Annotated in this window: 47 protein-coding genes and 1 riboswitch (2 of these 48 cut by a window edge); of the genes, 21 read left to right on the top strand and 26 right to left on the bottom strand. The window is 41.8% G+C overall.

Annotated features, from left to right (window positions below; translation table 11 throughout):
• From BM043_RS09935 to BM043_RS09975, 9 genes are all read left to right on the top strand, one after another.
• Nucleotides 1-3,230, top strand: the 3' portion of a protein-coding gene (locus BM043_RS09935; protein WP_092791217.1) for a PAS domain S-box protein. The gene continues 1,057 nt to the left of window position 1, outside the view; 3,230 of the gene's 4,287 nt are visible here — the last part of the coding sequence; the start codon falls outside the window, past its left edge; the stop codon is at nucleotides 3,228-3,230.
• A gap of 76 nt (nucleotides 3,231-3,306) precedes the next feature.
• Nucleotides 3,307-4,626 carry a hypothetical protein gene (locus tag BM043_RS09940; protein ID WP_177188457.1) on the top strand — a complete coding sequence of 440 codons (1,320 nt, stop codon included), beginning with the start codon at nucleotides 3,307-3,309 and terminating at the stop codon, nucleotides 4,624-4,626.
• A 115-nt stretch (nucleotides 4,627-4,741) separates the two neighbouring features.
• A riboswitch (SAM riboswitch) is annotated at nucleotides 4,742-4,841 on the top strand.
• Between the two features lie 70 nt (nucleotides 4,842-4,911).
• Nucleotides 4,912-5,967, top strand: coding sequence for a homocysteine S-methyltransferase family protein (locus BM043_RS09945; protein ID WP_092791220.1), 1,056 nt, complete (start codon nucleotides 4,912-4,914; stop codon nucleotides 5,965-5,967).
• A gap of 10 nt (nucleotides 5,968-5,977) precedes the next feature.
• Nucleotides 5,978-8,662, top strand: coding sequence for a methionine synthase (gene metH, locus BM043_RS09950; protein WP_245753013.1), 2,685 nt, complete (start codon nucleotides 5,978-5,980; stop codon nucleotides 8,660-8,662).
• The gene (gene metF, locus BM043_RS09955) at nucleotides 8,659-9,612 is read left to right on the top strand and encodes a methylenetetrahydrofolate reductase [NAD(P)H] (RefSeq protein ID WP_092791224.1); all 954 of its coding nucleotides are present in this window, start codon (nucleotides 8,659-8,661) and stop codon (nucleotides 9,610-9,612) included. Before metH ends, metF begins: the two co-directional genes overlap by 4 nt.
• 126 nt (nucleotides 9,613-9,738) lie before the next feature.
• Entirely contained in the window at nucleotides 9,739-10,161 is a 423-nt protein-coding gene (locus tag BM043_RS09960; protein WP_143189507.1) for a toxin-antitoxin system YwqK family antitoxin, read from the top strand.
• A gap of 12 nt (nucleotides 10,162-10,173) precedes the next feature.
• Nucleotides 10,174-10,488, top strand: a complete 315-nt coding sequence (locus BM043_RS09965; RefSeq protein WP_092791228.1) for an energy transducer TonB — start codon at nucleotides 10,174-10,176, stop codon at nucleotides 10,486-10,488.
• 73 nt (nucleotides 10,489-10,561) lie between these two features.
• The gene (locus BM043_RS09970; RefSeq protein WP_092791230.1) at nucleotides 10,562-11,410 is read left to right on the top strand and encodes a hydroxymethylglutaryl-CoA lyase; all 849 of its coding nucleotides are present in this window, start codon (nucleotides 10,562-10,564) and stop codon (nucleotides 11,408-11,410) included.
• A 7-nt stretch (nucleotides 11,411-11,417) separates the two neighbouring features.
• A complete protein-coding gene (locus tag BM043_RS09975) occupies nucleotides 11,418-11,969 on the top strand; it encodes a PepSY-associated TM helix domain-containing protein (protein WP_092791232.1) in 552 nt (183 codons plus the stop codon).
• Between the two features lie 15 nt (nucleotides 11,970-11,984).
• Here the strand turns inward: BM043_RS09975 and dprA are convergent, their stop codons facing one another.
• From dprA to BM043_RS10040, 13 genes are all read right to left on the bottom strand, one after another.
• Nucleotides 11,985-13,103 carry a DNA-processing protein DprA gene (gene dprA, locus BM043_RS09980; protein WP_092791234.1) on the bottom strand — a complete coding sequence of 373 codons (1,119 nt, stop codon included), beginning with the start codon at nucleotides 13,101-13,103 and terminating at the stop codon, nucleotides 11,985-11,987.
• On the bottom strand, nucleotides 13,090-13,437 hold the full coding sequence (locus BM043_RS09985) for a MerR family transcriptional regulator (RefSeq protein ID WP_092791236.1): 348 nt from the start codon (nucleotides 13,435-13,437) through the stop codon (nucleotides 13,090-13,092). Before BM043_RS09985 ends, dprA begins: the two co-directional genes overlap by 14 nt.
• Nucleotides 13,438-13,562: 125 nt before the next feature.
• Entirely contained in the window at nucleotides 13,563-14,267 is a 705-nt protein-coding gene (locus BM043_RS09990) for a 16S rRNA (uracil(1498)-N(3))-methyltransferase (RefSeq protein WP_092791237.1), read from the bottom strand.
• 83 nt (nucleotides 14,268-14,350) lie between these two features.
• On the bottom strand, nucleotides 14,351-16,144 hold the full coding sequence (locus BM043_RS09995; RefSeq protein WP_092791239.1) for a DEAD/DEAH box helicase: 1,794 nt from the start codon (nucleotides 16,142-16,144) through the stop codon (nucleotides 14,351-14,353).
• 253 nt (nucleotides 16,145-16,397) lie between these two features.
• Nucleotides 16,398-17,189 (bottom strand): queuosine precursor transporter, encoded by a 792-nt coding sequence (locus tag BM043_RS10000; protein WP_092791240.1) that lies wholly within the window; start codon nucleotides 17,187-17,189, stop codon nucleotides 16,398-16,400.
• Nucleotides 17,186-18,103: a ribonuclease Z gene (locus BM043_RS10005; protein WP_092791241.1), complete on the bottom strand. Its 918-nt coding sequence runs from the start codon at nucleotides 18,101-18,103 to the stop codon at nucleotides 17,186-17,188. Before BM043_RS10005 ends, BM043_RS10000 begins: the two co-directional genes overlap by 4 nt.
• Complete coding sequence (locus BM043_RS10010; RefSeq protein ID WP_092791242.1) at nucleotides 18,100-18,477, bottom strand: STAS domain-containing protein; 378 nt, start codon at nucleotides 18,475-18,477, stop codon at nucleotides 18,100-18,102. Before BM043_RS10010 ends, BM043_RS10005 begins: the two co-directional genes overlap by 4 nt.
• A 4-nt stretch (nucleotides 18,478-18,481) precedes the next feature.
• A complete protein-coding gene (locus BM043_RS10015; RefSeq protein WP_092791243.1) occupies nucleotides 18,482-19,420 on the bottom strand; it encodes a phosphoribosylaminoimidazolesuccinocarboxamide synthase in 939 nt (312 codons plus the stop codon).
• A 59-nt stretch (nucleotides 19,421-19,479) separates the two neighbouring features.
• Nucleotides 19,480-20,568 carry a toxin-antitoxin system YwqK family antitoxin gene (locus BM043_RS10020; RefSeq protein ID WP_092791244.1) on the bottom strand — a complete coding sequence of 363 codons (1,089 nt, stop codon included), beginning with the start codon at nucleotides 20,566-20,568 and terminating at the stop codon, nucleotides 19,480-19,482.
• Between the two features lie 43 nt (nucleotides 20,569-20,611).
• Nucleotides 20,612-21,790: an acetyl-CoA C-acyltransferase gene (locus tag BM043_RS10025; RefSeq protein WP_092791415.1), complete on the bottom strand. Its 1,179-nt coding sequence runs from the start codon at nucleotides 21,788-21,790 to the stop codon at nucleotides 20,612-20,614.
• Between the two features lie 50 nt (nucleotides 21,791-21,840).
• Nucleotides 21,841-22,452 (bottom strand): hypothetical protein, encoded by a 612-nt coding sequence (locus tag BM043_RS19495; RefSeq protein WP_092791245.1) that lies wholly within the window; start codon nucleotides 22,450-22,452, stop codon nucleotides 21,841-21,843.
• The gene (locus BM043_RS10035; protein WP_092791246.1) at nucleotides 22,442-23,086 is read right to left on the bottom strand and encodes a hypothetical protein; all 645 of its coding nucleotides are present in this window, start codon (nucleotides 23,084-23,086) and stop codon (nucleotides 22,442-22,444) included. Before BM043_RS10035 ends, BM043_RS19495 begins: the two co-directional genes overlap by 11 nt.
• A gap of 1 nt (nucleotide 23,087) precedes the next feature.
• A complete protein-coding gene (locus tag BM043_RS10040; protein ID WP_092791247.1) occupies nucleotides 23,088-24,053 on the bottom strand; it encodes a vWA domain-containing protein in 966 nt (321 codons plus the stop codon).
• Nucleotides 24,054-24,200: 147 nt separating this feature from the next.
• On the opposite strand from BM043_RS10040, the gene BM043_RS10045 reads away from it, so the two are divergent.
• The 6 genes from BM043_RS10045 (at nucleotide 24,201) to BM043_RS10075 (ending at nucleotide 31,587) form a co-directional block, all read left to right on the top strand.
• Complete coding sequence (locus BM043_RS10045; protein ID WP_092791248.1) at nucleotides 24,201-26,588, top strand: TonB-dependent receptor; 2,388 nt, start codon at nucleotides 24,201-24,203, stop codon at nucleotides 26,586-26,588.
• Nucleotides 26,588-27,430, top strand: a complete 843-nt coding sequence (locus tag BM043_RS10050) for a DUF4249 family protein (RefSeq protein WP_092791249.1) — start codon at nucleotides 26,588-26,590, stop codon at nucleotides 27,428-27,430. Before BM043_RS10045 ends, BM043_RS10050 begins: the two co-directional genes overlap by 1 nt.
• 275 nt (nucleotides 27,431-27,705) lie before the next feature.
• Nucleotides 27,706-28,080 (top strand): BlaI/MecI/CopY family transcriptional regulator, encoded by a 375-nt coding sequence (locus BM043_RS10055; RefSeq protein WP_092791250.1) that lies wholly within the window; start codon nucleotides 27,706-27,708, stop codon nucleotides 28,078-28,080.
• Nucleotides 28,077-29,354, top strand: coding sequence for a M56 family metallopeptidase (locus tag BM043_RS10060; protein WP_092791251.1), 1,278 nt, complete (start codon nucleotides 28,077-28,079; stop codon nucleotides 29,352-29,354). The genes BM043_RS10055 and BM043_RS10060 overlap by 4 nt, the downstream gene beginning before the upstream one ends.
• A 354-nt stretch (nucleotides 29,355-29,708) precedes the next feature.
• Nucleotides 29,709-30,266 carry an RNA polymerase sigma factor gene (locus tag BM043_RS10070; RefSeq protein ID WP_218144144.1) on the top strand — a complete coding sequence of 186 codons (558 nt, stop codon included), beginning with the start codon at nucleotides 29,709-29,711 and terminating at the stop codon, nucleotides 30,264-30,266.
• Nucleotides 30,253-31,587 carry a hypothetical protein gene (locus BM043_RS10075; RefSeq protein ID WP_092791253.1) on the top strand — a complete coding sequence of 445 codons (1,335 nt, stop codon included), beginning with the start codon at nucleotides 30,253-30,255 and terminating at the stop codon, nucleotides 31,585-31,587. The genes BM043_RS10070 and BM043_RS10075 overlap by 14 nt, the downstream gene beginning before the upstream one ends.
• Nucleotides 31,588-31,653: 66 nt before the next feature.
• On the opposite strand, the gene cas6 is transcribed toward BM043_RS10075, so the two are convergent.
• The 5 genes from cas6 to BM043_RS10100 form a co-directional block, all read right to left on the bottom strand.
• Nucleotides 31,654-32,553 carry a CRISPR-associated endoribonuclease Cas6 gene (gene cas6, locus BM043_RS10080; protein WP_092791254.1) on the bottom strand — a complete coding sequence of 300 codons (900 nt, stop codon included), beginning with the start codon at nucleotides 32,551-32,553 and terminating at the stop codon, nucleotides 31,654-31,656.
• 101 nt (nucleotides 32,554-32,654) lie between these two features.
• A complete protein-coding gene (ychF, locus tag BM043_RS10085) occupies nucleotides 32,655-33,752 on the bottom strand; it encodes a redox-regulated ATPase YchF (RefSeq protein WP_092791255.1) in 1,098 nt (365 codons plus the stop codon).
• Nucleotides 33,753-34,847, bottom strand: coding sequence for an AI-2E family transporter (locus BM043_RS10090; protein ID WP_092791256.1), 1,095 nt, complete (start codon nucleotides 34,845-34,847; stop codon nucleotides 33,753-33,755).
• 80 nt (nucleotides 34,848-34,927) lie between these two features.
• Nucleotides 34,928-35,257 (bottom strand): DUF3276 family protein, encoded by a 330-nt coding sequence (locus BM043_RS10095; protein ID WP_092791257.1) that lies wholly within the window; start codon nucleotides 35,255-35,257, stop codon nucleotides 34,928-34,930.
• A gap of 172 nt (nucleotides 35,258-35,429) precedes the next feature.
• A complete protein-coding gene (locus BM043_RS10100) occupies nucleotides 35,430-35,777 on the bottom strand; it encodes a 4Fe-4S binding protein (protein ID WP_092791258.1) in 348 nt (115 codons plus the stop codon).
• Between the two features lie 127 nt (nucleotides 35,778-35,904).
• Between BM043_RS10100 and BM043_RS10105 the strand changes: the two genes are divergently transcribed.
• The gene (locus tag BM043_RS10105; RefSeq protein ID WP_092791259.1) at nucleotides 35,905-36,921 is read left to right on the top strand and encodes an acyl-CoA reductase; all 1,017 of its coding nucleotides are present in this window, start codon (nucleotides 35,905-35,907) and stop codon (nucleotides 36,919-36,921) included.
• A gap of 4 nt (nucleotides 36,922-36,925) precedes the next feature.
• On the opposite strand, the gene BM043_RS10110 is transcribed toward BM043_RS10105, so the two are convergent.
• The gene (locus tag BM043_RS10110; protein WP_092791261.1) at nucleotides 36,926-38,683 is read right to left on the bottom strand and encodes a sensor histidine kinase; all 1,758 of its coding nucleotides are present in this window, start codon (nucleotides 38,681-38,683) and stop codon (nucleotides 36,926-36,928) included.
• Between the two features lie 105 nt (nucleotides 38,684-38,788).
• On the opposite strand from BM043_RS10110, the gene BM043_RS10115 reads away from it, so the two are divergent.
• The 5 genes from BM043_RS10115 (at nucleotide 38,789) to BM043_RS10135 (ending at nucleotide 47,016) form a co-directional block, all read left to right on the top strand.
• Nucleotides 38,789-40,096 carry a TIGR00366 family protein gene (locus tag BM043_RS10115; RefSeq protein ID WP_143189509.1) on the top strand — a complete coding sequence of 436 codons (1,308 nt, stop codon included), beginning with the start codon at nucleotides 38,789-38,791 and terminating at the stop codon, nucleotides 40,094-40,096.
• A 140-nt stretch (nucleotides 40,097-40,236) separates the two neighbouring features.
• Complete coding sequence (locus BM043_RS10120) at nucleotides 40,237-42,498, top strand: aconitate hydratase (RefSeq protein ID WP_092791265.1); 2,262 nt, start codon at nucleotides 40,237-40,239, stop codon at nucleotides 42,496-42,498.
• Nucleotides 42,499-42,584: 86 nt separating this feature from the next.
• Entirely contained in the window at nucleotides 42,585-43,178 is a 594-nt protein-coding gene (locus BM043_RS10125; RefSeq protein WP_143189510.1) for a hypothetical protein, read from the top strand.
• Nucleotide 43,179: 1 nt separating this feature from the next.
• Nucleotides 43,180-43,860, top strand: a complete 681-nt coding sequence (locus BM043_RS10130) for a DUF2490 domain-containing protein (protein ID WP_092791269.1) — start codon at nucleotides 43,180-43,182, stop codon at nucleotides 43,858-43,860.
• 246 nt (nucleotides 43,861-44,106) lie between these two features.
• The gene (locus tag BM043_RS10135) at nucleotides 44,107-47,016 is read left to right on the top strand and encodes an ATP-binding protein (protein ID WP_092791271.1); all 2,910 of its coding nucleotides are present in this window, start codon (nucleotides 44,107-44,109) and stop codon (nucleotides 47,014-47,016) included.
• Here BM043_RS10135 and BM043_RS10140 read toward each other — a convergent pair.
• The 7 genes from BM043_RS10140 to BM043_RS10170 form a co-directional block, all read right to left on the bottom strand.
• Nucleotides 47,004-47,948 (bottom strand): tetratricopeptide repeat protein, encoded by a 945-nt coding sequence (locus BM043_RS10140; RefSeq protein WP_245753014.1) that lies wholly within the window; start codon nucleotides 47,946-47,948, stop codon nucleotides 47,004-47,006. The genes BM043_RS10135 and BM043_RS10140 overlap by 13 nt on opposite strands.
• A complete protein-coding gene (locus BM043_RS10145; RefSeq protein ID WP_092791275.1) occupies nucleotides 47,920-49,026 on the bottom strand; it encodes an AI-2E family transporter in 1,107 nt (368 codons plus the stop codon). The genes BM043_RS10140 and BM043_RS10145 overlap by 29 nt, the downstream gene beginning before the upstream one ends.
• A gap of 41 nt (nucleotides 49,027-49,067) precedes the next feature.
• On the bottom strand, nucleotides 49,068-51,104 hold the full coding sequence (locus BM043_RS10150; protein ID WP_092791277.1) for a M3 family metallopeptidase: 2,037 nt from the start codon (nucleotides 51,102-51,104) through the stop codon (nucleotides 49,068-49,070).
• Nucleotides 51,105-51,276: 172 nt separating this feature from the next.
• Nucleotides 51,277-53,697, bottom strand: a complete 2,421-nt coding sequence (locus BM043_RS10155; protein ID WP_092791420.1) for a zinc-dependent metalloprotease — start codon at nucleotides 53,695-53,697, stop codon at nucleotides 51,277-51,279.
• A gap of 63 nt (nucleotides 53,698-53,760) precedes the next feature.
• Nucleotides 53,761-55,860, bottom strand: coding sequence for a helix-hairpin-helix domain-containing protein (locus BM043_RS10160; RefSeq protein ID WP_092791279.1), 2,100 nt, complete (start codon nucleotides 55,858-55,860; stop codon nucleotides 53,761-53,763).
• On the bottom strand, nucleotides 55,857-56,672 hold the full coding sequence (locus BM043_RS10165; RefSeq protein ID WP_092791281.1) for a PorV/PorQ family protein: 816 nt from the start codon (nucleotides 56,670-56,672) through the stop codon (nucleotides 55,857-55,859). Before BM043_RS10165 ends, BM043_RS10160 begins: the two co-directional genes overlap by 4 nt.
• 83 nt (nucleotides 56,673-56,755) lie before the next feature.
• A protein-coding gene (locus tag BM043_RS10170) for a BamA/TamA family outer membrane protein (protein ID WP_245753015.1) crosses the window boundary here: on the bottom strand, nucleotides 56,756-57,671 show its 3' portion. It continues 497 nt past the right edge of the window; the window shows 916 of its 1,413 coding nt (coding positions 498-1,413); the start codon falls outside the window, past its right edge; the stop codon is at nucleotides 56,756-56,758.

Below are 57,671 nucleotides of genomic sequence, written 5' to 3' on the forward strand. Positions count from 1 at the left end.
CTGAAACCGATCGGGATAAGTTCTATCATCTTTTCATCCCGATGAACTCCGCCTCAAGAATGCACGGGGTGATCTATTTTGAAATTGAAACTTCCAATTTACAATTTGCAGAAAAGGAACTACAGATCTTCAGACAGCTGGGGGATATCTTAGCAGGGGCGTATTTAGGTAGATTGATGACCAGAAGACTGGAGCGGAACGAAAATCTACTGACTACTACCGAAAGGCTTTCCAAATCCGGTTCTTGGAGGTTTAATACCAGCAAAAATCTTTTTTATGTTTCTGGAGGATTGGCTAGACTTTTCGAACTGGGAGATCGACCGCTTACGGCAGAGTATTCTTCCTTGATTTATAAAATTGAAAAACCCGACCGGGCTCGCTTTGTCAAGCATCTGAAACAGGTGATCAAAACCAAAGGACAGGTTTCGGGAGAGTTTATGATCCGGACTGCAGATCAAAAAATCAAATTTCTGAGTTATGAAATCGAAGTGAAGGAGGATTTCTTTAGATCCGGTTTGGAGGTTAATGGATTCTGCACGGATATTTCGCACAAGCGGGCGGCAGATGAGCATTTGCGCTTGCAGTCACAGATTTTGGCCCAGGTGGATGACCCGATTATGGTTACGGATTTAAACCTGAAGGTGATTTATTTAAATGAAGCAGCGTCACAGTTTTTTAAGACCAAATCTTCTAACCCCATCAATAAATCGATTGATGATATTTTGAACATTCAATGGGGAAAAACCTCCTCATTGTCGGTTATTGCCGAGCGGCTTGAAGTTGGCGATTCCTGGAGGGAAGAAGTGGTTTTAACTACAGATCGGGTGGATGGACTTCCTTATGAATTATCCATTCAGGGGATTCATGCCGAGGCAAAAGAAAAAATCGGATATTCCTTTTTGTTTAGGAGTTTGGTAGAGCGATACCAAAGCCAAGAAATAGCGATGAGAGCCAGAAAAATCGTCGAGAATAGTCCTGCGATACTTTTTAGAGTGGACCCTAATGACGAATACCGAATTCATTATATCTCAGAAAATATCAACCGGTTTGGGTATAGCTCCAAGGAGCTGATGGACCAAGGAATACAGTTTATGGAGCTGGTTCACCCCGAAGATGTGATTAAAATAAATGCACAAAAAGAAAAATTGAGAGGCCAGTCAGGAGTTCCCTCGTTTTCAGGTCAATATCGGATCAAACATAAGGCAGGGCATTTTGTCTGGGTCGAGGACAAAACCACAGATGTACGAAACAAAAGTGGGGAGATCATCATGCACGAGGGGCTCTTTCAGGATATTTCGGAGCGAAAAAGCTTTGAAGTATTCAAAGCCGAAAAAGAAAAACAATACCGGGTTTTGGCTTCCAATATTCCCGGAACAAACATTTTTTTACTGGATGCCAATCGACGATATATTTTAGCCGAGGGGACCAATTTTGACTACTGGGAGTTAAAGCCGGAAGACTTTGAGGGAAGGCATCTTTCTGAAATTGTCTTGACGGATCCAAAGCAGATCGAAGAATTATTGGACCGGGTGTATTTTGACCAAGAAATCGTCGAATCCGAATTCAAGCTTAAAGACCGATGGTACTATCGGTTGATGAGGCCTATTATGGAGGATGGAAAAGTAGCCTATGCATTGACCATTATTCGGGATATCACCTCCGAATATGAGGCAAAGGCCAACCTTAAACGATCGGAGGAAAAATACCGCACCTTGGTAGAGGAATCCACTGAGATTATTTTCTCCTTATCGGAAACCTTTATTTTGGATTATGTTTCGCCTAATGTGAGCCAATTTTTGGGCTATGAGACTGCAGAGGTGTTGGGAAAAAGCATCTTTGAGTATTTGAATCCTGAAGATTTGGATTTGTTTCAATCCATGCTGAGTGAATCCCGGGATTTTTTGGCAGAAAATCAATTTTTGGAATTTAGACTGCGCCACAAAGACGGGACTTATCGCATCTTTAATTCAAACGGTAAGATGATCTTGGACAAAAGCTCTGATACCCGATACTATACCGGGATTGCCCGGGATATTTCAAAACTGAAGGAAGCTCAGCGCGAACTACTTTTGGCAAAGGAAATGGCAGAAATGGCTTCTCAGGCAAAATCTCAGTTCCTATCCATCATGAGTCACGAAATCCGAACTCCAATGAATGCAGTAATCGGTTTAGCCCATTTTTTAATGGAAGAAGATCCCCGACCTGATCAACTCGAAAACTTAAAAACACTTCAGTTTTCTGCAGAGAATCTCATGGCTTTGATTAATGATATTTTGGATTTTAACAAAATCGAATCCGGAAAAGTGGAACTCGAATCCATTCCCTTTGATTTGAAAAATCTGATCCAGCGCATCATTCATTCCCACAGTTTTCAGGCACATGAAAAACCCATAGAAATCCTCACCGAGTTTGACGAAGCCATTCCTGAACTAGTCATCGGCGACTCCATCCGAATCGGCCAAGTGGTAAATAATCTCGTTTCAAATGCAATAAAATTTACAGAGCGAGGTCAGGTAAAAGTTTGTCTTAAAGTTGCAAATAAAGAATCGGAAAAAATAAGAATCCTGTTTCGATTTGAAGACACGGGCATAGGAATACCGGAAGATAAGGTCGGCGGAATATTCGAAGCGTTTACACAGGCAAGCTCCTCCACGACGCGAAAATTTGGGGGTACAGGACTTGGTTTGGCGATCGTCAAGCGGCTGATCAATTTACATGGAGGGGAAATTGATTATCAATCAAATCCTCAGGGAGGAAGTATCTTTGAGTTTGAGATCGAATTCAGTTTTCCGAATGAGACGATAAAAAGGACTGCGCAAGAAAAGGAATCTCTGCCCAAATCACTTCAGCAAGCCTCTATTTTGGTGGCTGAGGACAATACAGTCAATCAGATTTTAATTCGGAAATTCCTTAAAAAATGGAATGCCGGCAATTTGGTTTTTGCTGCGGATGGTCAAGAAGCGATGGAAATGTTTGAAAAAGGTGATTTTGACTTGATTTTAGTCGATCTCCAAATGCCTATCATGGATGGATTTACGGCAGCTAGAAAAATGCGAAATCACGCTGATCCTAAGAAGTCAAGACTTCCTATTTTGGCTTTGACGGCGAGTTCATTTCATGAGGTAAAGGATGCCTTAGAGGAAATCGGGTTTGACGATTACATTCCCAAGCCTTTTTCTCCAGAAGTCCTTTATGAAAAATTGATTAAGCATCTTCGGTCCAAAAATTGACCGGATTTGGGTTTTAGCATTAATTTTGCCTAATCGGTAACTCAATCATCTCAAATGCAAAACCCACCTAAAGCAAATGTCTATTTTTTGTAGAATTAGCCTACTGTTTCTTTTTTTGGGGTTTTTCTACCCTAATGCTCAAGCTCAACGACTGCTGGACAAGCGCTCGAGTTTTTATTCCACAGTAGGAATCAGTGGAGCAAAGCTCAATCAATTTGACAATATGCTGGCAGATCGAGGATTGTCAGGATTGCGACAGCGCTACCGCACGATTGGGTTAGGTTATCAAACACGGATCAATGATTTCGTTTTGGGAATGGAACTGTTTCAAAACCGAAGTGCCCAGAGTAGATTGGACGATTATCGGATTGGATACCGGACTTCACGTGCAGTTGTAAATATTGGATACTCCTTTACCGAGGAGGGCAAGTTTCAGCTTATCCATTACATGTCTATGGGGTTGGGTTTTTTGAATTTTCAGATGTTACCTGATGATCGTCCCTCAAACCTAGATGATTTTTTGGCAGATCCTGCTGATGGATTTATTCTTCGAAAAATGGATATCCATAAAGGGACCAAGAATTTTGGTGGATTTTTAACCGAAATCGGGTTTCAGCTAAGCTATGATTTTAACCTTTTGGGTAGAAAAGAAGCACTTTTTGTATTGGCCAAAATGGGTTATTCCTTTAGCCCTTTTGAGGGCAAGTGGGAAATGAATGACATGTCTTTTGACAATACTCAGGCTGGAGCATTTTTCCGGGTTGGGGCAGGGGTGACGCTGCCGGACAGGAATTTTTTCTACAAAGACGCATCGGTGACCTTTCAGCTTTTGTCAGGAATTCATTTTACAAAGGCTGATGGTTTTAATGAGCAGCTCGTTCGGGCTGGATATGAACCTTTAGAAGGACGACCTTCCAATTTGGGTTTAAGAATGCTGGTCGAAAACGGTGGTTTTTTGTACGGATCGGATGTGTTTAACCTTTCCAGTAGCGGGACTGCCAATGAGCAGCGGGAGCATTCCTTGAATAGCCTGAGAGTCTATGCTTTGGCCGGACATAAAGTCATCCAGTTTAGGAATTTCAGTATTGCTGGTTTGGCTGGATTAGGTTTTGGAAACCTCCGATACAGCCTCCTTCAAAAAGATAAGCCTGATTTTCCGGAGCTATTTGAAAAGCGGAAGTTTGACGGGTACTTACGAAACTCGGGTTTGATGGCAAAACCTGAATTGATGGTCGAATACGGAATGCCAGTGACCAAACGGAAACTTTTTGATTTGGTATTTTCAGCTTCTTTCGGTTATGAGCTTGCCCTCGCCAATTACCGGTTGGGAGAATTTGACATGGCCAACTACATGAGTGCCCCTTATCTGATGTTTGGGATTGGTGTCCGACCTTGATGATTTGGAGCCAAATTAATTTTTCCCCTAGAATTTCATAAAAATTTTCACCCAAACTATTCAAAAATCTAATAAACCCACTGTTTTATTGACCGATAGCTATTACCTTTGCTAAAGCTTATCGAGAAAGACCGAGGGAAGGGCCCTATGACGTCTTAGCAACCTGAATCCAAGGTGCTAACTCCCATTCTGGAAATGCCGGAAAAAGATGAGCGGAAAAAGAATACATTAGTACTTTTCTCCGTGTTTTGCTCGATAAGCTTTTTAATAGAAAATAGAACGCAGATGCAAAACCAAACGAATATTCTTCTCAAGGCGCTACAAAAAAAAATACTGATTTTGGACGGTGCCATGGGAACCATGATTCAGCGATATACTCTGACGGAAGATGATTTCCGAACTCCTGAGCTGAAAAATCACCCCAAATCACTCAAAGGAAATAATGATTTATTGTCGCTCAGCCGGCCAGAAATCATTAAAGCCATCCATGCCGAGTACCTCGAGGCTGGAGCTGATATCATTGAGACCAATACCTTTTCAGGGACTTCAATCGCGCAGGCAGATTATGAACTCTCTCACTTGGCCTATCAGATCAATTTTCAATCAGCAAAAATCGCCCGAGAGGTTGCTGATGAATTTACTGCCAAAGACCCTTCGAAGCCCCGTTTTGTGGCAGGAGCAATGGGCCCCACCAACCGTACAGCTTCTATCTCACCGGATGTAAATGATCCGGGTTATCGTGCTGTGAATTTCGATCAGTTGGCAGAAGCCTACTCCGAGCAAGTTCGCGGTTTACTCGACGGAGGAGTGGATATTTTATTGGTAGAGACGATTTTCGATACACTCAATGCCAAGGCGGCATTGTATGCAATTCAAGACGTTTTTGAAGAACGCAATATTCCTTTGGATCCAAAAGATGGGGGAATTTCAATCATGATTTCCGGTACGATTACGGATGCTTCAGGACGGACACTATCTGGTCAGACTACTGAAGCCTTTTTGATTTCTGTATCACATGTCCCTTTGCTTTCAGTAGGTTTAAACTGTGCCTTGGGAGCTAAGGAATTGCGGCCTTATCTGAAAGTTTTAGCGCAAAACGCACCATTTTACGTTTCTGCCTATCCCAATGCAGGATTGCCCAATGAGTTTGGGGCTTATGATCAGGGAGCAAATGAAATGGCCGATCAAGTACGCGATTTTTTGAAAGAAGGGATGTTGAATATTTTGGGAGGCTGCTGCGGAACCACCCCCGATCATATTCGAGCCATGGCAAAACTTGCGGCTGAATTTCAACCTAGAAAAATTGAAGAAGAACTGGAAGAGGAGGGAGCTGATGTCTAAATCAACGTATATGAAATTATCGGGTTTGGAGCCGTTGATTTTCAGCCCGAATATCAATTTTGTCAATATCGGTGAGCGAACTAATATCACGGGTTCGAAGAAATTTGCCCGATTGATCCTGAATGGCCAATACGATGAGGCCTTGGAAGTGGCATTGGATCAGGTGAGGGGAGGAGCGCAGATTTTAGACGTCTGTATGGACGAAGGTATGCTTGACGGAGAAGCGGCCATGGTTAAATTTTTGAATCTGATCGCCTCCGAACCGGAAATCAGTCGGATTCCAATCATGATTGACAGCTCCAAATGGAGTATCATTTTGGCGGGCCTGAAGTGTGTACAGGGGAAGGGAATTGTCAATTCGATTTCGCTAAAAAATGGGGAAGAAGAGTTTATCCAGCAAGCCAAGACCATCAAGAAATTTGGTGCGGCTGTGGTCATCATGGCTTTTGATGAAGATGGACAAGCCGATACCTATGAGCGAAGAATCGAGATCTGTGAGCGGAGCTATCGAATCTTGGTGGATCAGGTGAAATTTAATCCTCAGGATATCATTTTTGACCCAAATATTTTCCCCGTGGCTACAGGAATGGATGAGCATAAAAAAAATGCGCTTGATTTTTTCTTGGCCACCAAATGGATCAAAGAAAACTTACCCGGCGCCAAAGTCAGCGGGGGAGTGAGTAATGTGTCTTTTTCATTTCGGGGGAATAACCCGGTGAGAGAAGCGATGCATGCAGCTTTTCTTTATCATGCGATTCATCATGGGATGGATATGGGTATCGTCAACCCGACTATGCTGGAGGTGTATGATGACATCCCAAAAGATCTTTTGGAGCGTGTGGAAGATGTGCTTTTTGACCGGAGGGAAGATGCTACTGAGCGATTGTTGGACTTTGCGGAAACGGTGAAAGCAGCCGACAAAAAAGAAGTCGTCAATGAGGCTTGGAGATCCGATCCGGTGTCAAAGCGGATTGAACATGCACTGGTTAAAGGAATTCTGGATTTTATCATTGAGGATATCGAGGAGGCAAGGCTGCAACTGAAGGAACCGCTGAAAGTCATCGAGGGACCGCTTATGGATGGGATGAATGTGGTGGGTGATCTTTTTGGAGAAGGAAAAATGTTTCTTCCCCAAGTGGTCAAGTCTGCCCGGGTGATGAAAAAAGCAGTAGCCTATTTGGAGCCCTTTATGCCTTTGCCGGAAGAGGGTCAAGAAGCCTCTTCTTTGAAAAAAATTCTACTCGCTACCGTAAAAGGTGACGTTCACGACATTGGGAAAAATATAGTCGGGGTAGTTTTGGCTTGTAATAGTTATCAGATCATTGATCTCGGTGTGATGGTCGATGCGCAGAAAATCATCGATGAAGCTATTAAGAATAAGGTAGATATCATCGGATTGAGTGGTTTGATTACTCCTTCGCTGGACGAGATGGTTACGGTCGCTTCAGAAATGGAGCGTCAGGGATTGAAGATCCCGCTTTTGATCGGCGGGGCGACTACTTCTCGCATTCACACTGCAGTGAAAATCGATCCGGTTTATTCCGGAACAGTCATTCATGTGACTGACGCCAGTAAATCTGTCCCTATCGCAGGGGAATCGATCTCCGAGGAAACCAAGGATGCATATCATCTGAAAATAAAGGAAACCTATCAGCAGCTTAGAGTAGAGCACGAGGCAAAGCAGGCAGTTAAACAATTGGTGAGCTATGAAGAAGCTAAATCCAATCCTGTAGAAATCGACTGGACAAATTATCAGCCGGTAAAGCCGAATGCGTTAGGGAAAACTATTTTGAATGATTTGGATCTTTCGGTCTTGAGAAACTACATCGACTGGACCCCATTTTTCAGTACCTGGATGCTGAGTGGTCGATATCCCAAAATTCTCGAGGATCCAATCGTAGGAAATGAAGCTAAAAAGCTATTTGCTGATGCTCAAGCTATGCTGGATCAGATCATTTCTGAAAAATGGCTGACAGCCAAAGCGGTATTTTCTTTATTTCCGGTTAACCGAAGGGAAGACGATGCGTTAGTCTTTGAGCCAAACGCAGCGAATGTTAGTTTGGGTCAATTTCACTTTTTGCGACAGCAGGGAAAAAAAGGCAGGGGAGTTCCCAATCGATCCTTGGCCGATTATCTCCATCCCGACAAAACTGACTTTATGGGTTGCTTTGCCGTGACAGCAGGGCTTGGAATGGAGTCAAAACTTGCCGAATTCCAGTCTGCCGGGGATGATTACAATGATATTTTATTCAAGGCTTTGGCGGATCGGCTTGCCGAGGCCGCTGCCGAATATGTCCATGAATTAGTCAGAAAAGAATATTGGGGATATGCCAAGGAAGAAAGCTTGGATAACGATTCACTAATTCGCGAAAGTTACCTGGGAATTCGCCCAGCTCCTGGCTATCCGGCCTGTCCCGAGCATTCTGAAAAAGAAACGATTGCTAGGATTTTGGATCTAGAAAAATCCATTGGAATTACCTTGACTGAGAGTTTTGCGATGTATCCAACGAGTTCTGTATCGGGCTTTTATTTTGGTCATCCAGAGTCCAAATACTTTGGATTGGGTAAAATCGCCCAAGATCAAGTTGCAAGTTATGCTGATCGCAAGGGAATTTCACTAGAGCAAGCCGAGCGTTTATTATCACCCAATTTGGCCTATACGCCATCCACTTTACTTGTGAATCAAGTTTTATGAAAATAACTGAACATCTGAAAAACGCGAAAAAGACTGTTTTTTCGTTTGAAATCCTGCCTCCGCTTAAAGGACAGAGTTTGAATGAGCTTTTGGAAGGGATTGCCCCTTTGATGGAATTCAATCCTCCATTTGTCGATGTAACGTATCATCGGGAGGAATTTATTTACAAAAAACATCCCAATGGATTGCTGGAAAAAGTAAGCACTAAAAAGCGCCCGGGAACGGTTGGTATTTGCGCGGCGATTATGAATCGCTTTCATGTGGATGCAGTGCCGCATTTGCTTTGTGGAGGCTTCACCAAAGAGGAGACTGAAAATGCATTGATCGATCTGAATTTTATTGGTGTGGAAAATGTCTTGGCTTTGCGTGGGGATGCTCCAAAAACTGAAGGTAGGTTTGAACCCGAAAAGGACGGTCATCATTTTGCCAGTGAATTGGTAGAGCAGATTATTCGTATGAATAATGGAAAATACCTTCATGAGGAGACGGAAACGAGTTTTCATACTAATTTTTGTGTAGGCGTGGCGGGCTATCCGGAAAAACATTTTGAAGCACCTTCTCTTAAGTTTGACCTGAAATACCTGAAAGATAAAATTGACAAGGGAGCAGAATATATCGTAACTCAGATGTTTTTTGACAATCAAAAATTCTTTGAATTTGAGCGAAAAGTGCGTGAGGCGGGAATTGAAGTGCCTATTATCCCAGGCTTAAAACCCATCACCACGTTGGGACAAATCACGATGCTCCCACGAACGTTCTTCCTGGATTTGCCGGATGCTCTGACTGATGAACTCGTGAAGTGTAAAACCAATGCTGAAGTGAAAGAAGTTGGGATCGCATGGGCCATAGCGCAAAGTAAGGAGTTGGTTGCCGCAGGAGTACCAAGTCTGCATTTTTATACGATGAGCAAGGCGGATGCAACGTATAAGATTGCCAAGGAGGTGTTTTAGTTTAACTGGATATAGCTAGTGACCCGATGGGGTTTGATTTTCGGAATTCGGTTAAAAATTGAGAACTTTAAGTATGAAATCTTGCTCGTTTCCGATCATTTTACTTCTTTAGTGAAAAAATATCTTATGCGTAAATTCACCTTTTTTCTCTGCTTCATTTTTCAATCATTCTTCGTTTTTGGACAGTCCTTGACGTTTTTTGATTCGTACTTATTGCCGATTTCAGATACCAGTAAAGTAGACCCAAGTTACCTTCGGATTGAATTCATCGAGAATGGGGTGTTTCACGATCAGCTTTATACCCTCGATTCGGTAAAAGTCAGTCATTTGATTGCCTTATTGGATGAAAATAATGCTAAAAAAAGTCAACAGTTGACTTACTATTATCCTGATGGTGAGGTTTCGTCCAAGACCAAAATGGACTTTGAACAGGATATAAAAGTAGAAATGCACTACTATCCAAACGGTAAATTAAAACATAGTGCGACTTTTAATTCAGGAAAGTTAGAGGCAGAAAAGTACTTTTCGCAGAATGGAGAAGAAATCTAAAAACCTGAAATAGTGGAGGCATCTCCAAAAAAAGGCAGAGCAGATTGGGATAATTATTTAATGAGAACCCTTCAGTATCCTGCAGAGGCCAGAAGACTGAAGGAAACCGGGACCGTTCTACTAAAGGTAAAGTTAGATAAAACAGGAATAATCCAACAAATTTCGGTTTTGAATCCCGAACAAATTCATCATTCTTTAGCCAAAGAAGCGATTCGAGTGACTAAGGAATATCCTAATCGTTGGAATCCCCAAACAGAAAATGGTCAGCCTGTACCTTCTGAAGTCAGACTTCCTTTTCGATTTTTATTAGAGACTAATGTTCGTTAAACAAATCCTTGTCATAAAATAACCGCACATCCTAAAAAAAGTAGATTCTTGTCTTTTCTGAGTAATTTCGGGCATGATTCAGTTGATCGAATGTCCACGGGATGCGATGCAAGGGCTTCCCGAATTTATTGATACTGCTATCAAAGCAGCGTACATCAATCAGCTTATAGAAGTAGGGTTTCACACCATTGATTTTGGCAGCTTTGTCAGTCCTAAAGCCATTCCGCAAATGCGGGATACCGCTGAGGTGCTGGAAATGCTGGATTTGCATAAAGCTAAATCTAAACTGTTAGCTATTGTAGCGAATGTGCGGGGAGCAGAGGATGCTTTGCGATTTGAGGAGATTGATTATCTGGGGTTTCCGCTTTCGGTTTCGGAGACGTTTCAGCAGCGTAATACAAATGCCAGCATTGCGCAGGCTTTGGAGACCGTAGAAACCATCCAAAACCTCTGTCAAACCAAGGGAAAGGAGCAAGTTGTTTATTTGAGTATGGGCTTTGGAAACCCTTACGGAGATCCTTTTTCTCCGGATTTGGTGGCGGAATTTGTCCAGAAGTTGGATGAGCTGGAAGTCAAAACCATTTCTCTCAGCGATACGATAGGAGTGGCTACTCCTGAGTTGATTACTGAGATATTTCAGGTTCAGATCACTTCTTTTCCTCATATCACTTTTGGTGCACATTTACACAGCCGAGTAGAAGATATCAATGAGAAAGTGCTAGCAGGCTTAAAGGGAGGCTGTAGACGCTTTGACGGAGCACTCAAAGGTTTTGGGGGATGCCCTATGGCAAAGGACGAACTGATCGGAAATATGGCTACCGAAGTGATGATTGAAACCTTTAAAGAGGAAGGCTATTCCTTAGATTTAAATCAAATGGAATTGGAAGAAGCGATCAAGCTTTCCAACTCGATTTTTTTATAAGCTGAATATGAGCACTCCAAAAATTCAAAATAAAGTTAAGGCGATTCGATGGTACCGCAACCTTCACAGGTGGTTGGGTATTCCATTGATTATTTTCTTTTTCCTGATTGGCATCACATCTATTTTGTTGGCTTGGAAAAAAAAGGTGGAATTACTGCCTCCAACGCTCCAAACCGAAGTTGTCGATGGTACTTGGATTTTGCCTTCGGAAATGGTAAAAATCGGGGAGCAAGAAATGCAAAAGTTGGGATTGGACCCAAGCGTGGATCGCTTGGATGTAAGGCCGGACAAAGGAGTGGTTAAAATCAAATTTAAAAGTCATTTTACCGAGGTACAGTTGGATGGATTCTCCGGAAAAGTGCTTTCGGTGGAAACGAGGCATTCGGATTGGATCGAAAAGGTACACGACGGTAGTATTCTGGATTTTTATACCACAGGGAACGAGGGTGCAAAGTTGACCTATTCGACCTTGACTGCACTAGGACTCATATTTATGAGTTTCAGTGGATATTATCTTTGGTATTACCCCAAACTTATCCGGAAGCTCAAGACGAAGTAGCGTCTTTTCTTTTGGCTAAACCAATAATTTAAACTTTTTCCCCGGAAGTGATTTGACAATCCCTTCAAATTCCAAAGACAATAATTTGGATGACAACAGTCCCAAAGGAATGTCTGTTGCATAGGAAATTTGATCGATTTCTGACTCTCCATTTTCTTGTAACAGTGTCAAAATAGCTTTTTCACCCGCCTCCCTATCACTAAGGTCCAGTTTGGGCTTTTGGGTTTCCTCTTCTCCAGGTTTACTCCAGAATAAGGCTTCAGCGATATCATTGGGGCCGGTGTAGATCGATGCTTTCATTTTTTTAATTAAGTGATTGCACCCTTCTGAAAAAGTCGACTGGAGATTCCCCGGCACCGCAAAGACATCTTTGTCATAGCTGAATGCAATTTCGGCTGTAATCAATGCGCCACCTTTTGCGGCAGCTTCCACCACAATCAAGGCGTCCGAAAGTCCGGCAATGATCCGATTTCTGGCGGGGAAATTCCCAGGCATCATCTTAGTTCCAGGGGCATATTCACTGAGGATAGCGCCTGTTTCTTGGAGTTGTTCGGCGGTTTTGCGATGCACTGCCGGATAAATCTGATCTATCGGAGATCCCATCACGGCGATAGTAGGTAGACCTGCATGAAGTGCCGCTCGATGAGCCTCGATATCAATACCGTACGCCAAACCTGAAATGATCGCGGGCTGATAGATTGCTAAGTCTTCCACAATTTTTTTAGTGGCAGTTTTGCCGTAGGAAGTGGCACTCCGAGTCCCTACAATGCCGACGGTTCTGTCAAAAATGAGATTGGATTTCCCCTTATAAAAAAGCAAAACTGGATGGTCTTCCTGGGTTTTGAGACGCTGAGGAAAGTGTGGATGGGAGGAATTTAAAATCTGAAAATTCTTTTTCTCAGCTTGATCGATGAGATCGTCTGCTTTTTTGAGAAGTTCGTCTGCAGATTTTCTGATTTCCAAAAGCTTCGAACCTACTTTTGGGATTTTTGCTGCTTTGGCTTTTGGGATTTCAAAAAATGCTTTTGGCGATCCTGCATAGGCTACAATGGCTTTGAAAACTCCCGGGCCTACTTTGGGGGCTAAACTTAAGGCGAGGTGATAGCGAATATGTTCATGATTAGGATTTGCCATTGATTTCGTCCCGGATATTGATTAAAAAATCCTTGATTTCCTGCAATTTTTGAACGGCTTGAACTTTGTCAAAGCCTTTATCTTTCCCTTGGGAAATGACCTCTCTGGCCCCGTCTAGCGTATAGCCTTTCTCCTTGACCAGGTGATAGATATATCGAATCTTCTGAATATCGTCTTTGGTATAACGTCGGTTCCCTTTTTTGTCTTTTTTGGGCCGGATGATTTCAAATTCGCCTTCCCAGTAACGAATCAGTGATGGAGCTACTTTGAACTGCTGAGCAACTTCCCCAATAGAGTAATATTTTTTTTCAATCTCTCGTTCTTTGTACGGCACAGCAAAATAGATTTAATGAATAAAAATTCTTAACAGCAGAATTGAAGCCAATAATTACCCTAAAATAGGAAATTACCTTTTTACTTCAATCAAGTGGAAAAGGGATTTGGCTGAATTATCCTATTTTATCGATTTAATACCTGAAGCATCTGAACAGCTGCCAAACCTGCAGTTTCGGTGCGGAGTCGATTTTTACCCAATGAAATGGGAGCAAATCCTGCTGCAATCGCAGCCTGAATTTCTTCAGGTGAAAAATCCCCTTCCGGGCCGATCAGTATCAGGTAATTCTGATTGGGCTGAGCAAGGCCTAAAAGGTGATTTTGGTGATTTTCATCTACGTAAGCGATGAATTTTTGAAATTTATCAAAATCAGATGAACCGATGAGTTTGTCAAATGTCCAGTCGCTTTCTATTTCAGGTTTGTGAAATTGCAGACTTTGTTTGCAGGCAGCAATGATTTTTTTTTCCAATCGGTCGGTCTTCAAAAAACTTCTTTCTGAGTTTTCACTCTTGATCAGATAAATTTTATCAAATCCGATTTCAGTGATTTTTTCCACCATCCATTCCATTCGGTCGGGACTTTTGGTGGGGGCGATAGCCAAATGGATTTGATAGGGATTTTTTGGAACAGTCTCTTCCTTTTTTACCTGTAATCTGGCCTGTTTTGGGTCGGCCTGATCAATGACGCAAAAAAAGAGTTTTCCCAATCCATCGGTCACGCGCACTTCATCGCCTACGTTTTTGCGCAGCACTCGTACCAGGTGCTTGGATTCTTCCGGATTGAGTGTGATTATCGGTGGGGTACAGTTTTCCTGAAAAAAAAGCGGCATTTCGGTTTGATCTTTCTACAATACAAAAAAAGCACAATTCACGGAGGAATTGTGCTTTTAATCAAATTAACCTTAACCTATAATCAACCTTTTGAAATTTCCATGTTGACGGTTTTTCCTTTGATCGTGTTGTGCTTCATGGTGCGGATTACGTGATCTGCATCTTTCTGAGGCACGTCGACGAAGGAGAAATTGTCATAAATATCGATTCCACCGATGCTTCTACCTGGGATTCCTGCCTCACCGGCGATGGCTCCCACGATATCATTTGGACGGATTCTGTCTTTTTTACCTAAATTGAGGAATAAACGGGCCATGTCAGCTTCGCGAACACGCTCTGGTCTTCTAGCACCTCTGTCACCTCTATCTCCTCTATCTTTTCCTGAATCAGCAGTTCGCTCACGTCTTCCTTCGCTTCGGCCTTCACCTCTTCCAAATCGATCGCTACCGCCTCTTTCAGATCTGCTTCCTCCTCTCTCGAATCGACCACCGCGCTCTCTACCTCCGTCACGACCACCTTCTCTTCTTCGATCTTGGAAACTTGGTAGACCAAAGTCCTGATCCCGCATTTCTTTTACGGCATCTCCCATGTTTATCTTTAGGAGTCCAAGGGCAATCTGCTCGATTGTAAGCCCCTCTGTCAGCATCTGTCCAATTGTCTCTTCGAAAATCTGATTGTCCTCTTCTTGGCCCAATTGACGATATACGTCTTTTACTAATTGTGCCTTTTTGAGATCAAGTAGTTCAGAAACTGAAGGAGGATCCATTTTATTGATCGTGGCTTTGGTAAATCTTTCCAAATCCTTGATTTTAAACCCGTCTCTTCTTCCAGTTACGAAGTTGATGGCAGTTCCTGATTTTCCAGCTCTACCGGTTCGACCGATTCGGTGCACATAGTATTCTTCGTCCAATGGTAGGTCAAAGTTGAATACGGCTTCTACATTATCAACATCGATTCCCCGTGCAGCGACGTCAGTGGCGACCAATACGGTGCAGATTCCTTTTCGGAACTTGCCCATCACTTTGTCACGCTGTGCCTGAGAAAGGTCACCGTGAAGTGCTTCGGCTAAAATTCCTCGAGAACCTAAGTTTTCGGTTACTTCATCAGTCATTCTCTTGGTGTTACAGAAAACTACAGACAGAGCGTAATTATTTACAGTCATCAAGCGCGCCATCAGCTCCATTTTGAGCGAAGGCTTCACCTCATAATAAACTTGGTCGATTCGCTCGACAGTCAGTTCATTTTTGGCTACTTTGATGATGTGAGGATCTTTTTGGTATTTTCTGGTCAAATCCAGAATTGGCTTAGCCATAGTAGCCGAGAAGAAGACGGTTTGTCGTTCCTCAGGCATTTCCTGAAGGATGGCTTCGATATCATCTCTGAAGCCCATGTCCAGCATTTCATCCGCTTCATCCAAGACGATGATTCCAGCATCTTCAAGCTTTAGTGTACCGCGATTGATATGATCCTGAACACGTCCAGGAGTGCCTACTACTATCTGTACGCCTTTTTTCAGGATACGAATCTGCTTGTCGATAGATTCGCCTCCGTAGATGGCAACAGAATTGATTTTTCGGTAAAATTTAGAAAGCTTGTGAAATTCACCTTCTACCTGAACCGCAAGCTCGCGGGTAGGGCATAGAATGATAGCTTGTGGCTTGTTGAAATCCGGATCAACTAATTGAATGATCGGAATGGCAAAAGCTGCTGTTTTTCCAGTACCGGTTTGAGCCTGTCCGATGACATCTCTACCCTCTAGTACGAAAGGAATTGCTTCTGATTGAATGGGGGAAGGCTGAGTATAACCCATCTCTTCCACTGCCTGTAAGATTTCGTTTGAAATCCCCAGGTCTGAGAATTTTGTGTTTGTATCCATGATGTTTCCTTACTTTTCTTGCCATGTACTCCTTTGCAATATCCCACGACAAGCGACAGTAAGGATTTCACGGCTCAGAAAAATGTTCTATGTCTTATTGACGGTGCAAAAGTAAAAGTAAATATTTTGTAATCCTAATGATGGCTGAATGTTTTTGAAATATTCTTGATAAATAATCGAATTTCAGCAAAATATATTTGGTGAAATCTGATCCCTTTTCTCTAGAATTGACTGATCAAGCGGTACTTTGAGTTTAAATAAAGGAACGATCTGACGTGGCTTCTGCCATCATTTCCTCTGCTAGATCTTTGCCTAGATATCGATCGATGAGTCCATGTCCCACATAAAGTAGGGGAGTTAGAATGATCGCCACAGTGAATTTATAGATGTAATTGATGATTCCTACTGCGAGAATCTGCTCAATACTCCAGTTGCCAAAAATGTAAAATGCAATTCCTAATACCACAAAGGAGTCAATAAACTGGGAAACTAAAGTCGATCCAGTCGCCCTGAGCCAAATCATCTTGGGACCTGTCACCGATCTCAATCGATGAAATACAAAAACATCGATTAATTGGCCCAATAGAAAGGCAGTCAATGAGCCGATGATGATTCCTAGCCCCTGTCTGAAAATAGTATTGAAAGCATAGCTGATATTAAATGGCGTGTCTCCGGGACCAGCAGCATTGACATCCAGCCAAAAATCGGCGGGGGTAAGTAAGGTAACCAAACTGATGACCAAAAAAGAATAAGCGATTAATCCGGCTGTGAGAAAACTGATTTGACGAACTCCCTTTTTACCAAAATATTCATTAATAATATCCGTGGTAATGAATACAACCGGCCAAATAACCGCTCCAGCGGTCAAATTGAAATCTAAGACATAATCGTCAAAGAAAACCCAGTTTACCGGCTCAAAGCCCAATGATTTTTCTGCGGAAAAAATTTTAACTCCGATGATTTCGGCTAGAATAGCATTGGTTAAAAAAATCCCTCCCAAAACCATAAATAAATTAGTTTTCCGGGTTTGCTTGATGGTGCTCATAGGGGATAGGTTTTTCCTTCTTCAGACAACATTGAGTTTTCGAAAACTGTTTTGGCTTCGGCCAAGAGACCATCCAATACCGTATAACGCGACGAAAAATGGCCTAATAGCAGATTTTTCACTTTTGAGAGTTTAGCTATTTCGGCTGCTTCCATTGCTGTGGAGTGGAAGGTGGTTTTTGCTCGCTCCAAGTTGTCCTGCATGAAGGTAGATTCATGATAAAGCAGGTCAACATTTTGAATATATTCTGTGATATCCGGGTTGAAAATCGTGTCCGAGCAATAGGCGTAGGAACGTTCGGCTTCTTTAGGATGACAATATTCCCGAACGGGATAAAATGATCCATCTGTCCCGATGTAATCCATTCCTTTTCTTAGAGTTTTGATGGCTTCTAAGGGAAGTTTTTCTTTAAGTAGTTTCTCTTTTATCAGATTTCTCAATAATGGTTTTTCCCGAAATAGAAATCCTGTCGTAGGTATGCGATGGATCAAAGGGAAAGTATAAACCTTCAGATTTGGCAGATCTGCGATTAAGTTAAAGCCCTGGTCATTGGTCTCCACAAAATGTAATCGATAGGACAGCCGATTATTACTCCATTTAAAATGAGTGGTGATGATGTCGTCAAGACCTCTGGGACCATATAAAAAAATGGGACTGCTTCGCTTGGCTAATCCATAGCTGGATAGCAGGCCAATCAGTCCCAAATAATGATCTCCATGAAGATGAGAGATGAAAATGTGGTCGATTTTGGAGGTTTTGACGTGGTACTTTCTCAACTGCAACTGCGTGCCTTCACCGCAATCAATCAAAAACAGTGATTGACCATGTCGGAGCACCTGCGCAGTATGATTTCTTCCGTGTACCGGAATAGAGGAGGTGTTTCCCAGTATGGTTACCTCAAAATCCCTTTTCAATCTTCTCCCTCTTCTTCTCCGTTTTCGATTTCGTGAATAAAGATAGCTTCTCCAGCTTCTTCCAGATTATTGACTAGATTCAGTTTTTTGTCCAGCATCGAAATCTTCAATAGCTTCATGACATGGTCCTGAATTCCAGAAATTAGGAATATTCCGCCGTTTTTGCCAAACTCCCGGTCTCCGACCAAGAGGGCACTCAATCCAGATGAATCCACGTATTTAACCTGACTCATATCCAATACTAAATTGGAATAGCCTTCTGCATGAACGGTCAATAGTTCCGATTTTAACGCCGGAGCTAAAATAGAGTCTAATTTCTCCTCCATGGGAGTGAAAACAACGTATTGTTCTTTTTTATCTATACTGTATTTCATAGTCTTATGATAGATGTGATAGAATGGAATTTTCTATCCTTTTTTCGATTTGTTCGGTGGTAGCTTTGTGAAATTTCTCTCCGGTGATTTTTTCGAAGAGTTCAATATAACGATCCGAAATGCTTTCTACAATTTCGTCGGTCATTTCTGGAATTTCTTGTCCTTCTTTACCCTGAAAACCATTTGAAATCAACCATTGCCGTACAAATTCCTTGGAAAGTTGTTTTTGCGGCATTTCGTTTTTTTGGTTTTCCTCATAGCCATCGGCATAGAAATACCGGGAGGAATCAGGAGTGTGGATCTCATCAATGAGGTAGATTTCTTTCCCAAATTTTCCGAATTCATATTTGGTATCCACTAGGATTAGTCCCATTTCAGCGGCCATTTGCTGGCCCCGCTCAAAAAGAGCCCGAGTGTACCGCTCTAGGATTGAATAATCCTCTGAACTGACAATTCCCTGAGCAAGAATTTGTTCTTTGGAAATATCTTCGTCGTGACCTTCGGAGGCTTTGGTGGTAGGAGTAATGATGGGATTGGGAAAGCGGTCGTTTTCGATCATGCCTTCTGGCATCGTGACGCCACAAATCAGTCTCTTGCCCGCTTTGTATTCTCGTGCTGCATGACCGGAAAGGTAGCCCCGAATGACCATTTCTACTTTGAAAGGCTCACATCGCTTTCCTATGGTGACATTTGGGTCTGGGACCGCCGTCACCCAGTTGGGCACGATATCCGAGGTGGCTTTTAAAAATTTGGCTGCAATTTGGTTGAGCACCTGACCTTTGAAGGGGATCGCTCGGGGCAAAACCACGTCAAAGGCAGAAATCCGATCGGAAGCCACCACAACCAATTCTTTTTCGAAGATGTAAACATCCCTCACTTTTCCCTTGTAAAAGCCTACCTGGCCGGGGAAATTAAAATAGGTTTCTTTGATGGCTTGACTCATTTGCTGTGATTTTTGGCAAAAATAGGAAAAGCTTTGCCTTAATGCTTTTGGGGAGTGGATTATTTGTCAATTTTCTTACCCTTCTCGTATACTTCCTCTCGGGTCAGTTGTCCCTCTTCATCAAAAAACTGCCGGAATCCATCGAGGCGGCCATTTTTGTAATTTCGAATCTCCTGGAGCACCCCGTCTTCCCGGTACATTTTTACTTCACCCTCCAAAAAACCCTCCGTATAGGTCAGAATTTGATATATTTGGCCATTGGGATAGTAATAAGATTCTTTGCTGACTATATCTGAGCCTTCAATAAACTCTCGTTTTAGGGAGATATTTCCATTGGGATGATTGACGGTAAGTGCACTTTGTGGGATTCCTTTTTTGTAGGAAATCGTGGATCTCAGGCTGCCGTCTTCAAAATATTCTATAATATCTCCGTCAGCTTCTCCTTTTTTGTAGGTTCCCACACGGGCTTTCTCTTGATTGGGATGAAAGGCCTCGTATGTTCCATCCAGTTCTCCATTTGAATAATGGATAGATGATTTCAATTCTCCATTGGGGAAATACTGAAGTTCCTGTCCATCCAAAAGTCCCTTTTTATAATTTGCTGACAAAAGCTTTTGACCGCTTTCATCAAAAGTCTCCAAAAGGCCATCAAATTCTCCTTCTCGAAAGGTCACCTTTCGGCTGAGTTGGCCATTTTCATGAAAAGATTCGCTCAGTCCATCTGGCCGGTCATCATTGAAAAATGTCTGATCTTTTACTTCTCCATTGGGATGGTAGGTGGTGACTTTTCCTTGGATTTGATTGTCGATAAAATTGAGCTCTTGCTGGACCTGTCCACCCGGATAAAAACTCCTGCTGACTCCATTTCGCTGATTTTCCAGAAATGGTACCGTTCGGATAGTATCTCCGGTAGCTGGATCCAAATCGATAAATAGCCCATGTCGCTGATCATTTTTGAGCTGGCCTATTTGCACGAGTTGACCATCTTCACTGAAGCGTTTGACTTCACCTTCGGCCTTCCCGTTGATTCGAATATAAATTTCTTTGAGTAGCTCTCGCTCTTCGTCATAATAGGTCCGAATAGTATCTTGGGCCGCGAGCGGTAGGCTGAAAAGCAAAGCGAGAATGCAGATACTAAACTTTTTCATAAAAGAAATCCGCGACAAGAAAATGCCGCGGATAATTTTGATTTTATAATTTTTCGATGACTATGGCAGAAGCTCCGCCGCCGCCGTTACAGATTCCAGCAACTCCTATTTTCCCAGATTGCTGATGCAAGACTGAATTGAGCGTGGTAATGATACGCGCACCGGATGCTCCCAGTGGATGGCCCAAGGAAACTGCTCCGCCGTAAATATTGAGTTTGGCAGGATCTAAATTCAGTTCTTTCTGGTTGGCAAGTGCTACAGCCGCAAAAGCCTCGTTGATTTCATAAAAATCAACATCTTCGGCTGTCAACCCCGCATGTTTGATGGCTTTTGGGATGGCCAGAGCTGGAGCGGTTGTAAACCAAAGTGGATCTTTTGCTGCGTCTGCAAAACCTCTGATTTTTGCCAAGGGCTTCAATCCCAACTCTTCGGCTTTTTCTTTGCTGACCAAAACCAAAGCAGAGGCTCCATCATTCATCGTAGAGGCATTAGCTGCTGTGACGGTTCCGTCTTTTTCAAATACCGGTCTAAGCGACGGGATTTTATCAAACATGACGTTTTTATATTCCTCATCTTCATCGATGATCATGGTTTCCCCTTTTCGGCCTTTCAATTCTACAGGAATCACCTCGTCTTTAAAATTGCCTTTGGCCCAAGCATCCGCTGACCGCTGATAGGATTGGATAGCATAATTATCCTGCTCTTCTCTGCTGATATTCATCTCCCGAGCGGTATTATCGGCACAGTTGCCCATGGGGAATTTATTGTAAACTTCGAAAAGGCCATCTTTGACCAATCCATCTACCATTTCTGCATTGCCATATTTATAACCAAATCGGGCTTTGGGCACATAAAATGGTACATTGGACATACTTTCCATTCCCCCAGCTACCACGACATCATTGATGCCAAGCATGATAGATTGGGCTCCAAACATGACTGCTTTCATCCCAGAGGCGCAGACTTTATTTACTGTAGTACAGGGTACCTCATATCCGATTCCTGCACCAATCGAAGCCTGTCTTGCAGGTGCTTGGCCCAAGTTTGCGGAAATTACATTTCCCATAAAAACTTCTTGAACTTGGTCGGTTTTTACACCGGATTTTTCTAATGCGCCTTTAATGGCTATACTGCCGAGCTCCACGGCGGTCAATCCGGAGAGTTTTCCTCCGAAGCTTCCCAAAGGTGTGCGTACAGCTGATACGATATATACTTCTTTGATCATGTTTATTTGGGTTTAATCTGATTTTTAAAATTTGCTATCGCTAAAAATCACCAATCCGGACGACCGGTTTTGGGTCTTTGGGTTGGTCTTTTTCTGTTTTGCTGAATATACCGGAGTTCGGCTGCATTCATACTTTCCAAGATTTGAGCAGCTTGCTCAGGAGTGAGATTCATGGCTTTCAGTTTCTCTTTAAACTCTTCCATGGCATTTTGTCGATCGGCCAGATTGGCGTCCATTTGATCATTGGCATTTTCACTGGCGGGATCCTGACTTTGATCTTGTGGATCTCCTGATTCTGATTCTTTGGCTTTGTCTTCGTCAGTTTTTTCGCCTTGGTCTTGAGATTCTTGCTGCTCACCTTCTTCACCTTGGCTTTGTTGATTTTGTTGCTGCTCCTGCTCTTGGTTTTCTTGGTTCTGCTGCTCCTGATTTTGGTTCTCTTCTTCCTGTTTTTCTTGCTCCAGTTTTTCTTTTAGCGCTTGAAGTTTGGAGTCATTGGGAAATTTGCTTAGACCAGAATTCACTGATTTCAATGCATTTTCCCGATCAGTTTTGACATAAGACCGTGCAGCCTGATTGAAGAATTCACCGGCAGTTTGTGCTTGAATACTTGATGCAAACAAAAAGAAAAATAGGAGTAAGAATATATTATTTTTCATCGATTTCGACTATTTCTTGTAGACTGGTGATAAATTCATTGTAAGCAGCGACCGTTTCGTCTTGCTGCATAGCTTCGGTCATTACTTGTAACGCATCTTTGAAGCGAAATTGTTCAACTAAGCGATCAGCCTCTGCTTTTTTGCGTTTGGCAAAATCCGAAGGATCGGGCTTATTTTCGTCCTCATTTTTGCGCTCCTCATCCCGTTCCATCCATCTGGCTAATAGCTCGTAATTATGGCGCGCTTCCTCATTGAGCGGATCTTGGATCAAGGCTGTTTTAAATTTACTCAGTGCCGTCTCATATTCTTCTTTATTTCCTAAAATCACTCCTCCTTGATTGAAGGCAAAGGAGGACAGGATTTTATCGCTGCTTGTGGATGCTTTGTCAAAAAATGCCGCGGCTTCCTCATCCTGCTCCGCATAATGGTAACTCAGTCCGATATTATAATCCAAAGCTGCTGACTGAATCTGAAATTGCTCCTGAATGGCCAAATGGTCTTTAATAGACTGTTCATATTCACCATTTGCATAACTTTCAGCAGCTGTATCGATCGCAGCATTAAGTCGCGAGTCCCGGGTCCAAGAGGAGGGGATCAGGAGAAAAAGACTGAGAATGATTTTGCTCCAGCTCATATTACAATTTGATGGTTTTGATCGGTAAAACCATGTCCAGTAAAGATAAAACGAGTCCGGCTAAAAGGAAATAGAAGTATTTGTTGGAAGATGTCTCGATAACCCTCGATCCGACTACTCCTCCTTCAAGACGCTCCAGTGAAGCGGTGAGGTTGCCAAGCTCCTGGACTTCGTCCGAAATCTCAAAATATTGTCCTTCGGTTTGTGCGGCTATTTGCTGCAATGAGGTGCGATCCAACTTGGAAATGGCTGGTTCACCGGTATTAGGGTCAATAACTACTCCATTTCCTCGCGGGATTGAAGCTCCTTCTTCAGAACCTATGCCCAAGGTGAATACTTTAATACCGGCGTCGCTCAGACTTTCAGAAACATCACCGAGATCGTCACCGAAATTTTCCCCATCAGATATCAAAACGATGGATTTGGACTTGACTTCTTGGCTTTGGTCATTCATAAATCGATCCAAAGCCACACGCAATGGTCCGCTAAGATCTGTTCCGGCGTTTGGGACTAATCCGGTATTGAGTCCATCGAGATGAAGCTGAAGTACATTTTGGTCAAAAGTCAAAGGGCACTGCATAAATGCCTCCGAAGAGAAAATAATAAGGCCGATCCTGTCAGAAGGGAAACTTTTGATCAGGTTTTTTAATTCAAATTTGATTCGCTGCAATCTGCTCGGACCGATATCCGTGGCATTCATAGACTGGGAAAGATCCACCGCGATGAAAATATCTTTCCCCTCTTCTTTTATTTCCTTCGTAGAAGTCCCGATTGATGGACCCGCCAAGGCTATCAAAAAGAGAATAAAATAGAGCGTACGGAGGACTAATTTGGTAACTAGTCTTCGCTTCTGTACTTGAAGTCGGCGATTGATTAGCCAATAGCGTGTCAAGTAAACCAAATAAACCAGGCCAAATAAGCCAGCCAGTACAATAATCAGATCAATGTCAGGATATGCCCAAACCATGGCCTGAAATTATAAAATAAAGCGTACTTATAAAGAAACTTTGATAGGAGTGGTGAGTTTAGATTTCAATCTGAGGCAATAATTAACAAACATTAATTGCTAGGTTGCGTCTCATAGCTTTACTACCGATAGATTCCACAATAAAATATGATGTCAAAATTTCGTTGGGTTTTAGTTCTCCTGCCTTTTATGGCTGTTTTTTGGGAGCTTTCGGCTCAACAGGTTTTCCGGGGAACTGTAGTAGATTTGAAAACTTCTGAAACCTTGCCTGGCGCAAATATTTACTGGGATTCACAACCCCAAAAAGGCGTGGTTTCTGATGAAAACGGAGAGTTTCAAATTCCAATTATCCAACTGCCTGACTATTTGGTCGTCTCCTATCTGGGATATGAGCAGTCGGTGAGGTTGATCCAGGAAAAAGATCTATCGAAGGAGAATCGTTTTTTCCTTATTTCGGATGATTTTGATTTGGCGGAGGTGACTATTTCTGAGCGGAGGTCCGATGAGCAGATTCGTAGTTTGGAGATGGGGACCAATCGGGTTTCCCTGGAAACTATTAAAAATATTCCCGCATTATTTGGAGAAGTGGATTTATTTCGAAGTCTTCAGCTATTGCCGGGGGTTCAAACTGCCGGTGAGGGAACCACAGGATTATTTGTGCGAGGGGGGTCTGCCGATCAAAACTTAGTTCAAATAGATGGTTCCCCCGTGTATAATCCCTCTCATTTCTTTGGGTTTTTCTCAGTTTTTAATCCTGATGCACTTGATGAGGTAAATTTGTATAAAGGGAATATGCCGGTTTCATTTGGCGGACGATTGTCTTCGCTGATTGATGTCAGTCTCAAAGAAGGTAATCGCGAAAATATCAAAGGCGAGGGTGGAATCGGAACTATATCTTCTCGATTGACGGTTGACGGGCCTCTTTTTTCTGACAAGTCTTCCTTTGTCGTTTCAGGAAGGAGAACTTATGCGGATTTGTTTTTGAGGCTTTCCAGTAATGAGGATATTCGAAATAACCAACTCAATTTTCATGATCTCAGCGGAAAAGCGACATTTTACCTTTCTGAAAAAGATAAGCTAAGTGTATCCAGTTATCAGGGAAGGGATTTTTTGGGCTTAGACAGCCAGTTTGGTTTAGGCTGGTCCAATTGGGTAAGCTCAGTCAATTGGTCCAGAAATAAATCTGAATCCTTTTATTTTGATCTTCAGGGATATCATTCTCACTATTCCTATCAAGTGGAGTTTCAGGATCCGGATAATGGATTTGAATGGAATAATCGATTGACAGAATCCGGGATAAAAGCCCAATGGACTGCAATAGGTGAAAATGGACTTCAAAGCTTTTGGGGTATTCATAGTCAACTGTATCGTTTTTTACCGGTGGAATTGCTTCCATCTGAGACAAGTGCAATTCAGTCAATCACGACCAATCCCAAAAATGGGGCGCTGAATAATTTATTTGCAGGAATCAAACTGGACCTCAATTCCCGATTGGGAGTGGAAGGAGGGATCAGGTGGGGACTTTATCAGCAGATGGGACCCGGAGTGGATTACGTGTATGACGGCGAGCGGCCTACAGCAGAAGCGGAGGTATTGGACTCCATTCAATATAGAGGACTGGAGTCGATAAAATTTTATCAGGGATTGGAGCCAAGGGTTGCTTTCCGATGGCTGATCAATGATCAACTTTCCCTAAAATCGGCCTTTAATCGTAATTTTCAATATGTCCAGATCGCATCCAATAGTTCGGCTGGATTACCCATAGATCGTTGGATTTTAGCGGGTAAGTACGTTCAGCCTTTGCGATCAGACCAAATTTCGATGGGTTTGTTTCAAAATCTTAATGAGGACCGTTGGGAATTGTCCCTTGAAGGCTACTACAAGGATCTCCGAAATGTCATCGATCTCCGAAACGGGGCACAGGTCCTTTTTACCGATCAGGTCGAAACGGAGATTCTTGCTGGAGACGGCTGGTCTTATGGGTTGGAATTTTTGCTGAGGAAAAATGTGGGTAAAACGACCGGATGGTTGGCGTATACCTGGTCAAGAGCTTGGAGAAAAATCGAAGGAATCAGCCGAAATCAAGCCTTCAACCCCAGATTTGATCGACCTCATGATGTGACTTTGGTTTTGAATCATGAATTTTCGCCCAACTGGTCTGCTGGAATTACCTTTATTTACACGACCGGGCAGGCGGTTACCTTTCCCATCGGTACCTATCAAGTGGATAATCAGTCCTTGCCTATATTTTCAGATTTGAGGAATGAAAATAGATTTCCGGATTATCACCGAATGGATGCATCAGTAGTTTGGAAAAATCCCAATAAAGGCAGAAAGTGGAGAGGTAGCTGGAATTTTAGCGTATACAATCTTTACGGGAGAAAAAATCCATTTGCTTACGAGTTTCGACAGATATACAACGATGATATAAATTTTCAGCCGCTGGATGGTACGGTGACTTCTTCGAGACAGGGAATAGTCAAAACCTATCTTTTTACGTTTTTACCTTCGATCACTTATAACTTTCAGTTTTGATGAAACGGCTTGGAATTATTTTGCTTTCAGTGTTTATGCTGTCCTGTCAGGAGGAAGTTTCCCTGCCATTGGCGACGATTGAAGGTGAGGTGCCGATTATTGAAGCGGTTTGGACGGATCGGGATCAATTTAACGAAGTGAAGATTTCACTTGCTAGAAATTACTATGATCCAGAATCTTATCAAGTCATTGGTGATGCTGAAGTTGCGATTACGATTCCCGGTACAGAAACGATAATTCCATTTCGGTTTTATCCCGAAACCAATAGCTATAAGCCCATAGATCGAAATAAGCTCGCTAGAGTGGGTGAACGATATGAATTGGTGGTCTTTTGGGAAGATCAGATATATTCCGCTACAGGTCTAATGCTAGAGCCACCGATTTTGGATAGTCTGACGGTGAGCTATGAAGAAGGTCGGCTATTTAGAGAAGAGGGATTCTATATTAAAGCTTTTGGGAAAATTCCTTTTGAAGAAGATAATTTTTACCGGATCCGGATCATAGAAAATGATACGCTAAAAAATAATAGGGATGACTATTTGCTTTTTGATGACACCTTTGGTGTGGAATTTTTCGAAACAGGATTGGAGCTCGGTTATGCTTTTGAGGAAGATGACCGTGTTCGTCTAGAACTTTTCCGCATGAATGAAGATGTGTATGATTATTTTACGCAGTTGGTGGGATTGCTTTTTTCGGATGGAGGATTATTCAGTCCTCCACCACAAAATCCGGATGGGAACATCCGAGTAGTGGAAGGCAAAGGTACCGTTTTGGGGTACTTTCAAGTCTCTCCAGTATTGGTTTCTACGCTAATAATCCAAGAAGAAGAAAAAGAGGAATAGGGAAGGGGAGAGGTTTTTTATCCCTGATTTTTAAAGATTGGACCTGCCTTTTTTATTGGTTTATAAGGACCTTGGGAATTCTTAAAACTATTAACCTCAATTGGAAGAGGCTTTCTCATGGGTATTTTTATTTAGCCTTTTTCTTTAAATAAGGGAAACTTCAATCCTAATTTTTTTTAAAAAACTCTTGCCATAAAATTTTGACATTTAAATTTTTCTCGTAGTTTTACGAAACAATCATAGTATTAATAACAAATTATTAAACAAATCACCCGATGAAAGAACTAAACAGTCAAGAAGAATCAATCATGCGCATTTTATGGAAACTCGGTCAAGGCCTTGTAAGAGATGTGCTCAACGAGATGGAAGAACCCAAGCCACCTTATACGACATTAGCTTCTACCATTCGATTGCTGGAGCGAAAGGGTTATCTGACGCATAAATTGTACGGAAACACCCACATGTATATTCCATTGATTTCCCAAGAGGAATATAGCAAAAAGAGCATCAATTATATGGTGAAAAATTTCTTTGAAGGGTCTGTAGGGAATTTTCTTTCATTTATGGTCAAAGAAAAGAACATATCGAAGAAAGAGGTAGAAGAATTGGAGCGGATGATCGATGATTTTGAAAAGAAAGGAAAAAAATGAACGGGGTTTTAAACTATTTAATTGAAGGAAGTATTTGCCTGATCTTAAGTTGGGGCTTTTACCGGGTTTTTCTGGAAAAACTCACCTTCTTTGATTGGAACCGGCGAGTGTTGTTGCATTTGATGATTATCTCACTGATTATCCCGCTGCTATCCTTTGAGGCAGCGGTGATTAGCACGGTTTCTCTAGCGGAGTATACGCTGCCTGTTTTTGAGTTAGGTAAGGAGACGGCCAGTTCTGAAGTTTCCTTTACTTGGCAGGATGGTGTGATTTTCATCTATGGTATCGGTTTTTTGTTTTTTCTGGGAAAAATTTCTCTAGGAATAGCCAAGCCTATCTTTCAACTGCAGATGGTTGAAAAATTTGAATACCAAGGGATGAAAATTGCGGTTCACCCGAGTTTTGAACCGGCCTCTTTCTTCAATTATATTTTACTCCCCTATTTTGATCCGAATGATGCTGATCAGCAGAAGATCATCTTACACGAATCAGTGCATGTTTCCGAAAAGCATACGCTTGATTTGATTTTGCTTCAATTGGTCAAAGCTATTTTTTGGTTCAATCCCTTTGTTTACCTGTTTGAGCGATCCCTTAGGGAAGTTCATGAGTTTCAGGCCGATCAAGGCGTCACCCAAAATTATTCCCAAATCGATTATTCCAGATTGCTACTTCGTTTGATTACTCAAGATCAAGGTTGGCAATTCACCAATAGTTTTAATCAATTTCAAACCAAAAAACGAATTGTTATGATGAATAAAGAACAATCCAATTATTTACAAAAAGGCCGCTTTTTGATGATGCTGCCAGTTTTGGGACTAATGGTATTTGCCTTTTCCTGTGACCAGAATATCGGGGAAGAACCTATTAAACCTGAAAATATCGTAGAAGTAGTCAATGAAGATGGAAGTACTGACCTCCAAGGCATCGCCAACGGCCGTGTAGTGGAAATCTCAGCAGACGAAATCTTTGATGTAGTCGAAGATCAGCCTACCCCTCCTGGTGGAATGGAGGGATGGAATAATTATCTGAAAGATAATTTATCATATCCCGAGCAAGCTAAAAAAGAAGGAATTGAAGGAACGGTAATTGTAGTTTTTGTGATAAATACTGACGGTTCTATTCAGGATGTGGATGTTTTAAGAAGTATCGGTGGGGGTTGCGATGAAGAAGCAATTCGAGTAGTCCAAAATGCTCCAAACTGGGAATCGGGTAAACAGCGCGGAAGAGACGTTCGTACAAGAATGAGACTGCCGATCCGATTTCAGTTAAGTTAATTTGATTATAGGTTTCAATTTTAGATCCGAAAATCTCTTCAATCGTTTGGAGAGATTTTCGCTTTTAGGCATCTCAAGAAATTTATTCCAATTTTTTTGAGGCCCTGTGTAGCATTTTTCAGAACCTAATCGTCCTACCTAAAAACAAGCAATGCGTAAATTTTTCAGTGTGATACTTCTGGTTTTCTTTTGCAGCTTTGCCTGGCAGCTTGGCAATCAAAGCGGAGGAAATCCAATGGATCCCATGCTGGAAAAAAAATCGCCGTGTACACCGGAAAAGGAGCTATCTACAGAAGTAAACCGAAACCCATCTGCTTACCGTTTGAATAGTAATATTTCCCCAAAAACCTTGAATTGAAGCACTTGGACTGGTCTGATGAAGAGCTGATTGTCGGTTGCAAACGAAAATCAGCAAAGCATGAAGAAGTTTTTTTTAAGCGATACTATGGCTATGTCATGGGAATCAGTTTGTCTTATGCCAAAGACCGGGACTTGGCTCAGGAAATCGTCAATGACAGCTTTCTCAAATTCTTCTCATCGATCAAGAGCTTTGAAGAGTTTCAGTCTGTAAAATCCTGGCTGCGCAGAATTACAGTTAATACGGCTATTGATTTCTATCGGAAAAATAAGCGCTTTCAGGATCAACGTGATATTAATGATCAAGTGGAAATCTTTCACGAAGTGGGAGCCTTGTCACAAATGGCCTATGAAGATTTGCTCAAATTGATTCATCTGCTCCCCCCGGACCAAAAATTGGTCTTTAACCTCTACGAAGTGGAGGGGTATAGTCATCGGGAAATCGCCGAAGAAATGAAGATTACCGAGAGTTCATCCCGAGTTTATTTGGCACGTGCCAAGTCCAAACTTCGGGATTTAGTACAATTTCACCTGAACGAATATGCAGGAAGATAAAATCAGTAAGTTAATCGCTCAAAAGCTGAAGCAGTCCCAAGAGACCGAGCATCAGCCTTTTGACCTTGGAGCTTGGGAGGCTTTTCAGCAAAAGAGAAAAGCCAAATCCAATCCCATGAAAATCTGGTGGATTTCCGGAATAGCCGCTTCGGTTTTGATCGGGGCGATTGGGCTTTCCGTGTATTTGTCGGATATGGAGCCTAGGGAGCAGGTTTCTGATCAAGTGATCGCGTCCCATGAGGACAATTCTCAAGAGTCAGAATTAAGTACTTCCGAGGAATCATCCACCATTGAGGGTAGCGCTGAGGACCAATTTTCCTCCCCCTCGAATGAAACCCTCTCAGAATCTCAAAATGAGGATGATGAAAAAAATAATAGGCTGCTAAAATCAGATCAAAAAGACAACTCAGGAAAAATCGAACAAGCCAATTCTGGTTTCTTTGCCCAATCTGAGCCAGGGAGCGAATCCCAAAATCAAAAATTGAATAAGAAAAATACCCGACAATTCAATGAGCCACTTTTAATGAATTCGAGGGATCCATTGCTGGATTTCAATTCCTTCATCTTGGAATTTTCCCAGGTATTGGCTGACAATGGGATGGCGATAGAATCTGATGCAAAACGGGAGGAATTTGATTTTCCCCCGATTCTGCCTGACAAAAGTAATTTAACCTTAGGACTAGGAGTAAGTCCAGGCTTTGGTGCATCGGAGCAAAACGGGATTGCTTCGGCCAATTCGTCCTTGGGAATGGGTTTCTTGGTCGCGATGGATTTACCGGGAAAGTTAACGGTGGGTTCGGGCCTTGGTATTAATGTCTTTAATCAGGAAAATCAGATTCAAACCCCACCGAATGTAGCCTTTGCTTCGAGTATGTCTCCGGTTCAGGAGCAGCTTTTGGTTAGGCAAACTCAACTGGATATTCCGGTATATTTCCAATATCCGATCACGACCAACGAGTCAATTTCGCTTCAGGCTGGATTTTCTAATTTTATTTCGCTCAATCAAGTCTCCGAATTGGAATCATCCTTTACCAGGCAGGTTCCGGTATCGGGTCAAGATGCTTTGCTGAGCAATAGTTTTCAGCTTCGGAGCGAATCTGTAGTTCAGACTCAGCAGTTGGCTTCTCCTCCTGAGGGCAAGTTTTATCCATTGGCTACGATGAATTTTGGAGTGAATTTACGAGTCATGCAGTCCAAAAAGACCGCTTATATTCTAATGCCGTTCTACCACCTTCCTGTAAATCAGTTTACGGGTTTTGGTGACAATCCCAGTTTTTATGGCGCGTCCTTCAAGGTCCGATTTGGAGGGAAAGGGGATTAATAAGCCTATTAAAAGGAAAAGTTCTAAATTAAAAAATCCCCTTGAAATGACTCAAGGGGATTTTTTTTAATCTTCAGAATTGCTTTCCTCGGTGCTTGCTCCGCCTTCAGCCTCCTCTGGAGCGACGTTTTGTCTCACTCTTTCGGTTGGTCTGTAAGGGACAAAACCTTCACGTTTAAATTTGTAAGCGGTGGTTCTGTTTCCAGAAGGGTGATTAGCTAAGTCCAGCATCCCAAAGCCTTTGTGAGTAAATGCTCCCAAACCGCATTTGAATACGAAATCCTGTACTTCTGGAGCGGCATACAAGGTGAAAGGCAGGGTATAGCCTCTTACTTCGTATTTCACGTCCATGTCATAGACTGCGTAGATTCTGGCAAATTTCTTTTGCTGCTCTTTCAGTTTGTTGACATAGACCATGTCCGGCACGACCTGAAACTTATAGAAGGATTCCATTTGCTCGGGGGTGTACCAGCCGGAACGCTCCATACGAGTCAGAGTAGATTCGTACAATAGATCTGAGAATTCATCGCTATCAGGGCTAATGAATCTTTTGCCGATTTCCTCGTTGAATGCAGGGGTGATTAGCACGAGGGGAGAAATACAAACAAATTTGTTTGAAGTTTCTAATTCAGGCTCAATTTCAATTTCAGTATACTCAGGGGAAAGGATAAGATTTCCTAACTCAATCTTTGGGGTGGCAAAAACTTGCTCCAACAAGTAATCCATGAAGTCCTCACTTTGAGAAGAAAGGACCAGGGTAACTAAACTGGAATAGTAGTGCAATCCACTTCTGCTGACTTTGGTTTGACCCTTAAGTCCAGAGAAGTTAAAGTAATTGTAGTTGAAGAATTCTTCACGACCTCCTTTGACGATCAATCCCTTCAGAAATTGCGCCAGGATATACTGGTGGTGAAAAGGCAAGTATGAGCCTTTGTTTTTTAGTGAAAATATTAGTCTAACTCTCACGGTTTTTTAAAAATAAAATGAGACATCAATTAAATCAAAATACGATACGTAATTTTGGGTGAATAAGCAATAGCAAAAGTACAATTATTTTTGAATAATTATCAAACATTGAATCTAAAATGCATGATATCGCCGTCTTTGACGATGTATTCTTTTCCTTCAATTGCAATTTTACCATTTTCTCTACAACCTGCCTCTGTCTTAAATTGTTGGTAATCTGGTAATTTTATTACTTCAGCTTTGATGAATCCCCGCTCAAAATCCGTGTGGATGACACCGGCGGCCTGAGGGGCTTTCCAGCCTTTTTTGATCGTCCAAGCGCGTACTTCCTGCACTCCGGCTGTAAAATAGGTGATCAAGTCGAGGAGGGAATAGGCGCCGGCTATCAACTTATTCAAGCCGCTTTCGTCCAATCCATATTCTGAAAGAAACATGGCTTTCTCCTCAGGGTCATCAAACTCGGCAATTTGGCTTTCGATTGCAGCGCAAAGCACAATAACATCTGCATTTTCTTCGGCCACTTTATTTCGCAGCGTCTCTACATGTTTATTGCCGGTCAAAATACTTGATTCGTCCACATTGGCGACATAGAGGACTGGCTTGATCGTCAACAAATGCAAATCACGGACGGCTTCCAGATCTTCTTTTTCTATTTCTATGGCACGGGCGTTCAGTCCGGAAGTCAATCCTGTTTTGAATTGATTGAGAATTTCGAGGTCTTTTTTAGCTTTGGCGTCTCCAGATTTGGCGACTTTTTCGATACGTTGAATTTTCTTTTCGACAGATTCCAGATCTTTTAGTTGGAGCTCAGTGTCGATTACTTCTTTATCAAAAATAGGATCAACTCCTCCCGCGACATGGACAATATTATCGTCTTCAAAGCAACGAATGACATGAATAATGGCATCGACTTCCCGAATGTTTGCCAAAAACTTATTTCCCAGTCCTTCTCCTTTGCTGGCACCCTTGACCAATCCTGCGATATCCACAAACTCAATCACGGTAGGCAAGATTCGATGAGGATTTACGAGGTCTGCGAGGATTTTCAAACGCTTATCGGGAACGGTCACGACTCCTACATTGGGTTCGATCGTACAGAAAGGAAAGTTTGCCGCTTCAGCTTTGGCAGATGAAAGCGCATTAAACAAGGTAGACTTGCCCACGTTGGGTAGTCCAACAATGCCACATTGTAAGGCCATTTAATTCGTTGATTTAATTTTAAAGATTCGATAGGATTTGTACCCTTTAAAGAATTCCAAAATGGAAACTCTAAAAATGGTATAAACCGGTATGGCGAAGATCATCCCGATGATGCCGGCGATTTTTGCCCCGGCAAAGATAATAACAAAAATTTCAAGGGGATGCGCTTTTACAGTTTTCGAAAAAATCAACGGCTGCAACAAGATATTATCGGTAAGCTGAACTACTCCGAATACCGCCAAAATTTTCAGTAGGAGGTAGGTGATATCGCTTGATTCTACAAAAGTCCCCGTGGATACACCGACGATTATCCCAAAGCCAGCACCAAGAATAGGGCCCGCGTATGGAATCAAATTAGCTACTGCAGCAAATAAGGCGATGGTCAGCGCATACTCAATTCCCATTAGGCTAAGTCCTATACTGGCAAGAGTAAAAATGGCCAGCATCTGAAGCAGGAGTCCGGATAGGTAGTTGGAAAGTAGTTTTTCGACCTTCGTAAAGGTGGCCACGGATAATTCAAAATATGGGTTGGGAATCAGGTTGAGTAGATTTCTTCTCAAAATCCCATTTTCAAAAAGCAGGAAGAAGGTGATGAATGCAATTGCCATTAATCCGATTGCAAGAGAGCTTGTCGTATCAATCACCGTCCCGATAAAAGTACCCACATCAAAGCCTGAAATTGCGTCGATGATATTTCTTCTAAATTCTTCGAATAAAAATCCCGGCTGGGAATCCAGAAGTTGATAATTGATCAGGGTTTGTTCAAAATTTGAAATAGGGATTTGAATCTGCTGATAGATGGTATTTAGGTCCAAATCGCTCAAAATCTGGATTTGATTATTGATCAAGGGGAAAAATAGGAGACTCAGCGTGACCAAAAGTAAGATGATTGAGGAATAAGAAATTAAAATCGCAAGCCATCGTGGAATATGCTGTCCCAAAAGATGAAAATCATTGAGCCGATTGGTCAGCGGCCTCAGCAAGGCTGCTAGGATCAAAGACAATATGAGATAGGAGGTAATATTGGAAAAGTACCAGCCGAATAGCAGGAAGAATAAAATGAAAAGGAAAATGTAAATAAAGAATCGCTGCATATCCAATAGAAAAGGAGGCCGATTGACCTCCTCTAAAATACTATATTAATCTTCTATCTTTCAAATTTAAATGGACTTGATCATTCCCATTTTAATTCATCTTTGTATTCATCTTCGGAATCCTCATTGTCAAATTGCTCAAAATCATAATCTGGCAATAACTCTGTCCGGACATGATCCACGGATTCATTAAGTGCATCCACGAATTTCAGAAAATCTTCTTTATACAAGAAAATCTTATGTTTTTCGTAGCTAAAATTATCACCGTTGATTTTACGCTTACTCTCCGTGATGGTCAGGTAGTAATCGTTTGAACGGGTGGTTTTAATGTCAAAAAAATAAGTTCGCTTTCCTGCTTTTACTTTTTTGGAGAATATCTCATCTCTGTCATAGCCTCTTCTATCTTCCACAATGCGTATTAGTTTAGGGTTGTGCTGGGGTATTAAATTCAAACTAAGATAACATAATTCATTTCTTGTTTTCAAACCAAAATTTGATTTTTTTCAAGAAAATGTAATAAAACTGGTATAAGTGGTTTAAAATCAGAAATGAACGATGGTTATTCAAACGGGGGAGTTGTGATTACTCCCCATGAAGAAAGGCCTTTTTTTCAAGTAATTGGTCCTCAGTTTCTGGATGTTCAGGATCATCTACACAGCAGTCTACCGGACATACGGCAGCACATTGGGGCTCCTCGTGAAATCCGTTACATTCTGTACATTTTTCGGTGACGATATAATAAAATTCATCGGATACAGGAGTCTGCTTTTCAGTTGCGCTTACGACCGTTCCGTCTTCGAGTGTTACTTCTTTGAGTGAAGTTCCACCTCCCCAAGTCCATTCTACTCCTCCTTCATAAATTGCCGTATTTGGGCATTCCGGTTCGCATGCACCACAGTTGATGCATTCGTCAGTGATCATTATTGCCATATCTCAAACTATTTGATTTCAAAAGTAAGAAGCTTCCAAGACTCTGCCAATAAAAAGTTGTCATACTAACTAATTTAAATTAATTCTTGGCCTTGTTCGTATCATTTTAGGTAAATTTGCCCCCATTATGACAGTCGAAACACGAATTCAAGCTTTTATTCAACTAGGCGAACTCATTCGCAACCTAACAGCCAAACAAAAAGAATTGCTTTTTTCGCAAGCTGAAAACAGAAATAATTGGTTTACCCAAACCAATTGTGAGGACGCGATGGAGGGGATCGCATTTTTGCTGAAGGAAGAAAAATTAAGGACTTGGCTTGCTGCTTATCCTTTGGTCGAAAATATAGCCCCCAAAAAAGTGGGGGTTCTTATGGCTGGAAATATTCCCTTGGTGGGTTTTCATGACCTGATGACTGTGCTGATCTCCGGACATTATGCTCATGTAAAATTAAGCAGCAGTGATGAGGTTTTGATGAAGTGGGTGATTACCCGTCTCATTGAGATTCAGCCGGAATTTGACAAAAGAATAGAAATCTCCGAGATGCTCAAAGCAAAAGATGCCTACATCGCCACCGGATCGGATAACTCTGCAAGGTATTTTTCATATTATTTTGGGAAATATCCCGCCATTATCCGGCAGAATAGAACTTCAGTGGGGATTTTTGATGGCTCCGAATCGGAGGATGAATTAAGAAATTTTGGAAAGGATGTGTTCCAATATTTTGGATTGGGCTGTCGAAATGTTTCCAAGATTTTTGTAAAAGATGAGGACCAGCTGATTCGATTGTTGGATAGTCTGGAGGTATATCAGGATATGGCTAACCATCACAAATACCATAATAATTACGATTATAATAAGTCGATTTATCTAGTCAATGGTGAGCCTCATCTGGATAATGGCTTCTTGATTTTGAAACAAAGTTCGGAGCTTGTTTCACCCATATCGGTGCTATACTACAGCTTTTATGAAAATCTGGATTCTTTAAAAAATCAATTGGATACTCATCAAGACAAGATTCAATGTATCGTGGCTAATCCGCAAGTTTGGTCGGGAGCGGTTCCTTTTGGAGCGGCACAGCGACCGGAAGTATGGGATTATGCCGATGGGGTGGATACGATGGCTTTTTTGGCTGGATTAAAGTAGTGGATCAGGCAGAAGGCAAAACGACCGTAAATGCTGTTCCACTTCCTTCCTCGGATTCAACCTCAAGATGGCCTTTGTTTTTCTTGAGGTAATCTCTGACCAAAATCAACCCTAACCCCGTCCCGGATTCATTATGTAATCCTCTGGTGGTAAAGGAAATCCCATCTCGAAGTTTTATGAGATTTTCTTGGGAAATGCCAGCTCCAAAATCCCGGATCTCGATTCGCACGGTTTGATCTTTTCCTGAATTTGCGCTTATTTTTATTATTCCTCCCGGATCTGAGAATTTGACTGCGTTACTCACTAAGTTACGAATCACCAAATCCATCATATTTCTATCGGCAATGATTCGGAGGTCCTCTGCCGAGTCAATTTCGATTTTGATCTTGTTTTCTTCAGCGATACGACCCAAAAGTTTTTTCTGGTTTTCAAGAAGCGGTAAAACCTGAAATTCTTGTGGCTCAACATATTCTCCCCGGATCTGAGAACTAGCCCAAGCCAAAAGATTTTCCAAAAGAATGGAAACCTGTTCCATATTTCTAGATACTTCGGGTAGCATCTCGATAAATTCTTCCTTACTGATCATTCCGTTTTCTGTCATCCCGATCAATTCTTTCACTCCGAAAACAGGTCCTTTTAAATCATGAGAGATAATGCTGAAAAATTTATCTTTCAGGTCGTTGAGTTGCCTGAGATCATCGGCTTGTTCTCTCAGCTGCTGATTGATTTTCATTTCCTGAGTGATATCATCAAAAATCAAAATCGTACCACCTAAGATAGATTTCCTATCCAAAATGGGGATTGATTCTATTTTGATGTTAAAAATTTCCCCGCTTTTTTGGTATTCAGTGGTTATCGTCTGCTTTTCAAAAGACTCAAGTAATGCCAGTATTTTTTGGTTTTCCTCAAAAATCTCAGAAACATGAGCGCCCATTTTTATTTTAGAAGGGTTAGCGCAAAACTTTTTTGAAGCAGGATTGTACTCTATAATTTTATTTTTAGAGTTAAAAACTATGACCCCTCGGGTAATATTCTCCATGATTTTGGTGTGGGCGATGGGCTTGATGCTGAATAGATTATATTGGAGAATAGCAAATCCCAACAATAGATAAGTAAATAAAAAAGCAAATGGCGTAAGGTCTATCCCTTCGTAAGGTTTGATGATTTCGAGCTGATACATCAAATTGAAAAAGAGTGGAAAAAGTCCAGCGGCAATGATGAGTTGGGTTTGAGTCTTGAATAGGGGATCCGAAAATTGAAATCGCTTCCAAAGTATCAGGGTTCCGATGGCAAAAGCTAGGTAAGAGTAAATCGTGTGAATCAGGTACCAAGGTCCAATCTCAATGCCGAGAAAAGGAAAGGGACCGGAATCTTCTAACCAAGTCTTGGCGTAGTGCAAGTGGTGGAAATCATTGGTTAAAACTAATAAATAGGTAATTACAGGAATACAAAATGTGAGTAAAATTACCCACTTGGAATTCCAATCTCGAAACCCAGTATAACGCAGGGTGAAAATGATCCAAACTGCTGGTGTAAAGGATATTCCCAAATACTCCAGCTTGATCCAAAACAACATGTCCTCGAGCGTTTTGCTCGCCAACTCGAGTCCATAAAAGAGCGACCAAACTGAAGCGAAAAACATGGTCAACGCTATCCATCGAGTAGCCTCATTCAGTTTGATTGAGAGAAAAGTCGAAATCCCAACCACAAGGAGGCTTGTAAAAATCAATACTGCAGATAAAAAGTTTATCTCTAATTCCATGAAATTGAATAATTCTTGAAAAGAATTACTTGTAATGTTTGATCTATTTTGGCTTATTCGAAGATAATAAATCTAACCACAAGTCATACTAAATTGGAGGGTAAATTGGGATCAAAAAAAAACAAACTTGCTTTAATCTCACCGTTTAGTCTGGTCTTATTTCTGACCTTGTTTTGTTTGATCTTTGCGACTTTGATTCAAAGCGAAAAAGAGGAGTCAATCAGTCAGGGGCTTTTGCAGTCTCTGGTATTTTGGCAAGAAGGATTTTTTGGGCTCCTGGATTTTACCCTTCAGATGATGATGATTTTGGTTTTTGGCTATGCCTTAGCTATTTACAAACCCATTCATTCTTTCCTTCGCAAAGTTTCCTTTCTTCCCAATAGTCCTCTGCAGGCGGTAATGATGTGCGCAGGCATCACCATACTGGCGGGTTTGCTTAATTGGGGTTTTGGTTTAGTGATCGGCGCATTACTGGCTCGATTTGTTTTTTTGGCCATGAAAGAAAAAAGAATTGAAAGCAATCCAATACTGTTGGCTTCAGCAGGATATTTAGGAATGGCTGTTTGGCATGGTGGCCTGTCTGGATCAGCACCGCTGAAGGTCGCAGAGGTAGGCCATTTCATGCAGGGTCAAATTGGAGTGATTCCTGTTTCTGAGACGATTTTTTCCTCCTTTAATTTAGGGATTACTGGAGGCCTAATCGTCGTGTATTTCTTGACGCTTTGGTTTTTGTCTTTCAAAAAAGTCAACTATGAACAGCCCGTCTACTCACACCCGCTGAGACCCGTCGACCATCATGGAGAAAATTATCTTGGACTTGTTTTAGGTGGAATAATGATCCTGTTGGTTGGATGGAAAGTGATATCTCAACCGGAATTGAATCTGGGATTTTTAAATCTTAACCTAGTCAATTATCTGCTTTTTGGGGCCTGTTTGATGGCCTATCGCGGACTTTCTCAATTTACCGAGGCGATCACCGAAGGATTGAAAAGTTCGGTGGACATATTTATTCAATTCCCTTTTTATGCAGGGATCCTGGGGATGGTTACTCAATCTGGGCTTTTGGAATTGACCGTTGGCTATTTTATCGATAATTCCGATAGCAGTACTTTCCCACTTTTTGGGTTCATTTCTTCTGCCCTGATCAATCTTTTGGTGCCTTCAGGAGGAGGGCAGTGGGCTGTTCAAGGCCCGCTTCTAATGGAGATCAGCCAATCTCTGGGCCTATCTCCAGCTCGAATGGTGATGGTTTTCTCCTACGGTGATCAGATTTCTAATCTTTTACAACCTTTCTGGGCTTTGCCGTTACTCTCGATTACCGGGGTAAAGGCCAAGGATTTACTCAAAATTGGTCTTTGGCTTTTCTTAGCGGGCTTTACCTATTTAGCTGTTTTCATTTATTATTCTTTTTAGGCCCTTTCGGAAGATATCTAAAACGGTTTTAAATAAGGATAAAGCATTCTTTTGCTTGGTTGTTCGGTTACAGAAATTGGGACTAAGTTTCTATATTTGCACCAAAATTTTGAATCTTTTACTCACCTAAAACCAATAAAATGGCTTTTGATATAGAAATGATCAAGGCGGTCTATGCCCGATTCCCTGAGCGTATTGCCGCAGCTCGTAAGGCTGTAGGCAGACCCTTGACCTTGACCGAAAAAATCCTTTATTCACACTTATCCGAGGGAGAAGTTTCCCAGGCTTTCGAACGAGGAAAATCCTATGTGGATTTTCAGCCTGACCGTGTGGCTATGCAGGATGCTACTGCTCAGATGGCTTTGTTGCAGTTTATGCAGGCGGGAAGAGATCGGGTGGCGGTCCCTTCTACAGTTCACTGTGATCACCTGATTCAGGCAGAGGTAGGTGCGGTAAAGGATCTGGATAAAGCAAAAGATAAAAACCGTGAAGTGTATGATTTTTTGGCTTCTGTATCTAACAAATACGGAATTGGTTTTTGGAAGCCGGGTGCAGGGATTATCCATCAGGTAGTGTTGGAAAATTATGCTTTTCCGGGCGGAATGATGATCGGAACGGATTCACATACGCCAAATGCCGGTGGATTGGGAATGATCGCCATCGGTGTAGGTGGAGCGGATGCTTGTGATGTGATGGCTGGATTGCCTTGGGAACTGAAGTTTCCGAAATTAATCGGTGTCAAGCTGACTGGTAAAATGTCCGGCTGGACTTCGGCCAAAGACGTGATTTTGAAAGTGGCTGGAATTCTAACGGTAAAAGGCGGTACAGGTGCAGTAGTAGAATACTTTGGCGAGGGAGCACGATCCCTTTCTGCAACTGGAAAAGGAACCATTTGTAATATGGGTGCCGAAATCGGGGCGACTACTTCGATTTTTGGATATGATGAAAAATCCGCCGCATATCTGGAAGGTACCGGAAGAGCAGATATTGCGACATTAGCCAATGGAATTGCTGAACACCTGACAGGCGATTCGGAAGTGTATACTGAGCCTGAAAATTACTTCGATCAAGTGATCGAAATCAACCTCTCTGAGCTTGAACCACATGTCAACGGACCTTTTACTCCGGATTTGGCTTGGCCTATTTCTAAATTTGCGGCAGCAGTAAAAGAAAATGGTTGGCCGGCAAAACTGGATGTGGGATTGATCGGATCTTGCACCAATTCCTCCTATGAAGATATTTCCAGAGCAGCCTCTTTGGCCCAACAGGCTGTCGATAAAAAATTGACTGCCAAGTCCGAATATACCATCACTCCCGGTTCGGAGCAGGTTCGCTATACTGTGGACCGAGATGGATTCTTGGATACCTTTGGTAAAATGGGTGGAGTAGTTTTAGCCAACGCATGTGGACCTTGTATCGGGCAATGGGCTCGTCATGGTGCGGATAAGCAGGAGAAAAATTCCATCATCACTTCCTTCAACCGAAATTTTGCCAAGCGTGCTGATGGAAATCCCAATACTCATGCTTTCGTGGCTTCACCTGAGATTGTGACAGCACTGGCAATAGCCGGAGATTTGACCTTTAATCCATTGACTGACACCCTGCTCAATGAAGACGGACAATCGGTAAAACTCGATGAACCCAAAGGTTTGGAACTTCCTACCAAAGGCTTTGCTGTGGAGGATGCTGGATATCTAGCGCCTGCTGAAGATGGATCGGTGGTAGATGTGATTGTGGATCCCAAGTCTGATCGATTGCAGCTTCTAGAGTCTTTCCCTGCATGGGAAGGAGCCGATTTGAAAGGCTTAAAATTATTGATCAAAGCAAAGGGAAAATGTACTACTGACCATATTTCTATGGCAGGTCCTTGGTTGAGATACCGTGGGCATTTGGACAATATCTCCAACAACATGCTGATCGGTGCGGTCAACTCCTTTAATGACAAAACCAACTCCGTAAAGAACCAATTGACCGGTGAATATGGAGAGGTTCCAGCTACTCAGCGTCATTATAAGCAAATGGGCATCGGGACAGTTGTCGTCGGTGATGAAAATTACGGGGAAGGGTCTTCCCGTGAGCATGCGGCAATGGAGCCTCGGTTTTTAGGCGTTAGAGCGATTTTGGTGAAATCTTTTGCCCGAATCCATGAAACCAACCTGAAAAAACAGGGAATGCTGGCGCTGACTTTTGATGATCCTTTTGATTACGATAAGGTTTTAGAAGATGATTCGATTGATATTATTGGATTGGATTCATTTGCTCCCGGCAAATCACTTCAGGTGGTTTTGCATCATGCGGATGGAAGTTCGGATACCATTAAAGTCAATCATACCTATAATGAAGGCCAAATCGGATGGTTTAAGGCAGGTTCAGCGCTTAACTTGATCAAGGCAGGAATTTAATATCCATACGAATAAGTATAGAAAACCGTAGTCAAAGAACTGACTGCGGTTTTTTTTCGTTTTCTGTCCAATTAATGGAATCAAAGATGAGGTTTATCAAGACAGTTGTTTTCAGTATTTTTGTTTTCCCTTTTCTGCCCTCATTTGGCTTTGCCCAAAACGAAGTAAAAATCGAGCGGGAGGTCGGGATCAAAGAAAAACTAGTGCCCTCTGAGGCTAGTGAATGGCTTTATGATGCATTTGAAGAAGCAAAAAAGCCTAATTGGTTTCAGGAGTTTTCTTTGAATGGGTATTCCTATGAGGCTAAATTCAGACTGGAAGGGAAATATTACAGTGTGGAGTTTGATTCCTTGGGGAAAATCGAGGATGTAGAAATAGAGATGGATTTTGATGAATTAGACGATTCTGTAAAGAAAAATCTCAATCAATATTTTTCTGACAATTATGAGGTACATAAAATCAGCAAAATCCAAATCCAATACACGGGAGAAGAGGACGATTTAGAAGATTTTTTTGATGAGAATGAGAAAGAGGGCGTCACGGTTCGGTATGAAATCGAATACAGGGGAAAAGTATCCAATAAGGTCGATGAAATTTGGGAGGGAACATTTGGAGCCGATGGCACATTCATCACCAAGCGTAAAATAGAGATTAGAATCACAGATAATTTGATTTTTTAGGATGCGAGGATTTCTATTTCTTGGGTTGCTTTTTCTAAGCATTTCATCGGTTTTCGGACAAGATCGACAGACTTTCTTCACGGGTTTTTTCCCGGAATTGTCTCTGACCAAAAAGCTTGAAAACTCAAACAAGCTCAATTTCAAAGTCGAAAATCAACATGTGATGTATGATAATCGGATTGGGGATAAGCTTCAGTTTGATCATTACCGAACTGACGTGATGGGTTTTTACGATTGGAAACTCACCGCCTCTACCAGTGCAGCTATTGGACTTTTTCATCGATTTCAAGACGGCGCTGATGGTAATCGGATTATTCAGCAATACGCTTTTTTGAATCGTCTTCGGTCTTTCCAAGTCGGACATCGTCTTAGAACCGATCAAACGTTTACCAAGGGACAGAACGTCGAATGGAGGCTTCGTTATCGAATAGCCAGTGAGATTCCGCTCAGCGGTGCAAAGCTTGATCCCGGAGAGTCATATTTTTTGATTTCAAGCGAACCGATTTTCAGTCTGAAAGGTGGGTCATTCAATTTGGAGAACAGGTTGATTTTTACACTAGGCAAACTATACCCCAAAAATCAAAAATTGGAGTATTCGATTGACTACCGAACCGATGGATTTTTCAATAATCGCTTTCGAACTCGGCTTTGGCCCAAAATCGGATACTATTATAATTTTTGATCCAAATCAAAAAGTTAATTATTGGATTTTTACAAGATGATGAATTTCATGCCCTTAGATGTGTTTTGAGGGCTTTGGAATGGTTTCTGGTGAATTAATCTATATTTTTTTATGCATTTTTATTTATTTGAAAAGTAAAAAACTTGCTATGAAATACAAATTGCTGTATGTTTACGAAATCATATTACAGGTTGGACAAAATCCTGTAAAATCTAAAGCAAGACAGAATAGCGCAATTATCAATTCATGCAAGAACGGGGTATCAATAGTACTTTTAAAAAGATCATTTACGAGTCATCGGAAATGGTTTTTCTTGCGGATGATACGTTCCCCTACAATATTTTTTATGGAAATGAAGCCTTTGAAGAGCAAATCGGTCAACATTTAAATGAAAAGTCTCTCGTGGGTTTGGGATTGGATATCAATGCCTACATATTTAAAGAGGAACTGATTCTGACTCATGCTGGAAAAGAATATGGGTTTAGACTTGAACTCCCCACGGATCATTCCTCAAACTATTACTTGTTTTACAAAGGAAAAGAAATTCGTATTCACGGACTTCCTCCCAAAAAAGATGTTCAACAGTTTTTTAAGTCCTCTTTGGATTTGATAGCTGTGGGTCAGCATGATTACCTTACTTATGTCAACAATGCCTCGCTTCCAATTTTAGGTTATGATCCTGCCTATCTTCAAAATACCTCTCTTTGTGGGTTTATTCATGAAGATGATTTGGATCAGATCAGGGCGATTTGGAAATCAAAAGGCGGAGAAGATCAGCTTGGGTTTTTCAGAATTCGTTTTATCGATAAGCAGGGTAGCTACAAATACCTCGATTGCTCAGTTCAATTCACAGAAGATCGTTTTTTTATTTTAGCCCGTGATGTTTCCGAAAAAGCAAAAAGCGAATTAAATCTTAAAAAGCGAAAAGAACTTGTGAAAAATGCCGGGTCTCTGGGTGAGGTGATTTCCTGGGAGTATCGGGAGGAATCAGGTGAATTTTTATGGGATGATTCGGATCAGGATTTCTTCGAAAATCAGAATCAAAAACAGCTGGAAACCCAAATTCTAGCGAAGATTAAGGATAGAACTTCAGGATCTCAGGAGATTGAATTGGATTTTGAGTCAGTTCATTTAAAGGGAAATGCTCAACGAATCAACGCGGAGGAAGAGAATTCATCAGTTTGGGTAGGAGTGATTTGGGATGAGGGTCCAATCAGGGCTTTGGAGGCTAAAAGTCTTCTTCATGAAAAACTCATTTTAAATGCACCGGAACCGATCATTATTTCAAAAGGGGATGGGCAGATATACCTCTGTAATGCAGAATCAAAAAAACTTTTTGGACTGGGGAAAAACGAAATATTCACTCATTTAAAGGATATTGAGACACTTTTGGCCTCAAGTCACGAGTGGAAGTCCTGGATACAAACAGCTATCAATGAGGAAAGTACCACACATTTTTCCAGTGAACTGCTCAGTCAATCGGGGCAAAATCATGCTCTGGAGATCGCCGCAAGTCGATTTATAGATGAAGATGAAACTTATATTTTTCTCTCGTTTAGAGATGTATCCGAAAAGGTTTCCCTGGAGAAAACACTGGAGGAGAATAGTAATTTCCTCATGAATCTGACCGAGCAAGTTCCAGGAGGTTTGTATCAATTGGTTTTGGATGGAAACGGCAAAATGAATTTTTCCTTTTTATCCAAAGGAATTGCTTCTGTCTTGGGGCTGAAACAAGACGAGCTTGCTAATTTTTCTGATATATCCATGGCCATTTCTCGAGTGCACCCACTTGACCTGCCGCAATTGATCATGAGTTCGGTGGCTTCAGCCAAAAAATTGGATCCATGGCAATGTCAAATTAGAGTCAAAAGTGCTATCGACCCGACGGGTTACCGCTGGATTTTGGGAGCAGCACGCCCTCAAAGTCTCGACAATGGGGACATGGTTTGGTACGGATATTTGACAGATATCAGTCAGCAGAAGGAATTTGAGGCTAAACTTGATGAGGCTAGAAAGACAGCCGAAAAAGCAAGTCAGATTAAATCGGATTTCTTATCCATGATCAGTCATGAACTGCGGACACCGCTCAATGCGATTTCGGGATCGGTTTATTCTTTGCTTCAGGAAACACCTACCGATCAGCAGATGGGAGCCTTGAATACCATTAATTTCGCTGTGGATAATCTGATCATCATGATCAATGATCTGTTGGATTTCCAAAAAATCGAGGCGGGAAAATTAACCATTGAGAAGGCACCATTTAACCTAAAAGATCTCGTTGAGCAGGTGATTAGGGGTTTGTCTTTTCATGCCAAGGACAGTAAAAATAAGCTGGATCTTCACCTTTCACAAGGCCTAGATGCCCAGGTTAAAGGAGATAAGACCCGTCTTTCTCAAGTTTTGAATAACTTGATCACCAATGCCTTGAAGTTTACCAAAGAGGGGAGTGTCGACGTAACGGCCAAGCTCAAGGAACAATCAGACGATAAAATCACGGTTTATTTTGAAGTAAGAGATACTGGGATAGGAATCGCTCCCGAGCATCAAGAGCGGATTTTCAACGATTTTGACCAGGTAAAACCAACCTTCAGTGCCAAATATGGCGGTACGGGACTGGGTTTGTCAATTACCAGAAAGTTACTCAACCTGATGGGTGGCTCAATTGGCCTTGAATCCGCCGAAGGGGTGGGAAGTACATTTTATTTTGAATTGAGTTTTGATCTAATCAAAACCTCCTCAAATAACGGAACGGTAAAAGAAATCGCCAATGCGATGGACCTTTCTTCGCTTCATTTATTGATGGCTGAGGATAATGATGTGAATGCCTTGGTTTTAGGTAAAATCATTAAAAAGTGGGGTTATACTTTTGAGCGTGTTTCCAATGGTCTAGAGGCAGTAGAAGCTATGAAATCCAAAACCTACGATTGTGTACTTATGGATATTCAAATGCCAGTAATGGATGGTTTTGAGGCAACCAAAGCAATCAAGGAGTTTTCTAAAACTCCTGTTTTAGCCTTGACAGCTGCAGCCAAATTAGAAATCATGGAACAAATTGAAGCCTGTGGTTTTGATGGATTTGTGGCTAAGCCGATTGATGCTGCTGAACTTTTAAAGAAAATCCGAGAGGTAATCTATCAGAAAAATCAGAGTGCCTGAGCTTTTTGATAATATTCACTGACCAGTTCCATATCGGGATAATCTCGGTAAAGCTCCTGCAAAAATTGCACAGCCGAGAGTTTGTCCCCAATCATCACGTAGTAAATCCCCTTGTTTCGCTGTGCGTAAAGATTAGATTCGTCCATTCTAATGCTTTGATTGATCAGGTCAAGTCCTTCCTCCAATTGTCCCAAAAATAGTAAGTACAGCCCTTTATTGTTGTAATAATAAGGCTGTCGATTATTGAGCGTAATGGCTTTTTCTACACTTTCCAGCGCTTCCTGATACTTTTCTTCTTCGAATTGCAGCATCGACCGCAGATTGTAAATATTAGCTTCAAAAGGATTGATCTCTTCTGCTGTTTCTAAAATCTCAGCGGCTTTTTCCAGGTCTTTTTGGTAGTAATAAATAGTCGCCTGATTGACCAATAAATCAGAGTTTTCAGGGTCTAATTCCACTGCTTTGGAAAAAGCCTCCAATGAATTGGGGAAATCCTGGAGTTTTTCAAAAACCAATCCCGCCAAGAAAAACCCTTTCCAATTTTCAGAATCATTTTTAGTCAGCCAATTGGCTTCTTCTCTTGCTTTGTAAAACTCGCCATTGTCCAAATAGGCCAATCCTCTCTGAAAATAAGCTTCTGAGTAGGAGGGATTATATCGGATTGCCTGACCAAAACCCGCTATTGCTTCTTCCAATTGATTGATTTGAAGATGAGCGATGGCTTTATTGTACCAAGCATCGACATAACTGGAGTCCAAATCCAAGGCTTCTTGATAGAATTCAATGGCTGTTTTGGGATCATTCTCATCCATTTTTTCATTTCCCTTGAGCAGAAACCTCCCTTTTTTGTCCTCGAGACTATCGCAGGAAAATACCAGTAAAACCAAGATAATACTCAGCCACTTAATCGGTCGATTTTTTCGATTCATCATTTTTTTCCTCCTCGCTTGATTCCATATTTTCCTCTCCCAACAAAAGCGCATACGGTTTGGTTGATTCACTTAGCTCAAATATTTCTTTTAAAATTGCCAAAGTAGGAATGACCAGAATCATTCCTGCTATCCCCCAAATTGTTCCCCCTACCAACAAACCGAATAAAGTTAAAAAAGCGTTTAGATTTACATTTCCGCCTACGATTTTGGGAGTCAAAACATTACCTTCTAGCATTTGAATAAGCTGATATGCTCCTAAAATGGCGATAGGGTAAAATAAGCTGTCTTTGGTCAGCAAAGAATAAGTCACAGGGAGTAACACTCCGAAGAATGGTCCCACATAAGGGATAATACTCAAGAGAGCACCTACCACGCCAAAAAATATGGCATGTTTGATTCCTAAAACGAGGTAAACGGTAATATTTAAAACAGCCAAGATCACCATGACTTTACCGACACCGATGATGTAGCTTTGGATGACTTTACGGAGATTCCCGATCCGTTTTTTTACCATTTCGGGATCATATTCCTTATAGACCATGACCATCATTTTGGTCAAATGATCACGATAAAGCAGGAAAAAAAACATAAAAACCGGAATCAAAATCAATCCCGAAAGCGAACCTACAGTCCTGAGTGCAAAGGAAGAAATACTGCCACTATTTTCGGTTAAAATTCCTTTGATATATTCGGTATTGGTTTTTTTTCTGACCTCCGGGTCATATTGAAAACTGTTTTGGCTCCATTCATCAAACTGCGTTGCATAATTGGAAATTTTGCCTGAAACATCGTCGAAATCGTTCGTAAATCCTGCGAAATTAGTAATGATGAAAGAGATGATTCCTCCCACTATTAATATCATTGCCAAAAGGGAGAGGATAGTCGAAATTACTCTCGGGATTTTTCCTTTCTCGAGCCAGTTGCTGATCGGCGTAAATAGAATAGAGAAAAATCCTCCTAGAAATAATGGCACCAAAATGCCTTTGGCGACAATTAGGGTAAAAATCAGCACTATGATCAATAGCATCACAGCTAATGCTTTGAGATAGGCAGGTAAAATTAATTTATCGGTTTTCATAGCTGGAGGGGTTGTCTGACAGGAAATAGCACTTTTTTAATCTATTTCACAAGTAATCCGGCCCTTCTTAAGAGGGCGTCGGGTTTTGGATCACGTCCTCTAAACCGCTTGTAAAGAATACTTGGATGAACAGTTCCCCCTGCCGAAAGCACATGTGCGGCAAAAGATCGGGCGGTTTCTGGATCAAAAACTCCTTTTTCCTGAAACAATTCAAAGGCATCCGCATCCAAAACTTCCGCCCATTTGTAACTATAGTAACCTGCCGCGTATCCCCCCTGGAAGATGTGAGAAAATGAAGTACTCATCATCGTCCCCGGCACTGTGGGAAGCAATTCGGTTTTCTGCATAATTGATTTTTCAAACTCCCCGATTTCGGAAATTTCTTCTGGGTTTTGACTATGATAAGCCATATCCAGCAGTCCAAAGCTGATTTGCCTTACCGTTTGATAGCCTTGTTGAAAATTTGCAGATTTTTTGATTTTCTCAATCAATTCAGCCGGGATTTTTTCACCCGTTTGGAAGTGCTGGGCAAAAAGATCCAAGCACTCTTTTTCATAACACCAGTTCTCGAATATTTGGGAAGGGAGTTCCACAAAATCCCAATAAACGCTGGTACCTGACAGGGATTGGTAGGTGCTGTTGGCTAGCATCCCGTGGAGGGCATGACCAAACTCATGAAATAAAGTAGTGACCTCATTGAAAGTCAATAGACTCGGCTTAGTTTTCGTCGGCTTGGTAAAATTGCAGACAATGGAGACATGAGGCCGCAGGTTTTTGTTTTCGAGTTTATATTGACTTCTGTAGCTAGTCATCCATGCTCCGTTTCGCTTTCCGGATCTTGGGAAAAAATCGGCGTAAAAAACCGCAATATGTTCTCCGTTTTCTCCCTGGACTTCATAAGCTGTCACATCTTTGTGATAAACCGGGATTTTTGGATTGGGGACGAAGGTCAAACCATACAATTTTTGTGCAGTTTGAAATACGCCATCGATTACTTTTTCCAGTTGAAAATATGGGCGTAGAATTTCATCGTCTAACTCAAATTTCTCCTTTTTCAACAATTCTGAATAATAGGCGAAATCCCATTTTTCAAGACGGTCGATGTGATCTAGTTTTTTGGCGAAATCTTCCAGTTCGGCCACTTCTTTTTCCGCTTTTGGCTTTGCTTTTTCAAGTAGATTTTCCAGAAAATCCATTACTGATTTCGCACTTTTTGCCATGCGCTCTTCCAAAACAAAATCCGCATGACTCCGATAGCCGAGGAGATTAGCCCGGTCATTTTTTAAGCGTAAAATATTTTTAATTACCTCTTTGTTATCCAGCTCATCACCTTTGGAAGATTTGCTATTGTAAGCCAGAAAAAGGAGCCTACGAAGCGGTCGGCTCTTCAAATAGGTCATCGCAGGAATGTATGAAGGATAGTCCAGTGAAAAGGCCCATTGACCGTCTTTACCCTTTTCTTCGGCGGTTTGTGCGGCTGCTTCCTTGATTCCATCGGGTAGACCCTCGAGATCCGATTCATCGGAAACGAAGTGCACAAAGCGATTAGTCTCCGCAAGTACATGTTCTCCAAATTTCAGGGATAATTGAGCTAACTCTTGATCGATCTTACGAAGTTTTTCAGCATCCTTTTGGTTGAGTTTAGCTCCGTTTCTGACGAAGGATTTGAAGGTTTTATCCAAGAGCATCCCTTGTTCCTCTGAGAGTGAAAGGGAATCCTTTTGATCATAGACCTGAGAAACTCGCTGAAAAAGCTCTTGATCCAATAAGATGTCATTAGAATATTCTGTCAAAAGGGGAGAAATTTCCCGGGCTAATTTTTGGATCTCATCTGAAGTCTCTGCTGAATTTAAATTGAAAAAAATCCCCGAAACGACCGAAAGCTCTTTTCCCGCCTGATCGAGTGCTTCGATAGTGTTTTGAAAGGTAGGAATACTTTGGCTTTTGATTTGGGCAATTTCGGTTTTTGCCCGTTCGATTAATTCCTGAATGGCAGGTAAAAAATGCTGGGTTTGAATTTGATCGAAAGGTGGGGTTTGAAAAGGTGTTTCAAAAGTAGTTAATAGTGGGTTATTCATTTGATATTTTTTTTACACAAATCTGACTGATGATTTAAAAACAGATTCATCTGTAATGCGTTCCAAAATTACAGAATTGATTTTAGAAATTGGGAGTGGAGATTTCTCATTCTCATTTATAAAAATGCATTAGAATAAGATCTAAAAAAAGCCGGAATTACCCGGCTTTTGATTAATAATCGTAATCGCAACTCATGATGTCGCTGCCGATCGGAGCACCATCGGGGATTTTAAGTGGTGATTGAGGTGTTAGTTCCTCTGGTAAAGACAAATAAGCCTCTATTTTTTCCATGAGATATTCTCGATGTGCTTGAAGAGGCTGCTGGCTGGGTACATCTTGGTTTTTGAGTTGATTGAGATGAAATCTGGCCAAGGCTCTGACAGTTTGAGAAGCTCCCGAATCTTTGGATAAATTAATCAGTCCATCCACAAATTTTGATTCGGTCATCAGTTTAATTTCTCCTTGAGGACCTTCTTCCAGATTACTTGCAAAAAGCTGATCGCTTACTTTTTGAAGATAATCCTCTAATCCCATCAGGTTGCTGTCTTGGAGCTTTTGTAAATATATTCGATTGACACGGCCAGTTTCCATCATAAGCCCAAGTGTCAGATCTACTACACTTTCGGCCGGAGCAATCGGGTCAAAAATGGGACCCATGCGGGAGACAAATGTCTCGCGGTTTCTTCCATATCCGAAAGGTCTCGGAGGGATTAAAGCCAAGATGGATGCTGGCACTTCCAGATGCTCAGGCGAAATGGTATTCAACAATGCATCCAGTGCCTTTTGCTGCTCAGCGTTTGACACCCATTGATGCCTGGACTGATTGTCTCCTTTTACTTTATAAGTGAAATCCATTCCGCCGAGGAGCTTGCTGGTAGCTTCTACTTGATAGCGATGCATCATGTACAGGGGTACCAATACCTCTTCTATAAGTGCCTCAGGAGTGCCATCTGGAATAGAATTTAATCCGAAACTTTTCAATTTATTTGCCCTTAGAGCCAACATTCTATTCAATTCTTCCGGTGCGGATGCTCCATTGTCCCAAAGATGAGATCGGGGATGAACACCACTTCGGTCTCTAGAGTCGGAATCGGTGATGAATTCATGACCTGCTTCGTAAGTTTGCTCAAGTGTTTTTTCCAAGAATTCTTCCTCGGACTCGTCCTCAGCTGGATATCCATAGCCATATTTAATAGCCCATTTATCCCAATCACCAATTTTGTCATCGTAAGAATCGCTTAAGTCCAATTCTCCATCAGCACTCTGCGTGATGACGGGATAAGGGTAGTCCATCACCGAAGTTCTTCCATTGGCAGAGGTAGCATAACTGTGAGCAAGACCGATGGTATGGCCGATTTCATGTGCAGAAAGCTGTCTAAGTCTCGCTAAAGCCAATTCCAAAAGCTTAGGATCGCCTTCATTTCCATTTTCAAATGGCTGAAGTAAACCCTGAGCAATCAAGTAGTCCTGTCTCACCCGAAGTGAACCTAAAGAAACATGTCCTTTTAATATTTCACCGGTTCGGGGATCGCGCACGCTACTGCCATAGGACCAACCTCGGGTAGATCGATGAACCCATTGGATGACATTGTATCTCACATCCATTAGGTCCATACCTTCGGGCGCCAATTCTACTCGGAAAGCATCTTTGAAACCCGCTGCTTCAAAAGCCTGGTTCCACCAGTTACCACCTTCAATTAAAGCCGAGGCCACGGGCTCAGGTGTGCCCCGATCAAGATAATACACAATTGGCTCTTCCACTTCAGAAAGTTCTGCACCGGGATTTATTTTGACTAGTCGATGTCTGGATATAAACTTTTTGACAATCGGATCGGATATCGCTGTTGTGAAATCCATGTAACTAATGGATCCGTATCCTGCTCTGGGATCAAATTCCCTTGGCTCATAATTTTCATCCGGTAGCTGGATAAAGGAATGTCTCATTCGGACGGTCACGGCATCAGGACTGGGGGTGACAGAGCGGATCATTCCTCCGCTGGCTTTTCCTGTTAGGGTGATAGTCGCTTCTACTTCTGTGTTTTGAGGGAAATTTTTGGTAGTCGGCTCATAAAGTCCAGACCGAGATGCATCAGTGCGATAGGTCCCCTGTCTGGCTTGACTAAGGCGATCTGCTACCCCATGGGCATCTTGCATATAAAAATTGGTCGCGTCTACCAGAAGCTTATCACCGTCTTTTTGTACGATTTCAAAACCCCAAAGTACTGACTCAGCGAAGGCATCATTTACGGATTTTACCTCGTAGGAATTATCAGAATACGCTCGGAAATCATAGTTTTTATGGACTAGAAATAGTTTGTTTCCGGTTTTTCTAAATTCGACAATACGGGTGTTTCCCAACTGTCCCCGGTCCAAGCCTAAATCATTGGAGCCGACCCCAGCAGTGAGGGAATTGACATAAAGGAATTCGTTTTCAAGCTGATCAATTTCTAAATAAATCTTACCCTTATCAGGTTCAAGATAAAAATCGATAAAGCCTTCTTTCTTTTCCATTTTGCTCAAATCCAAGTTTTGAGCTTGAATAGCAAGTATGGAAAGTAATGCTAAAAGGATGGTGGTTGCTGTTTTTTTCATAGGAAAATACTTTGAGGTCAAATTATCAAATAAACCCCTATATCGGATACCAATCATGGAAATTTATCGATTAAAAAGATATCTGATCATAAAGGTGGTTTCAGAAATGGTGTTTCCTTCGATCTGCTGAAGTCCGGAGCTGATTTCATTTCTGTCGGTGTAGGTGGTTTTGGCATATCTGAAGTAAAAGGTCAATTTTCTCCCTAAGTCAAATTCCCCCAATAGATAATAGCGCTGACCTTGTCCAAATAATGCGGGAATCGAGAATGTCCACAACACATTGTTTTCGAAAGCATATAATCGATTGTCGTATTCCAAGGCATCGAAGAGTGCATATCGTCCGGAGATCTTCCAGCGATTTCCAGCATATCTGATATCCTGATATATCAAAAAACCGTGGGTAGGGTCCTTGATTTGTTTGACTCTGCTCCAAAGAATTCGGGAGCGTATAAAAAGTTGAGGATTGACCTGATATTCCAGACCCCACATCCCGTTGATTCGGTCAATTGGCAGTGGAGTATAGGTCAGTTGTGGTTCACCTGAGTCGGTGAGATTTCGGTCTTTTTGCTCTTGTCTGATTTGGAGGTAAGTGGATAATTCCCTAAAAGGACTGAAGGTTACTCTGCTCAACCATTCAAATCCATTCGATGGGGCATAGACTCGGAACTTCAGCCAGGGAAATCGAAAAAAATCATAATAGGAATTGATTTTCCAATTTTTATGCGGTCGGATTTCAAGACCCAGATAAGTGCCTTGTTCATTTATCGGGCGGGTATTTTCCGAAAAGGCATTCCCATAAAAACTATGGAAATCCCGGTCGTATTTTCTCCATAAAACCGAAAGGTCGATTTTAGGATCCAGACTGGTCAGCATTCCCGCAAGAATCGCTTTTCCACCTGATTTAGAAATGGCAGATTCACTGAAAAAATTAATATTCTTCCAGTTCCAACTCCAGTAGATACTCCCCAACTGATTGGATTTTCCTGCAAATTCATATTGATTGTAGGGTCTGGGATCTCTTTGCCAAGTTGTTCCGAATTGCGTATGAAGAAAATTCAGTCCACTGTTCCATCTTCCATCACTTGAGGTATAATTCAAATTCGTTCCCAAGCTAAGCTCCCTTAATTGATTTTTAGTAGAAAGTTCACTGGCTGTACGATGCAGACCGCTTTGATTTAACGAACTGAATCGAGATGGTTCATTTTCGAGGCTATCCAATGCCTCATCAATTCGTCCGTCTCTTGGTGCATAAGAAAACATGACCGTGCTGTTCCATTTTCCCAGCTTTCGCGTAGCGGCTATTCCTCTGAAAAAACCAAACTCCAAAGCGGCGGTGTAAGGAATCAAACCAATACTACTTCTCCGAGCGGTGGGCACGGTTTCAACTCCTTTTCCTAAGGAATACCCCGCTCCGAAAACCAATCCTTGGCCAAAAGAGGCCTGATAATCTCCCAAGGTGATGGTTTTCCAATTTCCCACCTCATATCTGGTGAAGTGATAGGAAAAAAAATTAAATCCATATCTGGCGCTTTTTCTATCCCAAATAAACTGCTCTCCGGCATCCTTATCCAATGTAAAACCAAGACTAAAATCCCGGGGATGTTGGATTCTAAATCTCAAATAAAGATCATTTGGGTCACCCAAGTAGCGAGACGAAATCCGACCAGTTGAACTCGTATCCGCAGCAGTAAATCCTCTTCGAGTCTGCCAAACTCTACGACTTCTAAAGAGAAAATAAGCTTGTTCTTCTTCTTGAAGTCGCTGAAGAAAGGGGCGGGTTTTTCTACCGGTGGATTGAAGGGTGAAAAATGGGACTATTGATTCGATGAGTTCCATATCAAAACCGGGTATAGCTTGAAGTTCATATAGCGTAAGAAATGGACCGAATTTTTCTCGGTAATTGAGCAGGGAATTGATCTGATTCTGGTTGAGAAGGAAAAATTGCTGTAGTTCTTCGGCACTTGCTTGATTGAGGTCTAGCGGGTTGAGGTAAAGCTGGAGCAGCACCTCATAGATGCTTTCGTAATCCAGTTCTTCATCCTGCACGGGAAATAAGCGCTCAATTAATTCATCCAGATCAATGGACTGTCGAGGAGGATTTTGGGCTTTTGCCTGAAGCGCTAGAATTTCAAACGCGATAAAAAAAATCAAAACCTTGTTCATTGAAAAAGATAAGCTAGACTAAAATGATTGGTACTTCCTAAAGCGTGATTTCTACCTCTGCCGTAGTCAAATCTGAAAGATTGATACAGCAGACCAAAGCCAAAAAATAGTCGCGATGGATTGGAGTTGACTCCCAACCGAAGCTGAATCCATCGTTGAAGACTATATTCCAATCCAATTTTACTAACCGGATCCAACAGGATATCCTTTTCTATTTCTAAAATAATGCTCAAGTATTCGGAGGGAGTATAGCGGGCTCCCAGTTGTATCGCTGTAGGAAGTCGGCTTTCTGATACTTTTGAGATTTTGCTTCGAGTCAAATTGGAAAAATGAGCTCCTATAAAAAATTCCGGTGAAAGTTCTGCGATGCCACCCAGACTAATCACAGGTACACCACTACTTCCGAAGCCTTCGATTTGAGTTTGAAACCACTCCACTTTCGCGCCTAGAGAGGCTATTCCAAGGGTATTGGAAAAGCCCAAACCGATACTTTGTTGATTAAAAAGCGATCCTCCGAATCTTGAAATTGAGAACCCGAAAGTTCCAAGGCTTGATTTATTGACTGCGGCCAGACTGAAGGTGTTGAGTTCTTTTAGATTATAGCGCTGATCGTAGCCGACGGCGATTCCAGAGTTTTCCAAGCGATCGAGTCCTCCGATATTATTAAAAACCGTCCAAAGATCTAGGGTGTGGACACGTAGATTTCCCATCCCTTGACTTCTTGCCCCATGGACCTGCGTCAGTGGATCCGTTTGCGCCTGAAGCTGAAAAATCACTCCAAGACTGAGCCAATAAAAAATCAACTTTTTCATTTTCTCAGAAAAAATTACTCCTTAAGTTAAATAAAAAAATGTGGAGTCACCAAATTTTCAATTTGGTAATTCCTGATAATGAATCAGAAAGGAGCTCGAAGGTTGAAGAAAAAATTGGCTCCGCCGGAATTATTAAAGGAGTATTCAAATCGAAAAACGGAATCATAAAGTCCAACCATATCAATTCCCAATCCATAACCATACAGGTATCGGTTGGTTAAAGCGAGATTTTCGGGGAGGTAATTCCGGTCTTTGACATAGCCATGATCAAAATTTGCACTTAGGTAAAACTGAAAAGGAATGATACTGAATTCTTCCAAAGGGATGGTTTGGGATATATCAAACTCAAAATCAAGAAATTTCCATCGAAAACTGTTTTTATGAACATAAAGCTGCTGTCCTTCAATGACATTGAGCTCATATCCCCGGATAAAATTGGGTGAGTATCCAATTCCCCTTACCAAAGTATAGGGCTGTCGAGGACTCAAAAACCAGTTAGTAGTCAGACCTGAAGCAATGTGAAATTTTTCGTTCAGTTTGAAGTACTTGTTCGCGGTGAGGTTCAATTCAATTTCATCAATATCTTCTAAATTAAATAAACCGTATTTGGTAGCCGATATTTGCAGCAGCTCACCTTGTGTGGCATAGGCGATATTATCTCTTTTGTCATGCCTAAAGGAATAGGTTAACCAAAAATAACTAAGCTCAGTATTATCATGTTGAAAATAATCTGGGTTCTCAATCAGCACATCTGGATCTATCCACGTTTTATTGAATCCAACATTGACTAGGTGAAAATTGTAAAATGTCCTTCTGAAGGTATAACGTAAGGCTGCTGCAAGATTCTTCCGCAGGACGTCCTCTGTTTCATTCGAATAAAAAACCTGACGGTTATTGGCGGATCGAATGGGAATTGTTTTCTGATCAAAAAATGTCACCTGAGCTGCTAATCCGTGTTTTTGTTTTTTGTCGATGTAGGGTTTGCTGTACAGTACATCA

Origin of the sequence: Algoriphagus hitonicola, from assembly GCF_900113375.1 — a bacterium.
GTDB lineage: Bacteria > Bacteroidota > Bacteroidia > Cytophagales > Cyclobacteriaceae > Algoriphagus > Algoriphagus hitonicola.

Coding starts and splice junctions, on each gene's coding strand:
- BM043_RS10050 (WP_092791249.1), top strand. CDS start 26,588: ATGAAACGGCTTGGAATTATTTTGCTTTCAGTGTTTATGCTGTCCTGT.
- BM043_RS10125 (WP_143189510.1), top strand. CDS start 42,585: ATGAGGTTTATCAAGACAGTTGTTTTCAGTATTTTTGTTTTCCCTTTT.
- BM043_RS10100 (WP_092791258.1), bottom strand. CDS start 35,777: ATGGCAATAATGATCACTGACGAATGCATCAACTGTGGTGCATGCGAA.
- BM043_RS10075 (WP_092791253.1), top strand. CDS start 30,253: ATGCAGGAAGATAAAATCAGTAAGTTAATCGCTCAAAAGCTGAAGCAG.
- BM043_RS10045 (WP_092791248.1), top strand. CDS start 24,201: ATGATGTCAAAATTTCGTTGGGTTTTAGTTCTCCTGCCTTTTATGGCT.
- ychF (WP_092791255.1), bottom strand. CDS start 33,752: ATGGCCTTACAATGTGGCATTGTTGGACTACCCAACGTGGGCAAGTCT.
- BM043_RS10105 (WP_092791259.1), top strand. CDS start 35,905: ATGACAGTCGAAACACGAATTCAAGCTTTTATTCAACTAGGCGAACTC.
- BM043_RS10060 (WP_092791251.1), top strand. CDS start 28,077: ATGAACGGGGTTTTAAACTATTTAATTGAAGGAAGTATTTGCCTGATC.
- dprA (WP_092791234.1), bottom strand. CDS start 13,103: ATGGCAAATCCTAATCATGAACATATTCGCTATCACCTCGCCTTAAGT.
- BM043_RS10020 (WP_092791244.1), bottom strand. CDS start 20,568: ATGAAAAAGTTTAGTATCTGCATTCTCGCTTTGCTTTTCAGCCTACCG.
- BM043_RS10145 (WP_092791275.1), bottom strand. CDS start 49,026: ATGAAAACCGATAAATTAATTTTACCTGCCTATCTCAAAGCATTAGCT.
- BM043_RS19495 (WP_092791245.1), bottom strand. CDS start 22,452: ATGAAAAATAATATATTCTTACTCCTATTTTTCTTTTTGTTTGCATCA.
- BM043_RS09990 (WP_092791237.1), bottom strand. CDS start 14,267: ATGCCGCTTTTTTTTCAGGAAAACTGTACCCCACCGATAATCACACTC.
- BM043_RS09975 (WP_092791232.1), top strand. CDS start 11,418: ATGAGCACTCCAAAAATTCAAAATAAAGTTAAGGCGATTCGATGGTAC.
- BM043_RS10140 (WP_245753014.1), bottom strand. CDS start 47,948: ATGATGAATCGAAAAAATCGACCGATTAAGTGGCTGAGTATTATCTTG.
- metF (WP_092791224.1), top strand. CDS start 8,659: ATGAAAATAACTGAACATCTGAAAAACGCGAAAAAGACTGTTTTTTCG.
- BM043_RS10040 (WP_092791247.1), bottom strand. CDS start 24,053: ATGGTTTGGGCATATCCTGACATTGATCTGATTATTGTACTGGCTGGC.
- BM043_RS09945 (WP_092791220.1), top strand. CDS start 4,912: ATGCAAAACCAAACGAATATTCTTCTCAAGGCGCTACAAAAAAAAATA.
- BM043_RS09995 (WP_092791239.1), bottom strand. CDS start 16,144: ATGGATACAAACACAAAATTCTCAGACCTGGGGATTTCAAACGAAATC.
- BM043_RS10155 (WP_092791420.1), bottom strand. CDS start 53,697: ATGAAAAAAACAGCAACCACCATCCTTTTAGCATTACTTTCCATACTT.
- BM043_RS10160 (WP_092791279.1), bottom strand. CDS start 55,860: ATGAACAAGGTTTTGATTTTTTTTATCGCGTTTGAAATTCTAGCGCTT.
- BM043_RS10165 (WP_092791281.1), bottom strand. CDS start 56,672: ATGAAAAAGTTGATTTTTTATTGGCTCAGTCTTGGAGTGATTTTTCAG.
- BM043_RS10010 (WP_092791242.1), bottom strand. CDS start 18,477: ATGAAATACAGTATAGATAAAAAAGAACAATACGTTGTTTTCACTCCC.
- BM043_RS10120 (WP_092791265.1), top strand. CDS start 40,237: ATGGCTTTTGATATAGAAATGATCAAGGCGGTCTATGCCCGATTCCCT.
- BM043_RS10135 (WP_092791271.1), top strand. CDS start 44,107: ATGCAAGAACGGGGTATCAATAGTACTTTTAAAAAGATCATTTACGAG.
- BM043_RS10110 (WP_092791261.1), bottom strand. CDS start 38,683: ATGGAATTAGAGATAAACTTTTTATCTGCAGTATTGATTTTTACAAGC.
- BM043_RS10015 (WP_092791243.1), bottom strand. CDS start 19,420: ATGAGTCAAGCCATCAAAGAAACCTATTTTAATTTCCCCGGCCAGGTA.
- metH (WP_245753013.1), top strand. CDS start 5,978: ATGAAATTATCGGGTTTGGAGCCGTTGATTTTCAGCCCGAATATCAAT.
- BM043_RS10035 (WP_092791246.1), bottom strand. CDS start 23,086: ATGAGCTGGAGCAAAATCATTCTCAGTCTTTTTCTCCTGATCCCCTCC.
- BM043_RS10090 (WP_092791256.1), bottom strand. CDS start 34,847: ATGCAGCGATTCTTTATTTACATTTTCCTTTTCATTTTATTCTTCCTG.
- BM043_RS10055 (WP_092791250.1), top strand. CDS start 27,706: ATGAAAGAACTAAACAGTCAAGAAGAATCAATCATGCGCATTTTATGG.
- BM043_RS10130 (WP_092791269.1), top strand. CDS start 43,180: ATGCGAGGATTTCTATTTCTTGGGTTGCTTTTTCTAAGCATTTCATCG.
- BM043_RS10150 (WP_092791277.1), bottom strand. CDS start 51,104: ATGAATAACCCACTATTAACTACTTTTGAAACACCTTTTCAAACCCCA.
- BM043_RS09940 (WP_177188457.1), top strand. CDS start 3,307: ATGTCTATTTTTTGTAGAATTAGCCTACTGTTTCTTTTTTTGGGGTTT.
- BM043_RS09960 (WP_143189507.1), top strand. CDS start 9,739: ATGCGTAAATTCACCTTTTTTCTCTGCTTCATTTTTCAATCATTCTTC.
- BM043_RS10000 (WP_092791240.1), bottom strand. CDS start 17,189: ATGAGCACCATCAAGCAAACCCGGAAAACTAATTTATTTATGGTTTTG.
- BM043_RS09970 (WP_092791230.1), top strand. CDS start 10,562: ATGATTCAGTTGATCGAATGTCCACGGGATGCGATGCAAGGGCTTCCC.